General features: G+C 70.0%; 62 protein-coding genes and 1 tRNA gene (1 of these 63 only partly in view). 22 read left to right on the top strand and 41 right to left on the bottom strand.

The genetic code is table 11. The features are described 5' to 3' along the window. Positions 1–45: the 5' end (the start) of a metalloregulator ArsR/SmtB family transcription factor gene (locus Q1V88_RS16485; RefSeq protein WP_300682398.1), read on the bottom strand. Its footprint begins 318 nt before the window's first position; only the first 45 of its 363 coding nucleotides appear in the window; it begins with the start codon at positions 43–45; the stop codon falls past the left edge of the window. Positions 46–103: 58 nt separating this feature from the next. On the opposite strand from Q1V88_RS16485, the gene arsB reads away from it, so the two are divergent. Together arsB and Q1V88_RS16475 are read left to right on the top strand one after the other, a co-directional pair. Then, positions 104–1,195, top strand: coding sequence for an ACR3 family arsenite efflux transporter (gene arsB / locus Q1V88_RS16480; protein WP_300682396.1), 1,092 nt, complete (start codon positions 104–106; stop codon positions 1,193–1,195). After that, on the top strand, positions 1,192–1,599 hold the full coding sequence (locus tag Q1V88_RS16475; protein WP_300682395.1) for an arsenate reductase ArsC: 408 nt from the start codon (positions 1,192–1,194) through the stop codon (positions 1,597–1,599). Before arsB ends, Q1V88_RS16475 begins: the two co-directional genes overlap by 4 nt. Here the strand turns inward: Q1V88_RS16475 and Q1V88_RS16470 are convergent. From Q1V88_RS16470 to Q1V88_RS16455, 4 genes are all read right to left on the bottom strand, one after another. Then, positions 1,590–2,054, bottom strand: a complete 465-nt coding sequence (locus Q1V88_RS16470; RefSeq protein ID WP_300682394.1) for a HipA domain-containing protein — start codon at positions 2,052–2,054, stop codon at positions 1,590–1,592. The genes Q1V88_RS16475 and Q1V88_RS16470 overlap by 10 nt on opposite strands. After that, positions 2,051–2,362, bottom strand: coding sequence for a HipA N-terminal domain-containing protein (locus Q1V88_RS16465; RefSeq protein WP_300682393.1), 312 nt, complete (start codon positions 2,360–2,362; stop codon positions 2,051–2,053). The genes Q1V88_RS16470 and Q1V88_RS16465 overlap by 4 nt, the downstream gene beginning before the upstream one ends. Next, the gene (locus Q1V88_RS16460) at positions 2,359–2,670 is read right to left on the bottom strand and encodes a helix-turn-helix transcriptional regulator (protein WP_300682391.1); all 312 of its coding nucleotides are present in this window, start codon (positions 2,668–2,670) and stop codon (positions 2,359–2,361) included. Before Q1V88_RS16460 ends, Q1V88_RS16465 begins: the two co-directional genes overlap by 4 nt. Before the next feature lie 111 nt (positions 2,671–2,781). After that, a complete protein-coding gene (locus tag Q1V88_RS16455) occupies positions 2,782–3,708 on the bottom strand; it encodes a hypothetical protein (RefSeq protein WP_300682390.1) in 927 nt (308 codons plus the stop codon). A 143-nt stretch (positions 3,709–3,851) separates the two neighbouring features. Here Q1V88_RS16455 and Q1V88_RS16450 point away from each other — a divergent pair, with 143 nt between their 5' ends. Continuing rightward, positions 3,852–5,297, top strand: coding sequence for a hypothetical protein (locus Q1V88_RS16450; RefSeq protein WP_300682389.1), 1,446 nt, complete (start codon positions 3,852–3,854; stop codon positions 5,295–5,297). A gap of 166 nt (positions 5,298–5,463) precedes the next feature. Here the strand turns inward: Q1V88_RS16450 and Q1V88_RS16445 are convergent, their stop codons facing one another. Beyond that, entirely contained in the window at positions 5,464–7,335 is a 1,872-nt protein-coding gene (locus tag Q1V88_RS16445; RefSeq protein ID WP_300682388.1) for a Na+/H+ antiporter, read from the bottom strand. Between the two features lie 144 nt (positions 7,336–7,479). On the opposite strand from Q1V88_RS16445, the gene Q1V88_RS16440 reads away from it, so the two are divergent. Then, positions 7,480–8,148: a hypothetical protein gene (locus Q1V88_RS16440; protein WP_300682387.1), complete on the top strand. Its 669-nt coding sequence runs from the start codon at positions 7,480–7,482 to the stop codon at positions 8,146–8,148. A gap of 158 nt (positions 8,149–8,306) precedes the next feature. Continuing rightward, positions 8,307–8,379, top strand: a tRNA-Lys gene (locus Q1V88_RS16435). 79 nt (positions 8,380–8,458) lie between these two features. Here the strand turns inward: Q1V88_RS16435 and Q1V88_RS16430 are convergent. The 19 genes from Q1V88_RS16430 to Q1V88_RS16340 form a co-directional block, all read right to left on the bottom strand. After that, a complete protein-coding gene (locus Q1V88_RS16430; RefSeq protein ID WP_300682385.1) occupies positions 8,459–10,480 on the bottom strand; it encodes an HAD family acid phosphatase in 2,022 nt (673 codons plus the stop codon). Positions 10,481–10,540: 60 nt separating this feature from the next. After that, positions 10,541–11,059 carry a hypothetical protein gene (locus Q1V88_RS16425; RefSeq protein WP_300682384.1) on the bottom strand — a complete coding sequence of 173 codons (519 nt, stop codon included), beginning with the start codon at positions 11,057–11,059 and terminating at the stop codon, positions 10,541–10,543. Then, positions 11,056–13,128, bottom strand: coding sequence for a flagellar biosynthesis protein FlhA (flhA, locus tag Q1V88_RS16420; RefSeq protein WP_300682382.1), 2,073 nt, complete (start codon positions 13,126–13,128; stop codon positions 11,056–11,058). Before flhA ends, Q1V88_RS16425 begins: the two co-directional genes overlap by 4 nt. A gap of 212 nt (positions 13,129–13,340) precedes the next feature. Further along, positions 13,341–14,507: an EscU/YscU/HrcU family type III secretion system export apparatus switch protein gene (locus Q1V88_RS16415; protein WP_300682380.1), complete on the bottom strand. Its 1,167-nt coding sequence runs from the start codon at positions 14,505–14,507 to the stop codon at positions 13,341–13,343. Beyond that, positions 14,507–15,340 (bottom strand): flagellar biosynthetic protein FliR, encoded by an 834-nt coding sequence (locus Q1V88_RS16410; protein ID WP_300682379.1) that lies wholly within the window; start codon positions 15,338–15,340, stop codon positions 14,507–14,509. Before Q1V88_RS16410 ends, Q1V88_RS16415 begins: the two co-directional genes overlap by 1 nt. Before the next feature lie 7 nt (positions 15,341–15,347). Beyond that, entirely contained in the window at positions 15,348–15,653 is a 306-nt protein-coding gene (gene fliQ / locus Q1V88_RS16405) for a flagellar biosynthesis protein FliQ (protein ID WP_300682378.1), read from the bottom strand. After that, a complete protein-coding gene (gene fliP / locus Q1V88_RS16400; protein ID WP_300682377.1) occupies positions 15,653–16,468 on the bottom strand; it encodes a flagellar type III secretion system pore protein FliP in 816 nt (271 codons plus the stop codon). Before fliP ends, fliQ begins: the two co-directional genes overlap by 1 nt. Beyond that, positions 16,465–16,923, bottom strand: coding sequence for a flagellar biosynthetic protein FliO (locus Q1V88_RS16395; protein ID WP_300682376.1), 459 nt, complete (start codon positions 16,921–16,923; stop codon positions 16,465–16,467). The genes fliP and Q1V88_RS16395 overlap by 4 nt, the downstream gene beginning before the upstream one ends. A gap of 45 nt (positions 16,924–16,968) precedes the next feature. Continuing rightward, complete coding sequence (gene fliN / locus Q1V88_RS16390; protein WP_300682375.1) at positions 16,969–17,850, bottom strand: flagellar motor switch protein FliN; 882 nt, start codon at positions 17,848–17,850, stop codon at positions 16,969–16,971. Next, positions 17,847–18,788, bottom strand: coding sequence for a flagellar motor switch protein FliM (locus tag Q1V88_RS16385; protein ID WP_300682373.1), 942 nt, complete (start codon positions 18,786–18,788; stop codon positions 17,847–17,849). Before Q1V88_RS16385 ends, fliN begins: the two co-directional genes overlap by 4 nt. A 93-nt stretch (positions 18,789–18,881) precedes the next feature. After that, positions 18,882–19,319 (bottom strand): flagellar basal body-associated protein FliL, encoded by a 438-nt coding sequence (locus tag Q1V88_RS16380; RefSeq protein ID WP_300682372.1) that lies wholly within the window; start codon positions 19,317–19,319, stop codon positions 18,882–18,884. Next, positions 19,316–20,230 carry a flagellar motor protein MotB gene (locus Q1V88_RS16375; protein WP_300682371.1) on the bottom strand — a complete coding sequence of 305 codons (915 nt, stop codon included), beginning with the start codon at positions 20,228–20,230 and terminating at the stop codon, positions 19,316–19,318. The genes Q1V88_RS16380 and Q1V88_RS16375 overlap by 4 nt, the downstream gene beginning before the upstream one ends. Positions 20,231–20,232: 2 nt before the next feature. After that, positions 20,233–21,003 (bottom strand): MotA/TolQ/ExbB proton channel family protein, encoded by a 771-nt coding sequence (locus Q1V88_RS16370; protein ID WP_300682369.1) that lies wholly within the window; start codon positions 21,001–21,003, stop codon positions 20,233–20,235. After that, complete coding sequence (locus Q1V88_RS16365) at positions 21,000–21,344, bottom strand: flagellar FlbD family protein (RefSeq protein WP_300682368.1); 345 nt, start codon at positions 21,342–21,344, stop codon at positions 21,000–21,002. The genes Q1V88_RS16370 and Q1V88_RS16365 overlap by 4 nt, the downstream gene beginning before the upstream one ends. 182 nt (positions 21,345–21,526) lie before the next feature. Beyond that, positions 21,527–22,450 (bottom strand): flagellar hook-basal body complex protein, encoded by a 924-nt coding sequence (locus Q1V88_RS16360; protein WP_300682366.1) that lies wholly within the window; start codon positions 22,448–22,450, stop codon positions 21,527–21,529. A 27-nt stretch (positions 22,451–22,477) separates the two neighbouring features. Beyond that, positions 22,478–22,945, bottom strand: a complete 468-nt coding sequence (locus tag Q1V88_RS16355; RefSeq protein ID WP_300682364.1) for a flagellar hook capping FlgD N-terminal domain-containing protein — start codon at positions 22,943–22,945, stop codon at positions 22,478–22,480. An 8-nt stretch (positions 22,946–22,953) separates the two neighbouring features. After that, positions 22,954–24,378: a flagellar hook-length control protein FliK gene (locus Q1V88_RS16350; protein WP_300682362.1), complete on the bottom strand. Its 1,425-nt coding sequence runs from the start codon at positions 24,376–24,378 to the stop codon at positions 22,954–22,956. Continuing rightward, complete coding sequence (locus Q1V88_RS16345; RefSeq protein ID WP_300682361.1) at positions 24,378–25,091, bottom strand: C40 family peptidase; 714 nt, start codon at positions 25,089–25,091, stop codon at positions 24,378–24,380. Before Q1V88_RS16345 ends, Q1V88_RS16350 begins: the two co-directional genes overlap by 1 nt. Beyond that, on the bottom strand, positions 25,088–25,585 hold the full coding sequence (locus Q1V88_RS16340; RefSeq protein WP_300682360.1) for a flagellar FliJ family protein: 498 nt from the start codon (positions 25,583–25,585) through the stop codon (positions 25,088–25,090). The genes Q1V88_RS16345 and Q1V88_RS16340 overlap by 4 nt, the downstream gene beginning before the upstream one ends. 351 nt (positions 25,586–25,936) lie before the next feature. Between Q1V88_RS16340 and Q1V88_RS16335 the strand changes: the two genes are divergently transcribed. Beyond that, positions 25,937–26,602: a hypothetical protein gene (locus Q1V88_RS16335; protein ID WP_300682359.1), complete on the top strand. Its 666-nt coding sequence runs from the start codon at positions 25,937–25,939 to the stop codon at positions 26,600–26,602. Positions 26,603–27,089: 487 nt separating this feature from the next. Beyond that, positions 27,090–27,329 (top strand): hypothetical protein, encoded by a 240-nt coding sequence (locus Q1V88_RS16330; protein ID WP_300682357.1) that lies wholly within the window; start codon positions 27,090–27,092, stop codon positions 27,327–27,329. Here the strand turns inward: Q1V88_RS16330 and Q1V88_RS16325 are convergent. From Q1V88_RS16325 to Q1V88_RS16260, 14 genes are all read right to left on the bottom strand, one after another. Next, complete coding sequence (locus Q1V88_RS16325; RefSeq protein WP_300682356.1) at positions 27,326–28,633, bottom strand: FliI/YscN family ATPase; 1,308 nt, start codon at positions 28,631–28,633, stop codon at positions 27,326–27,328. The two genes, Q1V88_RS16330 and Q1V88_RS16325, sit on opposite strands and share 4 nt — an antisense overlap. Beyond that, positions 28,633–29,295, bottom strand: a complete 663-nt coding sequence (locus Q1V88_RS16320; protein ID WP_300682355.1) for a hypothetical protein — start codon at positions 29,293–29,295, stop codon at positions 28,633–28,635. Before Q1V88_RS16320 ends, Q1V88_RS16325 begins: the two co-directional genes overlap by 1 nt. 87 nt (positions 29,296–29,382) lie before the next feature. Further along, on the bottom strand, positions 29,383–30,222 hold the full coding sequence (locus Q1V88_RS16315; RefSeq protein ID WP_300682354.1) for a hypothetical protein: 840 nt from the start codon (positions 30,220–30,222) through the stop codon (positions 29,383–29,385). Between the two features lie 18 nt (positions 30,223–30,240). Further along, entirely contained in the window at positions 30,241–31,332 is a 1,092-nt protein-coding gene (gene fliG / locus Q1V88_RS16310; RefSeq protein WP_300682353.1) for a flagellar motor switch protein FliG, read from the bottom strand. A gap of 14 nt (positions 31,333–31,346) precedes the next feature. Next, complete coding sequence (gene fliF, locus Q1V88_RS16305) at positions 31,347–32,957, bottom strand: flagellar basal-body MS-ring/collar protein FliF (protein ID WP_300682352.1); 1,611 nt, start codon at positions 32,955–32,957, stop codon at positions 31,347–31,349. A 4-nt stretch (positions 32,958–32,961) separates the two neighbouring features. After that, positions 32,962–33,357, bottom strand: coding sequence for a flagellar hook-basal body complex protein FliE (gene fliE / locus Q1V88_RS16300; protein ID WP_300682351.1), 396 nt, complete (start codon positions 33,355–33,357; stop codon positions 32,962–32,964). Next, complete coding sequence (locus Q1V88_RS16295; RefSeq protein WP_300682350.1) at positions 33,357–33,749, bottom strand: flagellar basal body rod C-terminal domain-containing protein; 393 nt, start codon at positions 33,747–33,749, stop codon at positions 33,357–33,359. The genes fliE and Q1V88_RS16295 overlap by 1 nt, the downstream gene beginning before the upstream one ends. Then, positions 33,749–34,117, bottom strand: coding sequence for a flagellar basal body rod protein FlgB (gene flgB / locus Q1V88_RS16290; protein WP_300682349.1), 369 nt, complete (start codon positions 34,115–34,117; stop codon positions 33,749–33,751). The genes Q1V88_RS16295 and flgB overlap by 1 nt, the downstream gene beginning before the upstream one ends. A 103-nt stretch (positions 34,118–34,220) precedes the next feature. Continuing rightward, complete coding sequence (locus Q1V88_RS16285) at positions 34,221–35,336, bottom strand: glycosyltransferase (RefSeq protein ID WP_300682348.1); 1,116 nt, start codon at positions 35,334–35,336, stop codon at positions 34,221–34,223. A gap of 7 nt (positions 35,337–35,343) precedes the next feature. Further along, the gene (locus Q1V88_RS16280) at positions 35,344–35,826 is read right to left on the bottom strand and encodes a hypothetical protein (protein WP_300682347.1); all 483 of its coding nucleotides are present in this window, start codon (positions 35,824–35,826) and stop codon (positions 35,344–35,346) included. Continuing rightward, a complete protein-coding gene (locus tag Q1V88_RS16275) occupies positions 35,826–36,188 on the bottom strand; it encodes a response regulator (RefSeq protein WP_300682346.1) in 363 nt (120 codons plus the stop codon). The genes Q1V88_RS16280 and Q1V88_RS16275 overlap by 1 nt, the downstream gene beginning before the upstream one ends. A 47-nt stretch (positions 36,189–36,235) precedes the next feature. Beyond that, positions 36,236–36,715, bottom strand: a complete 480-nt coding sequence (locus Q1V88_RS16270) for a chemotaxis protein CheX (RefSeq protein ID WP_300682345.1) — start codon at positions 36,713–36,715, stop codon at positions 36,236–36,238. Continuing rightward, a complete protein-coding gene (locus tag Q1V88_RS16265; protein WP_300682344.1) occupies positions 36,715–37,107 on the bottom strand; it encodes a response regulator in 393 nt (130 codons plus the stop codon). Before Q1V88_RS16265 ends, Q1V88_RS16270 begins: the two co-directional genes overlap by 1 nt. A 2-nt stretch (positions 37,108–37,109) precedes the next feature. Further along, positions 37,110–38,006: a protein-glutamate O-methyltransferase CheR gene (locus Q1V88_RS16260; RefSeq protein WP_300682343.1), complete on the bottom strand. Its 897-nt coding sequence runs from the start codon at positions 38,004–38,006 to the stop codon at positions 37,110–37,112. Between the two features lie 46 nt (positions 38,007–38,052). On the opposite strand from Q1V88_RS16260, the gene Q1V88_RS16255 reads away from it, so the two are divergent. Together Q1V88_RS16255 and Q1V88_RS16250 are read left to right on the top strand one after the other, a co-directional pair. Beyond that, complete coding sequence (locus Q1V88_RS16255) at positions 38,053–39,165, top strand: chemotaxis response regulator protein-glutamate methylesterase (RefSeq protein WP_300682342.1); 1,113 nt, start codon at positions 38,053–38,055, stop codon at positions 39,163–39,165. 113 nt (positions 39,166–39,278) lie between these two features. Continuing rightward, positions 39,279–40,139, top strand: coding sequence for a FliA/WhiG family RNA polymerase sigma factor (locus Q1V88_RS16250; RefSeq protein ID WP_300682341.1), 861 nt, complete (start codon positions 39,279–39,281; stop codon positions 40,137–40,139). Between the two features lie 28 nt (positions 40,140–40,167). On the opposite strand, the gene Q1V88_RS16245 is transcribed toward Q1V88_RS16250, so the two are convergent. Further along, on the bottom strand, positions 40,168–40,803 hold the full coding sequence (locus Q1V88_RS16245; RefSeq protein ID WP_300682340.1) for a hypothetical protein: 636 nt from the start codon (positions 40,801–40,803) through the stop codon (positions 40,168–40,170). Between the two features lie 116 nt (positions 40,804–40,919). Here Q1V88_RS16245 and Q1V88_RS16240 point away from each other — a divergent pair, with 116 nt between their 5' ends. Further along, the gene (locus Q1V88_RS16240; RefSeq protein WP_300682339.1) at positions 40,920–42,200 is read left to right on the top strand and encodes a cytochrome P450; all 1,281 of its coding nucleotides are present in this window, start codon (positions 40,920–40,922) and stop codon (positions 42,198–42,200) included. Between the two features lie 80 nt (positions 42,201–42,280). Here the strand turns inward: Q1V88_RS16240 and Q1V88_RS16235 are convergent, their stop codons facing one another. Continuing rightward, positions 42,281–43,306 carry a glycosyltransferase gene (locus tag Q1V88_RS16235; protein WP_300682338.1) on the bottom strand — a complete coding sequence of 342 codons (1,026 nt, stop codon included), beginning with the start codon at positions 43,304–43,306 and terminating at the stop codon, positions 42,281–42,283. A 155-nt stretch (positions 43,307–43,461) separates the two neighbouring features. Here Q1V88_RS16235 and Q1V88_RS16230 point away from each other — a divergent pair, with 155 nt between their 5' ends. From Q1V88_RS16230 to Q1V88_RS16175, 12 genes are all read left to right on the top strand, one after another. Then, positions 43,462–44,322: a flagellin gene (locus Q1V88_RS16230; protein WP_300682337.1), complete on the top strand. Its 861-nt coding sequence runs from the start codon at positions 43,462–43,464 to the stop codon at positions 44,320–44,322. 85 nt (positions 44,323–44,407) lie between these two features. Next, entirely contained in the window at positions 44,408–45,811 is a 1,404-nt protein-coding gene (fliD, locus tag Q1V88_RS16225; RefSeq protein WP_300682336.1) for a flagellar filament capping protein FliD, read from the top strand. Between the two features lie 31 nt (positions 45,812–45,842). Beyond that, entirely contained in the window at positions 45,843–46,226 is a 384-nt protein-coding gene (gene fliS / locus Q1V88_RS16220) for a flagellar export chaperone FliS (RefSeq protein ID WP_300682403.1), read from the top strand. 50 nt (positions 46,227–46,276) lie between these two features. Next, a complete protein-coding gene (locus Q1V88_RS16215) occupies positions 46,277–46,579 on the top strand; it encodes a hypothetical protein (protein WP_300682335.1) in 303 nt (100 codons plus the stop codon). Next, on the top strand, positions 46,579–47,061 hold the full coding sequence (locus Q1V88_RS16210) for a flagellar protein FlgN (protein WP_300682334.1): 483 nt from the start codon (positions 46,579–46,581) through the stop codon (positions 47,059–47,061). Before Q1V88_RS16215 ends, Q1V88_RS16210 begins: the two co-directional genes overlap by 1 nt. A 2-nt stretch (positions 47,062–47,063) precedes the next feature. Further along, positions 47,064–48,512 carry a flagellar hook-associated protein FlgK gene (flgK, locus tag Q1V88_RS16205; RefSeq protein ID WP_300682333.1) on the top strand — a complete coding sequence of 483 codons (1,449 nt, stop codon included), beginning with the start codon at positions 47,064–47,066 and terminating at the stop codon, positions 48,510–48,512. A 10-nt stretch (positions 48,513–48,522) separates the two neighbouring features. Further along, entirely contained in the window at positions 48,523–49,416 is an 894-nt protein-coding gene (flgL, locus tag Q1V88_RS16200; RefSeq protein ID WP_300682332.1) for a flagellar hook-associated protein FlgL, read from the top strand. A gap of 20 nt (positions 49,417–49,436) precedes the next feature. Then, complete coding sequence (locus Q1V88_RS16195) at positions 49,437–49,865, top strand: flagellar assembly protein FliW (RefSeq protein WP_300682331.1); 429 nt, start codon at positions 49,437–49,439, stop codon at positions 49,863–49,865. A 27-nt stretch (positions 49,866–49,892) separates the two neighbouring features. After that, a complete protein-coding gene (gene csrA / locus Q1V88_RS16190) occupies positions 49,893–50,138 on the top strand; it encodes a carbon storage regulator CsrA (RefSeq protein WP_300682330.1) in 246 nt (81 codons plus the stop codon). A gap of 96 nt (positions 50,139–50,234) precedes the next feature. Next, positions 50,235–52,637: a chemotaxis protein CheA gene (locus Q1V88_RS16185; protein ID WP_300682329.1), complete on the top strand. Its 2,403-nt coding sequence runs from the start codon at positions 50,235–50,237 to the stop codon at positions 52,635–52,637. Continuing rightward, a complete protein-coding gene (locus tag Q1V88_RS16180) occupies positions 52,634–53,128 on the top strand; it encodes a chemotaxis protein CheW (protein WP_300682328.1) in 495 nt (164 codons plus the stop codon). The genes Q1V88_RS16185 and Q1V88_RS16180 overlap by 4 nt, the downstream gene beginning before the upstream one ends. Beyond that, the coding region (locus Q1V88_RS16175) for a GAF domain-containing protein (protein ID WP_300682327.1) at positions 53,125–54,624 on the top strand (1,500 nt) is incomplete at its 3' end. The genes Q1V88_RS16180 and Q1V88_RS16175, both read left to right, overlap by 4 nt.

The raw sequence follows: 54,624 nt of genomic DNA, 5'->3' as shown, positions 1-54,624 counted from the left end.
ACAGCAGTCGACGTCGTTCTCGAGGACGGGCAGGTCGCTGGGCATGGATCCATCCTAGGCATGCATTGACAGATGTCGATGGGTGAATCCACACTTTCCATCGATGAACGTCGATGACTTGTCGCCCGGTCCTGCGCCCCGTCTCTCCGGCGCCGACCGGCTGTTGCCGCTGTGGATCGCCGTCGCGATGGCGGTGGGGCTGGCGCTGGGCCGGATCGTCCCGGGGCTGGGTGACGCGCTGGCGTCGGTCGAGGTCGCCGGTGTCTCGCTGCCGATCGCGCTCGGCCTGCTCGTGATGATGTATCCGGTGTTGGCCAAGGTGCGCTACGACGAACTGGGGCACGTCGCTGCGGACCGGCGTCTGCTCGTCGCCTCGGTGGTGCTGAACTGGGTCGTCGGACCGGCCCTGATGTTCGCGCTGGCCTGGCTGTTCCTGTCGGATCTGCCGGAGTTTCGCACCGGCGTGATCATCGTCGGTCTGGCCCGCTGCATCGCGATGGTGCTGATCTGGAACGACCTCGCCTGCGGCGACGGCGAGGCCGCGACGGTGCTGGTGGCCCTCAACTCCGTCTTCCAGATCCTGGCCTTCGCCGGACTGGGCTGGCTCTACCTCGACGCCCTGCCTCGCTGGCTCGGCCTCGGCGGCGGACAGACCCTGACCTTCTCCGTCGGCGACACGGTGCTGTCGGTGCTGGTCTTCCTCGGTGTCCCGCTGGTGCTGGGCTACCTGACCCGGCGGATCGGTGAACAGCGTCGCGGCCGGGCCTGGTACGAGGCGACGGTGCTGCCGTGGATCGGGCCGTGGGCGCTGTACGGACTGCTCGTCACGATCGTGGTCCTGTTCGCCCTGCAGGGCGAGGCGATCACCGCGCACCCTCTCGACGTGGTGCGGATCGCGCTGCCGTTGCTGGCCTACTTCGCGCTGATGTGGGGCGGCGGCTTCGGGCTCGGACGGGTGCTCGGACTGCCCTATCCGCGCACTGCGACGCTGGCCTTCACTGCGGCGGGCAACAACTTCGAGCTCGCCATCGCGGTCTGCATCGCGGTCTATGGCGTCGCCTCGCCGCAAGCTCTCGCGGGGGTCGTCGGTCCGTTGATCGAGGTCCCCGTCCTGGTCGGGTTGGTCTATGTCTCCCTCTGGCTGCGACGCCGGTACGCCGATCACGGCACGCCCCGCGCCCAGGTGGCGGCATGAGTGCGGTGCCCGAGGTCCTGTTCGTCTGCGTCCACAACGCCGGCCGCTCCCAGATGGCGGCAGGGTTCCTCGCCCACCTCGGGCAGGGGCGGGTGCGGGTCCGCTCGGCCGGATCGGCGCCCGCCTCCTCGGTCAACCCGGTAGCGGTGGCGGCGATGGCCGAGGTCGGCATCGACCTGGCCGACCAGGTCCCGGTGAAGCTGCTGACCGAGGACGTCGCGGCCTCCGACGTCGTGATCACGATGGGCTGCGGCGACGCCTGCCCGATCTTCCCCGGCAAGCGCTACGAGGACTGGGCGCTCGACGATCCGGCAGGGCAGGGGATCGAGGCGGTGCGGGTGATCCGGGAGCAGATCGAGGTGCGGGTGCGGGAGCTGCTCGCCTCGCTGGAGGCTCAGGCGTAGGCGGCGACGAAGGAGTCGATCACCGCGCCGACGTGCTCCTGCTCGGCCGGGGCGATCCCGTCCTCGGCGGCCAGTGCACGCCAGCCGGTGAGGCTGGTGGCGAGGGCGGTCAGCTCGGACCGGGCCTCGGCGGCCGATAGACCGAAGTACTCGGCCTGGGTGTGGAGCTTCTCCAGGGTGTCGTCGCGGCGGACGGCGCCGGCCAGCGCACTGACTCGCGGCCGGGCCAGGCTCGGCGTCGGGTTGACGTCGAAGGCCGGGGACAGGATCCAGCCGGCCCCCTGGCGGAGGAAGCCGTGGTTGACGAAGTGGTCGTCGGTGTTGTTGACCGCCACGGTGAAGGCGATCCGCAGCCAGAGCTGGCGCAGGTCGGCGGCCGGGCTCGCGGAGGTGTCCTCGATCGCGGCGGCGAGATCGAGGTAGTCGTTACCCGCGCTGTTGCGGGCCTCGATCATGGTGCGGGCCGACCAGTAGCCGAGCCGGTCGCCGCGAGTCGGCGTTGGCGCTCGATCAGCTTCTGCCCCCACCAGTCGGGGGTGGAGTCGTCGAAGGCGGCCGGAAGACCGGCGGTGTGGGCCGGAGTCAGGGAGAGCGGCAGTCGCGGGTCGAGGGGATAGGCGTCCGTGGAGGCCAGGAACTCCGGCGTGTAGGCGAACGTCGTGGTGGTGGGGCTGCGGCGGTAGCTGAAGGTCGCTGTCCCGGCATGACGGGTCTGGCCGCCGATCGACGCCCACACCTCCAGGGCCTCCGGGCGCTCGGTCATGAGGAGGGCCGCCGGACTCGCTGCGGCAGCTGTGCCTCGCTCCGGGCGCGACCCAGGTCGCTCTCGTACGGGTCCAGGGCCGTCACGACCGCGTCGAGCTGGCCGAGCGCGCGCATCACGTTGAGGTAGGAGCCGAAGCTGACACCGAGGTCGCCGGCCTCGATCTTCGCCAGTGTCGGACGGGAGATCGCGGCGCGCTCGGCGACCTGGGTCATGGTCAGGCCGAGGAGCTTGCGCCAGGTCGCCAGGTGCTCGCCGGTCTGGCGACCTGCCCTGATCAGTCTCGCCTGAGGTGGTCGGGTGACCATCGCCGAACCTCCTGAATCGTTCTAATGTCAAGGATCGTAAAACGTAAGTCGGTTTATGTAAACGATCCTTTGCATTAACTCATCGGTGATGGGGAAGCCCCGGAGACCGGCTCAGCCCCCGGAGACCTCCAGCAGCGTCGAGGCCTGGAACCCGAGCTGGAACCGACTCGAGCAGCCGGTGCGCTGCTGCAGTGCGGTGATCCGGCGCGACAGGGTCCTCACACTGATCCCCAGCTCGCGCGCGACGGCGGCGTCGGAGAGGCCGAGGGCGAGCAGGGTGAGGAGGCGACGGCTCTCGTCGTCGGTGACGCCGTCGGTCTCCCCGGTCGAGGGCACCGGCACGGCGGTGATCCACATCTGGTCGAAGATCCGGGCGAAGGACTCCACCAGTCCGGGGTGGCGGCTGAGCAGGCCCTGGCGCGACTCGAAGACGTCGTACGGCGGGATGAGCAGCAGGGTGGCGGAGTCGATCACAAGGAACCGGCAGGCCAGGTCCGGCACGATCCGTGCCTGCTCGCCCTGGCGTACCCCGGCCCGCACGATCTCGAGGCCACGGGCGTCGTCGAGCACGGCGGCGTCGTAGAGCGCGCGGATCTCGACGCCGCGGTCCAGGGCGTCGTCCTGGGTCGGCACCGCCGAGAGCGGGGGAGCGGGCACCGAGGGACGGATGCTGGTGCCGCGGACGTCGTGGCGGGCCTCGGCGACCAGCTCGGCCCAGCGCCGGCCGACCACCTCGCCGGTGAACAGGTCGCTGACCCCTGCCTCGTGATGGCGGGTCCACTCCCGGGTCAGGTCGGCGGCGATCTGCTCGATCGAGGCCGCCTCGGCCTGGTAGGCACCGGCCAGCTGATGCAGCCGCGCCCCGGGCGCGCAGACCCGCGGCCCGGCCGGGGTCTCCTCGATCAGGCCGAGCCGACGCAGCTCCTGGACGACCTCGCCCGGCGTCGCCGGATCGAGTGCTCCGCCGTCGGCCACGGCACGGCGATACGACGTGAGCGCGGCGGGGCGGATGCCCTCGGCCTGGCTCGTGAGTTCCACCACGGACCCTCCCCCCGTTGCGGTATGGCGTATCGACGCCATGTCGTTGACGCGCCGTTGCTGAGTATTGCAGCCGTAGTGACACCGATCACACGATGGTCCGACCGTGAAACCCGTCGTCTCTCTTCTCGGATGGAGATCCCATGTCGCATCACCTCTCGTTCCGCGGGCTGGCCGCAGCAGCGCTCACCGGCGCACTCCTCACCACCGGTCTCGGCGCCACCCTCGCGCCCTCCCTGGCTGACTCCGGCACGGCGTCGGCCGCTGCCGCTGCCACCGTGACGCCGACGGCCACCCAGTCGGCCCTGATCGGCGCGGTGACTGCCCCTGACACCACTGCCGCACTGCCCTTCCTGCGCACCCTGGTCGCGGCCGGCGGACTCTCGCAGAGCGCGTACGACGCGATCGCGTCCCTGCCTGCGACGAGCCTGACGCACAGCGACTCGAAGGCGGGGCTGAGCGAGAACGGGCTGCAGGTGCTCGGATCGCTGCGCGCCGCGATCGACCCGACCCAGTACTCGTGTGAGACCACCGACATCAGCGAGGCGACCAAGGATCTCGCGCTGCCGCAGGGATTGATCGACGAGTGGGTGCAGCTGGCGGTCAAGGCGGCCCAGCCCGGCGGACTCACCGCAACCGAGCAGGCCCGCTACGACGAGCTGTTGAAGTGGATCGGCAACGTCCTCGCGCTGGCGTTCGTGCACGGCTTCGATGTGCCCACCTACGACACCCTGGTGCACCCGAACGACGCGCGGTTCCAGACCTTCGGCACGGTGAAGGGTGATGTCCAGCGTGATACCCAGCTGATCCGGCGTACGACGGCGGCGGTCGACTCCTTCTGGGACATCCCCAGCCGCCACCTCACGCTGTCGGCGATGAAGTCCACCCTGTTCGAGTCGCGCACCGACGCCGACCTCAACCGGATCGGCGTGGCTGTCGTCGTGGCCGCCGGCGACGCGAGCGGGGAGCTGGGCGACATCAACCCGGCTGGCAACGCTGCCACGCTGGCGTTGGGCAAGGCGATCGTCGGGATGGTCGACAACGTGCCGTGGCTCGACGGCGGCTCCAGCCCGATCTTCACCTTCAACGCCTTCGCGTTCGACCCGATCGGCTACCCGGACTTCATCGCGAAGTGGGGCAACCAGGTCGTCTACGGTGACGGCCTGCTGAAGATCCAGAACCAGCTCGGCTACACCGGCGTCGGCCCGGCCGTGGTGATCGGCCACGAGTTCGGCCACCAGATCCAGTACCAGAACGGTGTCTTCGACGGCGTCACCCCGTCGCCCGAGGCCACCCGTCGTACCGAGCTGATGGCCGACGCCTACGGCTCCTACTTCGCCGCGCACAAGGGCGGTCTGACCTACAACGCCAAGCGCGTCGCGGAGACCTCGAAGGTCTTCTGGGGCGTCGGCGACTGCGGCTTCACCGACAACGGCCACCACGGTACGCCGGCCCAGCGCGAGCGCACCTCTCTGTGGGCCTCGGGCCTGGCCGCTGGGCAGAAGCCGAAGAACGTGATCGGAACGAAGGCCCTGCAGGCCCAGTTCGACGCCAAGCTTCCGGAGCTGGTCGCGCCCGACGCGCACTGATTCGGACTCGGGGGTATCAAGCCCAGCAGCCGTCTGGCTGCTGGGCTTGGTGCTGTCCTGGGGCCGGCGGTGCGCCCGGGAGATAACTGCTGGTCAACGCCCGGCTGAGCGCGCGAAGTGGCGGGTTTGACCAGCAGTTACGCCCCCTCCGGCGGACCCGCGGCCCTCACGCGGTGAGGTGGTGGAGGTAGCACCAGCGCCACTGCTCGCCGGGCTCAGCGGACTGCATCACCGGGTGCGCGGTCTCGTGGAAGTGGCGGGTGGCGTGCTGGGCGGGGGAGGAGTCGCAGCATCGGACCTCACCGCACTCCAGGCACCGACGGAGGGCGACCCAGTGGGTGCCCTCGACGACACAGTCGCGGCACTCGGTGCCGGGCTCGAGGGCCGGCTCCGGGGCGGGGTAGCGCTCGAGGTCCGCGCACAGCTCCCCGGCCGGGCGTCGGCGTCGGTTGACCTCGCCGATCTGCTCGCGGTCGTCCTGGATGACGTCGAGCATCGACTCCTCGACGTCGAGCATCCGCAGCACGTCGGCCACGATGTCGGCCGGCACGGTCCCGCCGGAGCGGATCTCGAGGACCCGTGCGCGTTCGGCCTCGATCATCGCGAACCGTGCCCGGGAGTAGAGCTCGCTCGGGGCCTCGTCCCCGATCGTGGTGCTGAGTCGTTCCCAGGCGGACTCGTTGCGCTGTTCCACGCGGCGACGGACCAGATCGATGGTGCCGTGCGGGTCGTCGTACTCGAGCTTCTCCAGGGCGGCGAAGCCGGCCTTGGAGGCCTGCTGCAGCAGGGTGGCACGGGCGAGGGCGTCGTCGAGCGGGTCGGGCGAGGGCACCCGGAGACGACGGGCGACCAGCGGCAGGCTCAGCCCCTGGAGGAAGAGCGTGCCGGCCACCACGCTGAAGGCGATCAGCAGCAGGATCTCGCGATGGGGTGTGTCGCCCGGGATGAGGTACGCCGCCGCCAGCGTCACGACGCCGCGCATGCCGGCCCACCCCAGGATGACGGTGTAGCTCCACGGCGGTGTCGTGCCGAGGTCGGGGTCCGGGACCGGACGCACCAGCAGGTAGCGGGTGAGGAAGACCCAGGCCAGCCGGACCACGACGACGCAGGCCAGGGTGGCTGCGCAGACTCCCGCGATCCGCTGCCACGACAGCGCGCTGTCTCCCACGGCACTCAGCAGGTCCCGGGCCTGCAGGCCGATCAGGAGGAAGACGGCGTTCTCCAGCAGGTAGGCGATGGTGCGCCAGTTCATCCGCTCGGCGATCCGGGACTGGGCCGACTGCAGCACCGGCGCCTGGTGGCCCAGCAGCAGCCCGCCGATGACGACGGCGAGGACACCGGAGGCCTCGACCTTCTCGGCGGCGATGTACGCCGCGAAGGGGACCACCAGGGAGAGGCCGGTGTCGAACACCGGGTCGGTGACGTGCTTGCGCACGAAGCCGACGACCGCGAAGACCGCGACGCCGATCAGGATGCCGCCGCCCGCGGCGCGGACGAAGTCGATCCCGACGTGCCAGGCGTCGACCCCACCCGCCACGGCGATGATCGCGGTGCGCAGCGCGACCAGGGCGGTGGCGTCGTTGAGCAACGACTCGCCCTCGAGGATCGTGACGATCTGGCGTGGCAGACCGATCGAGCGGGCCACGGCGGTGGCCGCTACCGCGTCGGGCGGCGCCACGACGGCGCCGATCATGAAGGCCGCGGCCCAGGTGATGTCGGGCAGCAGCGTGTGGGCGACGACGGCGACGGCACCGACGGTGGCGATCACCAGCCCGATCGAGAGCAGCAGGATCGAGCGCCGGTTGGCGTTGAAGTCGACCAGCGAGGTCGAGATCGCGGTGGCGTAGAGCAGCGGAGGCAGGAGCCCGAACAGCACGACCTCGGGCTCCAGGTGGATCTGCGGGACGGTGGGCAGGTACGACGCCACGACCCCCACCACGATCAGCAGCAGCGGCGCGGGCACCTTGAGCCGGCTGGCCACGGCGGTGGCGCTCAGGACCGTCACGGCCAGTGCGACGAGCATCAGAGCGATGTGCACCGCTCGATCATCGCATCGCATCGGGTTCGGTGCCGGTGGTCGCTCGTGGACGAGGTCTGGCCAGGACGATCGTCAGTGGGCGAGGCTGGGGCCTCGCATCGGGGACGTCGCCGACGACCCCACGGATCGAGGAGCGGTGTGTTCATGACGGTGGATCTCGGGAAGAAGTCGGGCGCGATCAGCCTGGAGAAGGGCCAGCGGGTCACGATCGAGAAGACGCCGCGCATCGTGGCGACGGTCTCGTTCTCGGCTGAGACCGACTACGACGTCTACGCCGTCATCCTGCTCAAGGACGGCACCGAGAAGGTGTGTTCGACGTTCGGCTCCGAGGACCAGAGCAAGCCCACCCCGACGGTGCTCGGGGTGCGGCACCTGGGCGACGTGGTCCGCGGCGGCAGCAGCGGCCTGAACGTCGAGACGCTCGAGATCGTGATGTCCGACGAGATCGACCAGCTGGCGATCGTGGCCTACTCGGCCCAGTCCAACGGCACCGGCTCCTTCCGTCGCTACCAGGTCAGCACGTCGGTGGACAACCAGAGCGGCACCACGGTGGCGGTCCGCGCCGACCAGGCCAACTCCGACGACACCGTCTACACCTGCGTCCCCGCCCTGATCAGGAACACCGCCGACGGCGTCGTGATCGAGCGCGTCGAGCAGTACTCGGAGCCGGGCTCGGAGTACCGGCCGTCGTACGTCGGCCGTCCGGTCGCGGTGAAGAAGGGCCTCTTCGGGCGCAAGAGCGCCGCGCCGGTCGCCCCCGCCAACCCCGGGGTGCTGGTGATGGACTCGGGGTCGAAGAACCTGTTCAAGTGAGGCAGGGTCGTGATCGGAATAACGATCACAGGCGTGCTGGGGTCCGGTGATCGCTATCTGTGGCATTCCGGGACTCGTTCACCCAGACTGCACCGGCGGGGCCGGCCCCTGCCATACTTGCGGCCGGAACATCGGGCCCCTCGCAGGTCGGGTGTCCCGGGCCCTTAGCTCAGTTGGTAGAGCGTCGGACTTTTAATCCGCTGGTCGTCGGTTCGAGCCCGACAGGGCCTACCTCCGCGCCGGTGACGGCGCAACGACAGGGCCCCGGAACCATCACGGTTCCGGGGCCTTGTCGCTCAGCTGAGCCCGATCAGGGCAGGTAGTACGTCGGGTTGGGCAGCTTGTAGCTGCGCGCCGCGTGTCCGCCGATCAGGTCGGAGTACTGGTCGCCGAAGTTGCCGACGATCCGGTAGTGCAGATCGCGCTCGATGTGGGCGCGGGTCTGGGACTTGTACTCGATGGTGGTGCACTTGAACTGGGTCTTCGCGGTGTCGACGTACGTCGAGCAGTTCGCGCTGTTGATGTAGGACGGGACCAGCTTCGGGTCGTACGTCGCTGCACCGGTGGGCCACTTGGTGAAGTACAGGCCTGCGCTGAACAGCGGCGTGCCGTGGCTGTCGACGAACCCGACCTTGGTCAGGTTCGCGACCGTGGCGGCGGCCTGGTCCATCGGCCGGCCGGTCAGGCCGATCACCGTGCAGCCGGCGGCCTTGGCCTTCTGCACGAGCGCGATCATGCCGGGCTCGGCGGGGAACTTCTCGCCCAGCACCCACTCGGCCGCAGCCGCCGGGGTGTAGGCGAACTTCATCACGCCGTCCTCCATGTCGTAGTTCCACAGCGTGGTGTCGTCGGCGTCCAGGGTGATCGCGGGACGGTTCGGCACCACGATCGCGGCGGCCTTGCGCTGGGCGGTGGTGAGGGCGGCCTTCGCCTTCGCCAGGCCACGCCGGGCGGCGCGCAGCTGCTGGGCGCGGTGACGGCGCTGCTTGGCCGAGGAGTGCTTCGCCTTGCGGACCATCTTCTGGGCGTGGGCGACCTTCTTCTGCGCCCGGGCCACCGCCCGGGTCGCCTGCGTGACGGCCCGCCCGGCAGCGGCCTTCGCCGCGGTCGCCTTCGTGATCGCCGTGGTCTGGGCGGCGCAGTCGTCGGCCGTCGAGCGGGTCCACGTCCGGGTCAGCCCGGCGAGCTCGGTCAGGAAGTGCGACGACGTCTTGTCGGCGATGCCGTTGGTGGCGGCGTACCAGGACCGGATCTCGGTGCGGACCGGGTCGATGTTCGGGATCTGGTCCCCGCCCACGCTCAGCCCGCTGGAGCCGTCGGCCTTCATCGTGTACGTCGACGCGGGCTGAAGCGACGCGGACTGGTCGTCGGCGCCGACGTGGGCGGCATCCAGGTTCGGGCTGGCCAGGAAGTACGTCGGGTTGGGGATCTTCCACGCCTGCTCGGCGTACCCGCCCCACAGGTCGGAGAGCTGGTCGCCGACGTTGCCGACGATCTCGACGTGGTCGGCGGACTCGATGTGCTGCCGGGTCTGGGCCTTGTACTCGACCGTGGTGCACTTGAACTGCGTCTTGGCGGCGTCCACGAACGTCGTGCACTCACCGCCGTTGGCCGGCTGCACGTACGCCGGCACGGTGGCGGCGTCGTAGTTCGACGCCTGCGTGTTCCACTTCGTGTAGACGTTGTCGGCGTCGAACAGCGGCGTCCCGCCGGCCTCGGTGAACCCCGCCGCGGTCAGGTTGCCGATCGTCGCGGCCTCCTGCGAGGCGGGCCGCCCGGTCACCACGTAGAGCCGGTAGCCCTTCGCGGCCAGGTCCCGCACCAGCGCCGGGGTGCCCGGCACGGCGGGGAAGCAGTAGTCGCTGCCGTTGACCTTGTCGCAGGACGCGGCGCCGGTGATCCAGGCCAGGTTGGCGGTGGCGTCGAAGTTGAAGTTGGTGGCCTTGTCCTCGAAGTCGTAGTTCCACAGCAGGGTGTCGTCGGCGTCGAAGACGATCGCCTTGGTGCCGACGGCGTCGCCGGTCAGGGCGGGGTAGGCGGCGTCGATGCGGCCGAGGATGCCGCTGACCTCACTCACGTACGGCGACGAGGTCGGGTTCGCGATACCGGACGGTGCCGCGTAGTAGGCCCGGATGGTCGACTTCACCGAGTCGACGTTGGGGATGCCCTCACCGGAGTCGGGCAGTGCCACGGTCCCGTCGCTCGCGTTGACGGCGAACGAGAAGGTGGTCCGCGGGGCGAGGCCGTCGGCGGCCATCGCGGGGGCGACGCTGGCTACCAGCGCCGCGGTGACGGCTGCCGCAGCAGCCGTCACGACAGTGCGTCGTGTCATCAGAACTCCCGAGTGTTCGTAAAGAAACCGAACTCATGACCATAGGGAGTCGATGCGGTGTTAGGGAAGGTCCGATCCCATCGGGGCGCCGCCGTCGTACCCGGCAGAGCCGTCGAAGCCGGCGGATGCGTCGTACCCGGATCCGTCGTACCCGCCGAAGTCGTCGAACTGGTCGGCCTTCTGCGCGGCCGCGGCCGCCGCGGCGTCCTGCGTGTCCTGCGCGCTGCGACGGGCCGTGACGACGTACCGGCGAGCGACCTCGCTGACCAGCCAGCAGCCCAGCGTGATCAGCACCCAGCGCACCAGCATCGTGGTCGCCGAGATCGAGCCCCGGACCAGGCACTGATAGATCGCGGGGGAGGAGACCAGGGTCGAGACGCTCAGCAGCGTCACCGTGATCCCGCCGGGGCGCAGCGCCTGGGCGAAGGTGTCGCGGTCGCGGAGCATGTCGGGGTCCATCGCCGCCCGGACCGCCTGAGCCTCCACCTCGGCAGGAATAGGCACCGAGGCGAGTGCCGGCACCGCCGGGGTGCGCTCGTCGAACGGGTCGTCGTCGAGCAGGGACAGAGCGGCACTCATGCCGTCACCGCCAGCGTCGCGGGCAGGTCGACCGGCTCACCGGTCACCACCCCGACCGACTGCACCGAGGTGGCCCCGGTGATCTCGGCGTAGGAGAGCACCGGCAGCGACTCCAGGGCGGGCTCGATCAGGCGTCGGACCGCGAACCGCAGCTGCGGCGCGCAGACCAGGATCGGCCGCACCCCGGTGTTCTCGGCGGCGGTGGAGAAGTTGTTCAGCGCGATCAGGATCCGCTGCGCCAGGTCGGGGTCGAGGGCGACCACGGTGCCCATCTCGGTGGTGCGCAGCGCCTCGAACATGTTCTGCTCCAGCACCGGGTCGAAGCTGATCGCCGAGACCGCACCGTCGGTGAGGTACGGCGCCACCAGCGCCGGGCCGAGCGCCATCCGGGCCGCGTCGATCAGGCCGTCGACGTCCTTGCTGATCGGGGCGCGCAGCGAGAGCGCCTCGAAGATCCGGACCAGGTCGCGCACGGCGACGCTCTCGTCGAGCAGACCGCGCAGCACCCGCTGGATCTCGCCCAGGGTCAACAGGGTCGGGGTGAGCTCCTCGATCACGACCGGGTGGGTGCGCTTGACCATGTCGGTCAGCAGGCGGACGTCCTCGCGGCCGAGCAGGCGCCCGGCGTGCTTGGTGACCACCTCGGACAGGTGCGTCGTGATCACCGACGCACGGTCGACCACCGTGGCACCGGAGATCTCCGCCTGGTGACGCATCTCCAGCGGGATCCACTTGGCGTCCAGTCCGAAGACCGGCTCCCGGGTCGCCGTACCGGGCAGCGAGGCGAGCATGTCGCCGATGGCCAGCACCGTGTCGCGCGGGGCGGCGCCGCGTGCCACCTCCACGCCGAACAGCGTGATCGCGTACGTCGAGGAGGGCAGCTCCAGGTTGTCGCGGGTGCGCACCGGCGGGATCACGATGCCCAGCTCGCCGGCGATCTTGCGGCGCAGCGCCTTGACCCGGTCGAGCAGGTCCCCGCCGGTGCTGACGTCGACCAGGTCGATGATGTCCGCGCTCAGCTCCAGCCCCAACGGATCGACCAGGATCTCGCTGGCCAGGGCCTCGGGGGAGTCGCTGGCCGGTCCGGTCGCCTCGGTCGCCGACCCGGAGTGGGCCAGCGCCGCCTCGGCGGCGGGGGTGGTCTCGGGGACCCGGGCGGCGAAGACCAGCATCAGGCCGCCGGCGAGCAGGAACGGCAGCTTGGGCAGGCCCGGGATCAGGCAGAGCGCGAGGGCGGAGAAGCCGGCGATCCGCAGCGGGTACTTGCGGCGACCGATCTGGGCCAGGATGTCCGAGCCCATGTCGTCGTCGCTGACCGACCGGGTCACGATCAGGCCGGTGGCGACGCTGAGCAGCAGCGCCGGGATCTGGGAGACCAGACCGTCACCGATGCTGAGCAGCGAGTAGGTGTTGATCGCCTCGCCCATCGCCATCTTGGACTGGACCACGCCGATGCCGAAGCCGCCCAGCAGGTTGACCACGGTGATGAAGACGGCAGCGATCGCGTCGCCCTTGACGAACTTCGAGGCACCGTCCATCGCGCCGTAGAAGTCGGCCTCGGCGTGCACGTCGGCGCGCCGCTTGCGGGCGGTCTCCTCGTCGATCAGGCCGGAGTTGAGGTCGGCGTCGATCGCCATCTGCTTGCCGGGCATCGCGGCGAGGGTGAAGCGGGCCCCGACCTCGGCGACACGGCCGGCACCGTTGGTGATGACCACGAACTGGATGATCAGCAGGATCACGAAGACGATCAGGCCGACGATCAGGGAGCCACCGACGACGAAGTGGCCGAAGGTGTCGATCACCTTGCCGGCGTACCCGTGCAGCAGCACGAGTCGGGTGGCGCTCACGTTGAGCGCCAGCCGGAAGAGTGTCATCACCAGCAGGATGGAGGGGAAGGCAGCGAAGTCGAGGGGCTTCTGTACGAACATCGCCGTCAGCAGGATCAGCAGCGCCGCCGAGATGTTGAACGCGATCAACATGTCGAGCAGGAACGACGGCAGCGGCACGACGAGCATGACGACGATCAGGACGATGCCGATCGGGACGCCGAGCTTGGATAGCTGCTTCAAGGGGACCGCTCACTCTCGTGTCGAACTGCGGTTCGACGAATTCAGTGCCGTCCCTGGCGCTGGTGCTACCTGGCTGCCCTCCTGGCTGCCGTTCGCACCATCGGCGGCTGCTCGGCGCACCTGAGCGCTTGGCGGGGAATCCGGCGAACTCGCTGCGCTGCTGCGCGCCCGGCGTGTGCGCCCCGCCGGGGCAGGCCAGCGTCAGGCCAGCGTCAGGCCAGGTGGTCGTGGGTGGGGCCCGGCTTCGGCGGCGGTCGTCGACGCCCTGCGGGGAGTACGTCGGGCAGCGGCTGGTCCCGGTCGGGGCGCGGGGAGCGGTGCTCGCCGCCGTAGTGGCCCTGGTTGCGTCGGGTGATGACGAAGGCGAGCACCTGGGCGACCGCGGCCCACAGCTCCTGCGGGATCTCCTGACCGACCTGGCAGGAGCGGTACAGCGCCCGGGCCAGAGGGACGTCCTGGACCAGCGGCACGCGGTTCTTGGCCGCCTCCAGCCGGATCTTGGTCGCGATCGCCCCGGCGCCGCGCGCCACCACCCGCGGGGCGCCCCGCTCGGCGGAGTACTTCAGCGCGATCGCGATGTGGGTCGGGTTGACCAGCAGCACGTCGGCGTCGGCGACGTCGGCGATCATCCGGGTGCGCGACATCTGGCGCTGCTTGGCCCGGATCGCGCTCTTGACCAGCGGGTCGCCCTCGGACTGCTTGTGCTCCTGCTTGATCTCCGACTTCGTCATCTTGAGCTGCTTGTCGTGCTTGCGCTTGGTGAACGCGTAGTCGGCACCGGCGAAGAGCAGGCCGATGATCGCGATGGTGCGGATCAGGGAGAAGGCCCGGTGGTGCACCTCGGACAGGACGGCGTCCATCGGCACCAGGCCGCCGACCAGGGGCATGATCCCGACGATCGCGCGCCAGGCGACGAAGCCGACCACGGCGGACTTCACCAGCATCTTCGCGCCCTGCCACAGCGTCTGCACGCTGAAGAGGTTCTTGAACCCCTTGAGCAGGTTGAGCTTGTCGAGCTTGGGCTGGAGCCGCTTCGGTGCCACCACGAAGCCGCCCTGGGCGGTGGCGGCGATGATGCCGACCAGCAGCACGATGCTGGCCAGGGTCAGGATGGTGAGGAAGGCGTGGGTGGCGCCCTGGCGCAGGAGCAGCAGCGCCTTGTCGGCCGTCGGGTTCGAGATCGCCTCCAGGCTGGAGTGGATCAGCTCCTGGATGACGGTCAGCTCGTGGCGGACCATCGGCCCCAGCGCCAGGCCGACCGCGAGCAGGGAGAGCCACGAGCCCAGCTCGGGGGTGCGGGCGATCTGCCCTTCACGCCGGGCCTTGGCCTTCTTCTGCGCTGTGGGCTTCTCGGTCTTGTCCTCACCTGCCTCCGCCATCAGCCGGCCCCGGCCATCGTCGACATCGCATCGAGTGCGTACGTCGTCAGCTTGTCGATCACCGTGGGCAGCATCGGGAAGCTCGCACCGACCAGGAGCAGGGTCAGACCGATCTTGGCCGGGAACATGATGCTCATCGCGTTGAGGGCCGGGGCGACCTTGGTGAGCAGGGCCAGGGACAGGTCGGCGATGAAGAAGACGGCCATCAGCGGCAGCGCGATCTGGAGGCTCATCGTCATCAGCATCCGGAACGCGGTCATCAGCACCGTCTGCCAGCTGCCCAGGTCCGGGCTGCCGTCCAGCGGCAGGAACTCGAAGGTCTTGAGCAGGCCACCGATGATCAGGACGTGGGCGCCGCTGACCAGCAGCAGGACGGTGGCCAGCCAGGTGTAGAGCCGGCCGAAGACCGAGTTGGTGTTCATCGACAGCGGGTCGAAGGCCGCCACCATCGCGAACTGGCCGAAGTTGTCGATCAGGGTTCCGGCCAGGCTGACGGCGGTGAAGAGGAGCTGCATCACGAAGCCCATCGCGACGCCGATCAGCACCTGGTTGAAGGCGGTCAGGAGCAGCTCGGGGGTGGTCGCAGGCAGCCGGTCGTCGGCGATCGTGCCGGAGACGACGAACGCCAGGCTGACCGCGAGCACGACCTTCGCCATCGTCGGCACCGAGCGGGTGTTGAACGGCGGCGCGACCATCAGCCACGCCACGATCCGCACGCTGGCCAGCAGGAACGCCATGATCTGCGCGCCGTTGAGGGTGACGTTGGCGTTCAGCTCCGCGGTGGCGAGCCCGCTCGGGAGCGCTGCGGGGAGGAGTGAGGCCAGGGCCGACATCGATGCCTCAGTTCAGCAACGACGGAATGCGCTCGAAGAGCTGCGTCGTGAACGTGATCATCGTGTGCAGCATCCAGTTGCCGCAGAACAGCAGCGCCATCGCGACGCCGATCACCTTCGGGACGAAGGAGAGCGTCGCCTCCTGGATCTGCGTCATCGACTGGAACAGCGAGATCGTGAAGCCGATCACGAGCGAGGTCACCAGGAACGGTGCCGACAGCTTCGCCGCGACCATCATGGTGCGCAGCGCCAGATCGAGGATCGTGGTGTCGGTGATCGTGGCCGGGACCAGCCCCGGCAGCAGGCCGGCCATCAGCCGTAGCTCCCGACCAGCGCCCTGATCACCAGGGCCCAGCCGTCGACCAGGACGAACAGCAACAGCTTGAACGGCAACGACACCATCACCGGCGGCATCATCATCATGCCCAGACTCATCAGGGCGCCCGAGACCACGATGTCGATCACCAGGAACGGGATGAAGATGATGAACCCGATGATGAAGGCGTCCTTGAGCTCGGAGAGCACGAAGGCGGGCACCAGGGTGGAGAGGGCGACGTCCTCACGGTTCTTCGGCAGATCGCGTCCGGCCACCGACGTGAGCAGCATCAGCTCCTTGTCGTCGGTGTTCTTCAGCATGAACGTCTCCAGCGGCTTCACCCCCGCCTTGAAGGCCTGCGAGGTGGTCATGTCGCCCTTGAGATAGGGCTGCACACCGGCGTCGTTCACCGCCGAGACCACCGGCGCCATGATGAAGAGGCTGAGGAAGAGCGCCAGCCCGGCCAGCACCTGGTTCGGCGGGCTGGTCTGCAGGCCGAGCGCGTTGCGGGTCAGGCCCAGCACGACCAGGATCTTGGTGAAGCTGGTGCAGGTCAGCACGATCGCCGGGGCGACGCTGAGCACCGTCAGCACCAGGATCGTGACCAGCGAGTTGCTCGGCTTGTCGGTCAGCCCGGTGAGGTTGACGTCGATCGAGGGGCCCGTCGGGGTGGTCGGCCCGTTGGGGCCGTCCGGTGCGGCCATCGCCGCGCCGAGGAAGGCACCGGGGGCGAGCACGAGTGCGGCGACCATGCCGGCCAGGAGCCAGGCGTGACGACGTACGCGGGCCAGCGGGGTGGGGGAGTCGATCACGAGGCCCGCCGATCGTCCTCGGTCGCCGACCCGGCGGCGCCCGAGGTGGGACGGAACTGCTCCCAGGTACGTCGCCACGTGGTCGGTGAGAGCAGCGAGCCGGCCAACGCCGAGGGCGACGGCACCGACAGGGTCGGCTTCGCCTCCGCGCTCGGGTCGACCTCGGGCAGCATCGTGTCGGGGTCGAGCCCGACCTCGTCGGGCTCGACCTCGGTGAGCAGCGTGACCTGCTGGTCGGTGCTGCCCAGCACCAGGACGCGGGTGCCGACGGTGACCACGGCCACCGACGACGAACGGCTCAGCTGCTGGCGGTGCACCACCTGGACCGGCGCACCGGTGCGGCCCTTGAACCGCCGGTTGGCGAGGCGTGCGATCAGGAACAGCAGTCCCAGAACGAACGCCAAGGAGAAGAGCAGCCGGACGCCTAGCGCCAGCATGCTTCCCGAATCACCCATGACAGATCCCCTCTTGATCGGTCGATGGTCGGACAGGGATGAGACTCAGACGACGGCTGCGTCGTCGAGGATCTCCGTGACACGCAGGCCGAAGTCCTCGTCGACGACGACGACCTCTCCGCGTGCGATCAGGCGCCCGTTGACCAGCAGGTCGGCGGGGCTGCCGGCGGCACGGTCGAGCTCGAGCACCGCGCCCGGCGAGAGCGCGAGCAGGTCGCGGACCGTCATCCGGGTGCGGCCCAGCTCGACGGTGACCTCCATGTCGACGCCGTGCAGCATCTCCAGTCCGCGCTGGTGCTCGGTGGAGGCGCCGAAGGACCCGAGGCCGTGGTTCTGCACGGGGATGGACAGGTCGGGCAGCGCGGCGGTCTCGACCGGAGCCGCAGCAGCGGCCGGGGCCGCCGGGGCGGGCGGAGCAGCCGGAGTGGCGGGAGCCACCAGGTCGGCCTCGCCGAGCGGCTCACGGGCGCCACGCAGCGCGGCGCCGGAGACCAGCACGGCGGCGTCGATCCCGATGCCGATCAGCGGCACGGTGGTGAACTCCGAGCCGAGCTCGAGGATCAGCTTGTCCAGCTCGACGGTGCGCGGTGAGCGGGCCCGGGTGCCGAGCTGGGCGGCGATCGCCTCCAGCGCGGGGGCGACGGCGGCGTGCAGGTCGAGCCCACCGAGCGGGCTGGAGGCCAGTGCCTCGACCAGGTCGGAGCCGATCAGGACGGCGATCCGGCCGGGGACCGGGGCTTCCAGGTCGGCCAGGGCGGCACCGGCGAAGGCGGCACCGACGTGCGGGGAGCCGGGCTGGGCGGGGCCGACGGTCAAGGGCTCGACCGCGGGCAACACCACGGCGGCGGCCTCGGCGGCCGCGGTGGCGATCGCCTCGACCGCTCCGGCGGCGAGACCGGCGGCGGTGGTGTCGGTGTTCTCGGTCATGAGTTCTCCTTGCGAGCTTCACGGGGGGTGTCGACGATCAGGGCGGCCAGCTTCTGGCCGCGGACGCCTGCGGTGGCGTGGGCGAAGGTGCTGCCGGCGACGGTCACGTCGAGCGGCGCCGCCGCACGGTGGTCGAGGCGGAGCACGTCGCCGGGGCGCAGCGAGCTGAGCTCGGCGGGCCCGAGGTTGGTGGAGCGGAACCGTACGGCGACCTGCACCGGCACCTTGTCGAACTGCTGGGCCAGGGTGCGGGCGGCGGCGGCGCGCTGGTTGCGCTCGCGGTCGGAGACCGGGCCGGGCTGCGCGGCGTGTGCCAGGTGCGAGCCGAGGCCGCTGAACGGCATGCAGATCGTCATCCGGTGCTCGCGGTCGTGGATCTTCAGCTCGAAGGTGAAGACCACCATCACGTCCGCGGTCGCGGCGACCTGGGCGAACTGGGGGTTGTACTCGACCCTGATGAACTCCGGCTCGATCGCGACGATCGAGTTGAAGTAGTACTGCATCTCGCCGAGCAGGCGCTCGATCAGACCGCGGGCGACGTTCGACTCGATCTCGGTCAGCGGCCGGTCAGGCTGCTCGGCCGCACCGGGGCCGCCGAGCATGTGGTCGATGCACGAGAAGATCGCGAACATCGGGAACTCGAGCATGCAGACGCCGGGGATCGGGTCGGCGCTGAAGAGCGTCATGTAGGTCTGGGCGTCGAGGGAGTCGACGTACTCGGCATAGGTGCGCTGCTCGATGTCGAGCAGGTTCACCGAGCAGACGGTCCGCAACGAGGATGTGAAGACGGTGGTCGCCTGACGGGCGAAGCCGTCGAAGGCGAGCTGGAGGGTGCGGGAGTGCTCCCGCGAGAGCTGGATCGGCCTGCGGAAGTCGTAGGGGACCGGTTCCGAGGATCGACCGCGTCGGCGGGCCCGGGACGGCACGGTGGTGGTCACGCCTCACCTGATCGGCGCTCGGACTGAACGTCTGAGCGTTTGCGGTGAGCGGATCTCCGTGCGGTCCCGGACCCGCCGGGGGGCACAGCGTCGCTACTGGGTGACGAACTCGGTGAAGTAGAGCCCCATCACCTTGCCCTCGTAGAGGCTCTTGAGCAGCACCAGCAGCTGGTTCTTGTACTTCTCCCGGTTGGCCGAGGAGGCCAGGTCGGCCATCGACAGACCGCTGAAGACGTCGATGGTGGCGTCCTGCGCCTTGGGCGCCTCGACCTCCTCGCCGCCGTCCTTGGTCAGCTGCAGGGCGATCCCGACCCGCAGGTAGTGGCCGTCGGAGAGGTTGATCTGCTGGGAGTCGATGGCCTGCACCACGCCCGGCTTGGGGGCCGCGTTCGGGTCCTTGCTCGGCGCGAGGACCAGGAACCAGCCTCCGGCAGCGGCGATCACCAGGACCACGATGAAGGCGATCAGACGGACCGGACGCCGCTTCGACACGGCTTCGGTCTCGTTCTTCGGCATGGCGGTGACGGTCATGGCGTGACTCCAGAGGTCGACGTGGTGGATATGAGGGAGTTCTGGATCTGGTTGAACCGCTCCCGGGTCGCCGCGGGCACCTGCGAGAGCACGATGATGTCGACTCGCTTGTTGATCTCCTGCGAGCCGGCCTTCTTCGGGTCGATCAACGGCTTGGTGTGGCCGAACCCGGTGGCGCTGAGCCGGCGGGCCGGCAGCCCACCGTGCTCGTTGAGCCAGCGCAGCGCGGTGATCGCACGGGCCGAGGAGAGGTCCCAGTCGGTCGGGTAGTACTTCGGCTTCACCTTCACCTGGTTGGTGTGGCCGTCGATCTCGATCGGCTCGGTGAGCTCGTGCAGCACGGGCGCCATCGTGTTGAGGATGCGCTGGCCGCGCAGGGTCAGGGTGGCGAGGTTGGGCTCGAACACGACATGGCGCGAGACCAGCGAGATCACCAGGCCGCGGGAGTCGATCTTCGCGCGTACGTCGTCACCGAGGCCCTTCTTGCGCAGCGCGTTGTTGATCTCGCTCCAGACCTTGGTCAGGTTGTCGACCTCGGCCTGCGCCGAGGCGGTGGCGCGCTCGGCCTGGGCGGCCTGGTTCTGCGTGACGACCCGCTGCACCTCGCTCTTCTGCGAGGCGGTGAGGTTCTGCACCATCGCACCGAACGGCGTGTCCTCGGGCTTGACCGCCCCGGTGTCGTCGTTCTGCGGGTTGGCGCCGTTGAGGATGTTGATGCTGTGCCCGAAGCCGTTGGCCAGGCCGTTCTTGAGCTCCTGGTACTTCTTCGTGTCCACGGTGGACATCGCGAACATGATGATGAACAGCACCATCAGCAGCGTCACCATGTCGGCGTACGTGACGAGCCAGCGCTCGGAGCCCTCCTCGTGCTCCTCGTGCTCCTCGGCGTAGCGCCGCTTGCGGCCGGCCATCGTCAGGCCGCCTCGACGGCCTGCTGGGCGGCGGGCAGCAGCGACTTGAGCTTCTCTGCGACCAGGCGCGGGTTGGAGCCGGCCTGGATGGCGGCGATGCCCTCGATGGCGAGCTCCATCCGGGCGGTCTCGAGCTGGCCGACGCGCTTGACCCGGTTCCCGATCGGGAACCAGACCACGTTGGCCATCATGACGCCCCACAGGGTGGCGACGAAGGCACTGGCGATGAGGGGGCCGAGGTGCTGCGGGTCGGCCAGGTTCTCCAGCACGTGGACCAGGCCCATCACGGTGCCGATGATGCCGATCGTGGGGGAGTAGGCGCCGCAGTCGGAGAAGAACTTGGCGGCCTGGCGGTCCTCGGCCTTCTTGGCGTGCACCTCGGCCTCGAGGATCTCGCGGAGCTCCTCGGGGTCGGTGCCGTCGATCGCCATCGTGACGCCCTTGACCAGGAACGGGTCCTCGACGTCGCGCAGCCGGTCCTCCAGGGAGAGTAGGCCCTCGCGACGCGCGGTCTCGGCCAGGGAGACCACGGTCGGGACGAGGTCGCCGGCCGGCGGGACCTTGGCGGTGAAGGCCTTCTTCAGGCTGGGGACGATCTGCTTGGCGTCGTCCATCGTGCCGCCGGCGATGCTGACCAGGATGGTGGTGCCGATCACCAGCAGCATCGGGGGCAGCAGCAGCAGCGACGTCGGGTGGCCGCCCTCGAGGATGTTGGCGACGATGATGACGACGACCGCCAGGGACATGCCGATCGCGGCGGCGGGATCCTTCATCGTGCTTCTCCCGGGCTCTGCTCCGCGGTGTGCCGCTCGGCGGTCGGATGGGGGCTGACGGCCGCGAGCTTGGTCTCGTGACGGCCGTCGGTACGGCGCTGCTCGGGCAGGTGGCTCAGGGACTGCGCGTAGGAGTGCGCGGCGTCGAGCAGCGAGCCGAGCGCGACGATCTCACCGCGGTAGGCGATCACGGCGTCCAGGACGCCGCCCATCGACTCTGAGACGACGTACTTGGTGCCGTCGACCAGGGTGATCACCGTGTCGGGTGTGCTGTCCACACGCTCGATCAGGTCGGCGTTCAAGAGGAACTGGGTCCCCGACAGCCGGGTCAACGAGATCATCGCAAGCACCGTCCTTGTGCGTTCTACAGGGTGGGGGCCGTCCGTGGCCCTCAGGTACGTGTTCGGCGTGCCGGTGCCCGATCTGAGCCTTCCGTCCCGAACACGCAGAAAAGTGTCGGGATCCGCCCTCCTCGGTCGAGGATCTCCGGGCGGATACCGACACTTCTCGGTGCGGCTCAGGGTCAGCGCTTGATGTTGACCAGCGTCTCCAGGACCTGGTCGGAGGTGGTGATCACCTTCGAGGAGGCCTCGAAGCCGCGCTGGGCCAGGATCAGGTTGGTGAACTCCTGGGCGAGGTCGACGTTGGACATCTCGACCGAGCCGACGGTCAGGTCGCCGTGGCCGGCGCTGCCGGGGGCGCCGATCTGGGCGGCACCGGAGTTGGCGGCCTCGGCGAACTGGGTGTCGCCGACCTTGTTCAGGCCCTGCGGGTTGGTGAACGTGGCGAGGGCGACCTGGCCCATGTCGCGCCGGATGCCGTCGTCGTACACACCCCGGATGACGCCGTCGGAGCCGATCTCGTACGACGTCAGGGTGGCGTTGCCCGGGCCCGGCTCGGCCGCGACCGTGCCGACCTGCTTGAGGTTGACCAGCTGCGACGTGTCGTAGGTGGCCTGCGAGGTGATCGTGCCGGTGGCCGGGTCGGTGGTGTAGGTGTAGCCGGTGACGGCGTACCCCATCACGAAGCTGCCGTCGGGGGCGACCAGGTTGCCGGTCTTGTCCCACGAGAACGAGCCCGCGCGGGTGTAGGTCAGCGTCGGGGCGGCACCACCGGCGGCGACGTCGCCGGAGCCGAGGATGAAGAAGCCGTCGCCGTTGATCATCATGTCGGTCGGGCGACCGGTGGTCTGGTTGGCGCCCTGGGTGAAGTTCCCCGCCGTGGCGGCCAGCTGGACGCCCAGGCCGATCTGGATCGGGTTCGTGCCACCGCTGGTGGCGGTCGGGTTCGAGCCCGCCGTCAGCATCTGGGAGAGCGTGTCCTGGAAGACGGTCGAGGACGACTTGAAGCCGGTGGTGTTGGCGTTGGCGATGTTGTTGCCGGTGACGTCGAGCATGGTCTGGTTGACCCGCAGACCGCTGATGCCGGCGAAGAGTGAACGAAGCATCGGATGACTCCTGGTGGTGGGTGAGGATCAGGCGGTGGTGTCGGTGGTGTCGGTCGTGCCCGACGAGGCGGTGGAGCCGACGGTGATCACCTGGGACACGGCGACCTCCTTGCCGTCGACGGTGAGGACGGGGCCTCCGGAGTAGAAGGTGACGCCGGTGGCGACGCCGCTGCCGGTGGTGCCGTCGGCGTTGGCGTAGGTGACCGTCTTGCCGATCAGGTTGGTCGACCCGAAGGAGGACTGCACCGAGAGCATCGACGTCATCGTGTCGTTGAGCTCGCCCATCTTCTGCAGCGAGGTGAACTGAGCGTTCTGGGACAGGAACTGCGTCGAGTCCGTGGGGTTCATCGGGTCCTGGTACTTGAGCTGGGCCACCAGGAGCTGGAGGAACATGTCGTAGTCGTCGGTCGAGCTCGTCGACGTGCTCGACGTGGTGGAGCTCGACGAGGCCGCCGCCAGGGACGCGGCGAAGGTATCGGTGGGAGAGACGGTCACGATGCTCCTCACATCAACCGGTCGAGGCGACCGGCGGTTGTCGTGGCGGCCGTGCCGACGGTGGTCGGCTCGGTGGTGGAGGTGGTACGGGTCGGGGCGGTCCGGGCCGGGCTGGACCAGCCCTCGACCCACTCCTCGGCGCTCTCGGGACGCTGCCCGGTGCCGCCGTTCTGGCCGCCCTGCGGGTTGCCCGCGCTCTGGCCGGTGTCGGTGCCGGCCGAGCCTGCACCGCTGCGGGTGTCGGTGCTGGCACCGCTCGCATCGCGTACGACGACCCGGGTGTCGGCCGAGCTGGCGAACTCCAGCATCCGGTGCAGCTCCGAGGTCCCGTTGGCGAGCGCGGCCCGGGCGGCCGGGGTGTCGGCCGACAGGTGCACCTGGAGGGTCCCGGCCCTGACCACCATCGTCACCTTCACTTCGCCGAGGTCCTCGGGGTGCAGGGTGATGGCGAGCCGGTGGGTGCCCGGCGTCGCGGTCTGGGCGAACCGGGTGATCTCGGGGAAGACCTGGCGGGCCATCGCCTCGGTGGCGGTCGGCTTCGTCGAGGTCGCGGTGCTGGTGGTGGTGGTGGGGAGGGTGGCGCCCGCGGCCGAGGTGACCGACGCCGAGGTCGGGTCGGTGGCGGTCGCCGTGTCGTCGGTGCTCCGCTGGGCGGTGGCGCTCTGGCCTGCCTGTCCTGCTGGTCCGGTGCTCTGGGAGGCCTGGGCGCCCTGGGCACCGGTCTGGCCGGTGGTGCTCGGGTCGCCCTGGCTGCCCTGGCTGCCCTGGCTGCCCTGGCTGCCCTGGCTGCCCTGCCCGGTGGTGCCGTTCTGGGTGCCGTCGGCCTGCGCGCCCGGGGCCGTGACGCCGTGTGGGGTACCGGCCAGGGTGCCGGTCGGCTGGGCGGTGGGGGTGGCCGGGGTGGTCGATGCGGACGCCGTGTCGGTCTTGCCTGCGCTCTCGGCGACGGTCGCGGCCGCCCCCTGCGCCAGCACCGACGGGGCTGCGGCGGTCGCCCCGGTCGCACCGGCGGTGGGGCCCGCGGGTGACGGCGTACCGGCTGCGGTGGCGTCGCCCACCGTGGCCGAGATGGACCCGGGCAGCCCCGCGAAGAGGGCGCGGGCGCTGCCCGGGAGCGTGGCGGCGACGGTGGTGTCGCCGGCTCCGGTCGCCGCTGCGGCCGTCGGCGGCGTCGCGGGGCTCGGAGTGGTGGAGGCACCGAGGGCGGCCTCAAGCGCGGCGAGGAAGTCCTGGCCGGCGGCCTTGGGCTCGGTGGCGTCGGTGCTGTCGCGCTCGGTCTCGTCGGCCTTCTGGGCCCGGTGGGACTGGTCACGGGTGGCGCGGGTGCCGCTCTGGGCGCCCTCGCCCGAGCGCGCCGAGGGGCGCTGGCGGGGCTCGGCGGCCGTGCGCTGGAGCGTCGGCAGGATGGTGGAGACGGCGGGCAGGGTCGTCATCAGCTCAGCCCCGCGAAGAGAGCCTGGAGGTCGTACGCCGACCGGGACGTGGCGACCGACTCCGAGCCGATCGCGGCCCGTACCGCGGCGGCGGTGGCGTCGCCGGTCGTCGTACGGGTCGACGTCGCGGTGCTGCCCGTGGTGGTCGAGGTGCCAGTGGTGCCGATCACGCGGCGGATGTAGTCCGGCGTCGAGGGCACGTCGACGATGCGGACGTCCAGGCCGGTGCGCGGGGCCTCGATCATCTTGCCGTTGCCTAGGTAGATCGCGATGTGGTCGGCACCGTTGTTGCGGCTGGAGTTGTCCCAGGCGAGCAGGTCGCCGGGCTGGGCGTCGGCCAGGGAGCTGACGGCGGTGCCGGACTTGGCCTGGTCGGCCGAGAGCCGCGGCAGGTCGATCCCGATGGCCTTGTAGGCCTGCTGCACCAGGCCGGAGCAGTCCACGCCGGTGCTGAGCGAGTTGCCACCCCAGACGTAGGGCACCCCGAGCGCGGACTCGGCCGCCGAGATCACCTGCTGCTGAGCGGCGCTGACCTCGCTGGAGGTGGTGGCGCGGCCCAGGGTGGTGCTGGTCCCGGTCGTCGAGGTGGTCCCCAGGGCGCTGTTGAGCTCGGTGCTGAAGGTGCTCGAACTGTCCGAGGAGGTCAGGCTGCTGAGCTGCTCGATCTGGGCCTCGATCGCCTGGATGCGGTCCATCACGGACGTGACGCTCATCGGGTGCCCTCCTGGGCGTTGTGGTGCGGGGTGGAGTCGTGGGCGGTGCGGGCGCGGAGCCAGGTCTGGCCGGCGAGGTCGTCGGCCTCCTTGGCGAGCTTGCGCTCGCGGGCCAGACGGCGCTCGGCGGCACGGCGGGCGAGCAGCTGCTCGACGGCGGAGAGCCGGGTCTTGGCGCCCTCCCACCGCGTCCGGGCGGCCGAGGTGACCTCGGTGGCCTCGGCGATCTCCTCGCGGGCGATCACCAGGGAGTCGTTGAGCTGACTGAGCGACATCCGTAGGGTCAGCAGGGCACCGGGGGTGCCTGCGCCGAGGATCTCGGACTCCAGGCTGGACGCGGCACGCAGCTGCGCCTGGAGCTGGGCAAGCCGGGCCTCGCGGGCTGACTGCTCGCTCAGGGCGTGCTGGAGCTCGAGGAGGGTCGCTGACTCCTCGACACCACGGACCCGTTCGACGGCCCGGAGGCCGGGATCGAGGTCAACGCGCACGGACACGGCGTACAGCCTTCATCGCAGGGATCGCCCAGGCAGGGTCGATCAGGGGCTTGCCGATCCGTCGGCAGGGGGTGAGCGGTCCGTCGCTCGACCTGACCCTTCGGCGGCCCTCCCAACGACCTGAGCCGGGTGGGGGTCCCGATTGGGGTCCCGGGTCTGGGTGAGGGGACGTATGGGGTGTCGCGGGTCCAGTTCATCCCGCGTGGTGGAACTGCCCCGGCGCCTTCGCTTTTTGTGACGCGAGGCACAACTTCTTGTATTGGGATCAGGTTCTTGGTCGCCATCGCTGTCCGGTGGCTTCGGCAGCCACCCAAGGTTGCCGTGGCACGCTGATCTGCTGCGCAGGGTCTGATGGGAGCGAACGATGAGCGGATTGTGGGGGACAGCGACGATCCATCATGCAACGTCGGTCTTGCGTGGCGCTTCTCATCCACCTTCAAGGCCGGCGCGCGTCACTGGCAGCTCGACTGGTCGTGGAAAGGCCGAACAGCGCGCAACGGTTGTTGGGAGGAGGCAACGTTGCTTGTGGTCATTCAAGTGGCAATCCAATTAGTTCTCTGGTGCTGGGCTTACGGCTTCTTGGCCGACCGGGAACGACGGAACGACGATGAATTTTCGCTCGCGAGCACAGTGGGCCTCCTCTACCTCTCCGGGATGTTTTCCGCATTCGTTCCATTTGTGCATATGTGTCAGAGGCTGATGTCACATGGGGGTTGGGCTGAAAGCGACTCCCTTGATGATTCCCGGATGGCATGGACCCTCGTCAAGGACGTCGCCTCTGCCGTCTTCTCTGCGTACACCCTGAGTCTGGTTCTGGCGTACTTCTTCCATGTCTCCATAGGGCATCTGGCTGCCTTTGTTTGGGTGCCGGCGGCGGCGTTAGGTGTGGTCCTTGTCGTCGCGGACCTGAAGAATGGTTCAAGGTCCCACTTGCGCAGTCGCGACGTGCAGGAACTGCGGCGCGATCGTCGTGTCGGCTCTGGGGAGCGGGCCGCGTGGTTGTTTCGGCATTCCTGATGTCTGTTGGAGTAAGGATTCGAGTGGGAGGCCTCATGTATCGCTACGTCATCACCTTTGTCTTCTCGGTGGGGGTGTGTGCAGCGTGGTTCGCTGCCTTCCCGGACCTCCGGACGTGGTTCGGCATGATTCCCGCCGTCCTCCTGGGCGTCCTTCTCATTGCGCTGGTGAGTCGAGGCTGGCTGTGGTGGCGGGGCCGGAGGTGACCGCCGCCTCGGCTGTCGACCGTGCCGGTCACGCTGCTTTTTTGTCACACTCAGCACAACTTCTCGTCGCGGAGGTCGGATCGGGGAGGTGAAGCACTGCGCGGTCAGATCGGCATCCCTAAGGTCTGCTGGAACGGACCGGGGGAGTGAAGGATGCTGAGGCAACTGCGAAACGGGGACGTCCCGCTGACGAGCGTGACAGCGGTGACCGGGGTGCTGGAACTGTACGAACGGTCCCGCTCGGTGCGGACAGGTGACGTGGCACGCAGAGGAGATCCGTGATGCCGGTGGCGCTGGGTGTGCTGGTCTTCCTGGGAGAGTGTCTCTTGTGGTGGTGGGCCTACAACTACCTCGCCGACCGGGCCGAGGTGGACAACCGTCCGACCTCGCTCGCCACGACGTGGGGACTCTTCTATATAGCGGGGTTCCTGGCGCCGTTCATGCCGTTCGTCTACGTCTATGGTCGCTTCGCGCGGAAGAAGGCCACGGCGGAAGAGAAGGCGGCGTCGGAGAAGGACTAGGGCAGGACGACCGGGCGGTGTAGCAGGTGGTGCAGGGCCGCCCAGGTGTCGGCCGGCGGCTCGTCCATCCGCTGGCACAGGAAGGCGTTGATCTGGGGCATCAGCTCCAGGGCCTCGTCGGCCGTGGGGTCGGAGCCGGCGGCGTACGCGCCGATCTCGACCAGCTCCTTGACGTTGCGGTGTGCGGCCAGCAGCTGGCGCAGACGGCGGGCGTCGGCCTGCTGCTCGGGGGTGGTGACGGTGGACTGGAGTCGAGAGATCGACTCCAGGACGTCGATCGCGGGGAAGTGCCCTGCGGTGGCCAGCGAGCGCGAGAGCACGATGTGGCCGTCCAGGATCGATCGGGCGGTGTCGCCGATCGGGTCCTGCAGGTCGTCGCCCTCGACCAGCACCGAGTAGAGCCCGGTGATCGAGCCGTCCGGTGAGGTGCCAGCCCGCTCCAGCAGCCGCGGCATGGTCCCGAAGACGCTGGGCGGGTAGCCACGGGTCGCCGGCGGCTCCCCGGCCGACAGACCGATCTCGCGCTGGGCCATCGCGACCCGGGTCAGCGAATCCATCATCAGCACGACGTTCTTGCCGGCGTCGCGGAAGGACTCCGCGATCCGGGTGGCGACGAAGGCGCTGCGCAGCCGCTCCACCGCGGGGGCGTCCGAGGTCGCCACCACCACGACCGAGCGGGCCAGGCCCTCGGGGCCGAGGTCGTTGTCGATGAACTCGCGGACCTCGCGACCCCGCTCACCGACCAGGGCGATCACGTTGACGTCGGCCGAGGTGCCACGGGCGATCATCGACATCAGCGACGACTTGCCGACGCCCGAGCCCGCCATGATCCCGATCCGCTGACCCAGACCACAGGGGGTGAGCGCATCCAGAGCGCGTACGCCGAGCAAAACCGGATCCTCGATCCGGGGACGCTTCAGTGCCCCCGGTGCGGCGTTCTCCACACTGACCCGGGGGAGGGAGTCGAGGGCGGGGCCGCCGTCGATCGGACGCCCCAGCCCGTCGAGCACCCGGCCGAGCAGGGCATCGCCGACCCCGATCCGCAGCGGGCCGCCGGTGTGGCGGACGAAGTCGCCGACCTTCACACCGACCGTCGTGCCCAGCGGCAGGCAGATCATCGAGTCGGGACGCAGCGCGGCGACCTCGGCGAGCAGGGAGCCGTTGATCTCCACCAGGTCGCCGACCGCCGCGGGCAGCCCGGTGATCACCAGGTGCAGGCCGACGATCTCGACGACCGTGCCGAGCGCGAGCGGTCGGGCCGCGGAGAGGGCGTCGTGGACGTGCTGGTCGGTCAGGATCGCCATCAGAGCAGGACTGCCTTGACCCGTTCCATCGCCGAGGTGATCCGCAGATCGGTGACGGCGCCATTGGCCTCGACCAGCGCGTCGGCCGGGCCCAGGGTCGGGTCGGGGTGGATCTGGAGGCCGCGGGCGGCGAGGTCGGCGACGGCAGGGTCGGCGGCAAGGGCGGTGGGGAGGCGGACGGTGGCGACCGGCACCGGAGGCAGGACGGTCAGCACCCGGCGTACGACGTCGGCAGCGGGCGCCACCTGGACCTCACGCTCCATCAGCGCCTCGGTCAGGGCCCAGGCCAGCTCGGTGGACTGCTCCTCGATGGTCGCGCACAGCGTGGCCAGCAGACCGCGGACCTGATCGGCGGCACGGCCCAGGGCGTCGACCGCCTCGGCATGCTCGACGGCACGGCGGGCGTCGGCGGCCTGGCGCAGCACCTCGACCTCGGCGGCGGTCTGGTCGGCTACCCGCTGGGCCTCGCGGCGGCCCTGCGCCCACCCGACGGCGTACCCCTGGGCGTGGGCCTCGGCCCGCGCGGTGTCGGCGATCTCGCCCAGGACGGTGCGGGCCAGCTCGCTCTGCTCGACCTCGCCGCGGGGCAGGTCGGGGGTGGGCAGTGCCTCGAGCGGGGCGGTCGCGCCGGCGCGGATCACCTGGTGCTCGGAGAAGGGCATGAGGGGTCCCGTCGTGCTCAGGGGGTGGGCCGGTCCGTCGGCAGGGGTGAGCAGTCCGTCGCTCACGTCCCCTGTCGGCCGTCACCCTCACGATCTGAGGACGTTCTCCAAGGTCGCGGTGGGCGGGTCGGCGAACCGCGCGAGCCCCAGACAGCCCGCCAGCGCCGCCACCAGGCTGAGCACGATCACCGGCCACCAGCCCGGCCTGACCCCGTCGCCGAGCCAGGCCACGCCGATCGCCGACGGCCCGACGGTCTCGATCACGAAGGTGATCGCGGCGACGGAGGTGACGCTCGCCCGGGTCAGTGCCAGCCCGAAGGCGACCATCGAGATCGCCCCGTAGCCGGCCAGCGCCCACACCGACGGCATCGTCAGCAGGTCCAGCCAACGGTCAGGAACGGCGAAGACGCGGGCGGCGATCCCGGTGCCGGCGAAGCCGAGGCCCGCCACCAAGGCGAGCAGCACGCCCAGGCCGGAGCCCGCAGCCGAGTGCCCCGAGCCGGTGGTGTGGCGCATCGCCAGCACCGCCCAGCCCAGCAGCCCGGCCAGCGGCACCATCAGCACCAGCAGCACGGTGGCGCCCAGATGGCTCAGGCCCGACGCAGTGCCGGAGTCGGCGCCGGCGGCCAGGCCGATCAGTCCCGCCCCGACCCCGAGCAGGGCCAGCCCCTCGCGCCGGCCCAGGTGGGCACCCAGCAGCGGTACGGCGGCCAGGGCCGTGACAGCGACGCTGGAGGCGATCATCGCCTCGACCACGAAGAGCGGCAGCGAGTGCAACGCGGCCAGGGAGGTGAGGAACCCGACCCCGTCGAGCCCGAGGCCGACGGCGTACAGCAGGGGGCGGCCTCGTACGCCGAGAGCCTGGAGGATCGAGGCGAAGCCGTACGCGAGAGCACTCGCGATCGCTCCGAGGATGGCCAGCAGCACGCCCCGATCCTCCCAGGCTCAGATCACGAACTCCTCGTCGTTGCCACGACGCACCGTGATCTGGCCCTGCTCCTCGAGCTGGCGGATCGTGCGGATGATCGCCTGCTGGGCCTCTTCGACCTGGACCAGGCGGACGGCGCCGAGCAGCTCGACCTCTTCGAGGAGGTTCTCTGCGGCACGCTCGGAGAGGTTGCTGGTGATCTTGTTCCGCACCGCGGTGGAGACACCCTTGAGGGCGAGGGCAAGGTCGCCGGTGTCGACCTGGCGCAGCACCTGCTGCACGGAGCGGTCGTCGAGGCCGACGATGTCCTCGAACATGAACATCCGGCTCTTGACCTCGTCGGCCAGGGTCGGGTCGAGCCCCTCGAGGCCCTCGACGATCTGGCGCTCGGTGGGCCGGTCGGAGCGGTTGATGATGTTGACCAGGGGGTCCACGCCACCCACGCGGGAGACCTCGGCGGGCTGCAGCATCGAGGAGAGCTTGCGCTCCAGCACCGACTCCACGGCCCTGATGATCTCCGGGGAGGTGCGGTCCATCACGGCGATCCGGTGGGCCACGATCGCCTGCTGGTAGGCCGGCAGGCCCGAGAGCAGCAGCGAGGCCTTGTCCGGCGTCATGTGCGCCAGCACCAGGGCGATCACCTGCGGGTGCTCCTCGGCGATGAAGCCGCGCAGCTGGGCCGGGTCGGCCCGGTGCAGGAACTGGAACGGCATCTGGACGGCGGCGGCGTGCAGCCGGTCGATGATCTCGGCCGCGCGCTCCTCGCCGATCGAGCTCTCCAGCAGCTGCTGGGCGAAGCTGAAGCCGCCCTGGGCGATGTGCGCCCGCGCCACCATCAGCTCGTGGAACTCCGAGAGCACGGTGTCGGTCTCGGCGGCGGTGATCATGTCGAGCTGGGAGATCTGCGCCGTGACGGCCTCGACCTCGGACTCGGAGAGGTGCTTGAGCACCGCCGCAGCCCGCTCCTGACCCAGCTGGATCAGCAGGATCGCGGCCTTGCGGACACCCGCGGTCCCGGCCAGACCGCCGCCGTTGGCCGCCATCACGGCCAGGGCGGGGGTCATCGTCGGGATCGACATCGTCGGCGCCGTCGCGGTGGAAGGACTCATCGTGGGACTCGCGTTCATGACTTGTGGTCCACCAGCCAGCCGCGCAGCAGGGCTGCGACGTCCTCGGGCTGGCGCTCCACCAGGGAGTTGAGCTGCTCACGGATCTCGTCTGCCGGGTTGGGCTCGGCCGGACCGGAGTGCTCCAGCTCGGCCAGAAGCCGGCCCGCCTCCAGCTCGTTGGCCTGGGCCGTGGCGCGGGCGTCGGCCTCGGAGCGGAGCTGCTCGACGACGTAGCTGGTGGCCAGCTCCCGGGCCTTCGCCTTGCGCCGCGACTTGAGGTACGCGAGCAGGATGATCAGGGCGACGATCGCGACCAGGCCACCGTTGCGGATCCAGGTCCAGCGCTGGGCAGCGGCCTTGGCGGCCTCGGCCTTGGCCAGCTCGGCGGCGTTGGCGTTCTCGGCGGTCCGGTCGAACGGCATCGACGTGACGTCGACCGTGTCACCGCGGGCGGTGTTGATCCCGGTCGCGGCGGCCACGTAGTTGCGGATGTCGGCGGGCTGGATGGTGCCGACCTTGGCCGAGTCCAGCATCACCGCGATGTGCAGCGAGCCGACGCTGCCGGGTGCTGCCTCGGTCACGGTGTCGACCTGGCCGACGGCGTTGTCCTTGGTGGTGGTCTCGCTGGCGTAGCCGCTGGGCGAGCCGCTGATCTGGACGGGGTCCATCTGGCCGTCGGGGCCCACGACCCCGCCGACGCCGGCATTCGACCCGGAACCGGTGCCGTTGTACTTCTCGATCGAGGTCGTCTCCGACAGCGGCGGGACGTTCTTGTCGTAGGTGTAGACCCGCTTCTTCGTCGTGGTCTTGTCGAAGTTGAGGTTCGCGGTGACGGTCGCGGTCGAGTTGCCCACGCCGACCACCTGGTCCAGCGTGCTCTGCAGACGGGTCTGCATCTCGTTCTGGAAGTCGGAGACCTCGGCGGCCTGGGTGCTGGCAGCACCGGCGGCCGAGTCGGTCTCGGTGGTGAGCACCTTGCCGGTCGCGTCGGCGACGGTCACCTTCGACGGGTCGAGGCCGCCGATCGAGCTGGCGACCAGGTTGACGATCGTCTTCACCTTGTCGGCCGAGACGCTCTGCCCGACGCCGGTCTTGACCAGCACCGACGCGGTGGTCGGGTCCTGGGAGTCGCTGAAGACCTGCTTCTCCGGGATGGCCAGGTGGACCACGGCGGTGTCGATCCCGTCGATCGCCTCGATGGTCTTGGTGAGCTCACCCTCCATCGCCCGCTTGAAGTTGGTCTGCTCCTGGAAGTCCGAGGTGGACAGCGACTGGTTGTCCAGGATCGGGTAGCCCTGCGAGCTCGACGCCGGCAGGCCCTTGCCTGCCATCGCGATCCGGGCCGAGTCGACCTGGGTCTTGGGCACCAGGATGGTGGCACCGCCGTTGGTCAGCTCGTACTTCACACCCTCCTTGGTCAGCTCGTCGGCGACAGCGGAGGCGTCGGAGGCGGCCAGGTTGGAGTACAGCGGGGAGTACGTGGGGGCCGAGGCCCACCGGAACACCAGGAAGCCGCCGAGCAGCAGCGCGGCGGTCCCGATCAGGGCGACGGCCTTCTGGCCGACGGTGAAGTCGGCGAACGTCCGGCCGTAGCGGCTGAACTGCCGAGTCAGATTCTCGCGCATCTACTCACACCTGCATCTGCATGATCTGCTGGAACGCGGAGACGGCCTTGTCCCGCACCGCGACCGTCAGCTGGGTGGCCAGCTGGGCCTCGCTCGCAGCGATCGTGTAGTCGTGGATCGCGTCCAGGTCACCGGTGGCGGCCTTGACCGAGAGGTCGGCTGCCTTGTCGGTGCGACTCTCCATCGAGTCGATGCCCTGGAGCAGCATGTCGCCGAACTCGTTGGACGAGCTGGAGCCGCTGGTGCCGCTGACGCCGGAGAGCGAGTCGAGCCCGCTGGTGGCCGACGTACCGGCGGACGTGCCGGCCACGCTGGAGGTCAGCGAGACGTCGTCGGCGCCGAAGTTCATGAAGTTGAGGGGTTCGAAGCCGGAGATGGCCTCGATGCCGGACACGCTCATCACTTGGCTCCGATCGAGAGCGCGGAGTCGTAGGTGTCCTGGGCGGACTTCGTCACCTGGACCGAGCCCTGGTAGCCGCGCTGGGCCATGATCAGCTGGCTCATCTGGCTGGCCATGTCGATCGACGGGGCGCGGACGTTGCCGTTGGCGTCGGCCAGCGGGCTGTCGGGGGAGTTCACCACGATGCCCTCGGTGGAGCTCTGCGCGAAGCCGGCCACGTCGACGCCGCCGTTGGCGTCGGCGGTGAAGACCGGGAACTTGGCGGTCACAGCCGCCTCGCTCGTCGGCTTGATCGTGTTGACGTTGGCGATGTTGCCGGCCAGAGCATCGAGCCAGGTCTGGTGCGCGCCCATCCCGGTGTTGGCGATGCTCAGCATGTCGAAGGCGCCCATCAGGCGGTACCACCTGTCGCGGTCTTGAGGAGGGTGAACTGGTCGGAGAGGGCGCGGCCGACGATCTGGTAGCTGTACTGCGTCTGGATCGCCGCCATCGTCTCCTTGCGGAGGTCGACGTTGTTGCCGTTGGCACCCACGGGCGTCTGGGTGTCGATCTGGGTCGCGACCACGTCGGAGGTGCGCGGGTTGAAGTCGCCGTTGGCGATCGCAGCCTTGAGCGAGCTCTCGAACTCGACGGTGCGGGCGCGGTAGCCGGGAGTGTCGACGTTGGCGATGTCGTCGGCGATGACGTTCTGCCGGGTCGAATAGCCGTTGAGTGCGGTGTGCAGCGTCAAGGTGACGGCATCAGTGACACCAAAGGACACGGAGCAGCCCTCCGAAGTAGTTGGCTGGGGAAGTACGAAACGCGGGTGCCGGTCCTTCGGCGAGAGGCGAGCGATCCTTGCTCGTCCCTCTTCTTCGGCCCGCTCAGGCCCTATCTGAGGACTGGAGGTCCCGAAATCGCTGCTGATATTCGGCGGCCTTGGTCTGCTGGCCCATCGCCTCGTACAGGACGGCCAGGTTGTACGCCGCCAGGTGCGAGCCCCGGCCCGCGACCGCACCGACCAGCTCGGGTCGCTCGCCCAGCTCCAGGCAGCGCAGCCACGAGCCCTCGATCAGCGGCAGCACCTCGGCGGTGGCCTCCGGGTGGGCCAGGCCGTGGTCGAGCAGCAGGTCGCCCAGGCAGAAGTGGAAGTCGGGGGAGTCGGCCCAGCGTCGGCTCTCGGCCTCGGCCAGGGCGACCGCGTCGGCGGTGCGACCCGCCTGCCCCAGGGTGAACAGCATCCGCACCACCAGGTCATGCCGGGCCGGCTCGCTGGTCGGGGTCAGCGCCAGCGCCTGCTGGTAGACCGCGGCGGCCTCGGCGAAGTCACGGTCGGCCTCCAGCGCACGGCCGTACTGCAGCAACAGGTGGGCGTCGCCGGGGTGCTCGGCGACCTCGGCGCGGAGCAGGGCGGCGTTGCGCCCACGCTTGGCCGCGATCACCTCGGGGGCGTAGCCGTCGTGGCTCGCCCTGATCGTCGTACGTCGACACGGACCGTCCCAGACCGGCTGCTCGTGCACCCGCCCGCACCAGAGGGTCCCGGCCGGCAGCAGCCGGGGGATCCAGCCGCTGGTGGTGGTGCGGTGGGAGCCGTCCCCGGCAGCGATCCGGGCCTCGATGGTGCTGACCACCTCGATCTCGCCGACGAAGTCGGGGGAGGTCCACTGCAGCCGGCGCAGCGTCTCGGCGGTCTCGGCCAGGTCGCCGTCCAGCGCCTCGTCGGCGTCGAGCATCAGCACCCAGTCGGTCTCGCACAGCGCCATCGCGGTGCTCCGGGCGGCACCGAAGTCGTCGGTCCAGGTGGTGGTGCGGACCGTGGCGCCGTACTGCTCGGCGAGGGCGACGGTGGCGTCGACCGAGCCGGTGTCGAGGACCAGGAGCTGGTCGAGGACGCCGGCCCGGCGCAGCTCGCGCAGCGGTGCCAGCGAGCGGCCGAGGCAGCGTTCCTCGTCGCGCACGATCATCGCGACGCCGATCGAGAACGGCCGGGGCGCGCTCATCGCAGGCTCACGCCACCATGACGACGCTGAGCTGCCCGGTGCCGTAGCCGCTGATCTCGACGCTGAGGTCCTCGCGCCGGCCCAGGGTGAGCGCCTGGGCGCGCACCATCGGGTCGAGGGGGACGCCGGCGGGGTGCAGGGCGTGCAGCTTGAGGTGGGCGGCGTTGGGCACGTTGAACATCGAGGCGGCCACGTTGAGCACCTCGTAGAGGTTCTCGGCCAGGCTCTGGTCCAGGGTGCCGAGCTCGACGGCCTCCTCGGCGACCTTGGCCGGCACCAGCGCCAGGGCGGCACCGAGGTAGGCCGAGCACGGCAGGTCGACGGCGATCAGGCCGGTGACCCGCAGCGAGTCGTCGACGTAGACCGCGATCGAGGCGGGCGCCTTCGGCCCCGGCGCGAACGGCGGTGCTGGGGCGAGGGTGACCTCGCGTCCGAGCAGGTCGGTGATCAGATCGCGGACCTGCTTGGCGGTGGGGAGGTGCGCCGACATCAGACCAGCACGTCCCGCAGGTGCTCGTCGAAGGTCTCGGCGGTGAACGGCTTGGCGATCAGGAAGAGCGCGCCGGACTGGCGGGCACGGGCCCGCATGTCGTCGGAGCCCTCGGAGGTGACGAAGCCGAACTTCACCTGGTTCCCCGAGGAGCGGAGCACGTTGAGGCAGTCGATGCCGTTCATCTCGGGCATGTTCCAGTCCGAGAGCACCAGGTCGGGGTTCTCGGTGGCGACCTTCTCCAGGCAGTCGCGGCCGTTCTCGGCCTCGACGATCTCGTGTCCACCGTGACCGGCCTGGCGCAGGGTACGGATGACGATCTGGCGCATCACGCGGCTGTCGTCGGCAACGATGATCTTCATGACAGGTCCTTCTAGGCGTAGCTGGGTGAAGCTGAGCGGTCGCCGGATCAGGCGAGGGGCGAGGCGGCGGGCGTGTGCACGCTGACCCGGACGGGCTGGCCGCGCCAGAGACCGTCGTAGCGGGAGATCTCGGTGGAGCCGCTCGGGTGGGCGGCGCGACCGGCGGCCACCGCGGGCAGGGAGAGCACGCTCGGGCCGGGCATCAGCGACTTGATGTTGCCGCCGATCATGTTGACCAGCTCGCCGACGGCGTCGGCCACGTCGGCGTCGTCGACGCTCTCGACGTCGGTCGGCAGCGCCATCATCACCCGAGTGACGACGTAGGCCAGGTCGGCGGAGAGCTCGACGGTCACCGTCGCGTCCCAGCCCCCGGTGGTGGAGACCGCCGCGGACCAGGCCTGCTCCGCGTCGAAGGGCGTGCCGACCTCGACGTACGTCGGCAGCAGCGGGTGGTCCTCACCGAGGAAGCTGCTCCACACCTGGGCCACCACGTCGGCGACATCGTGCATCTCGGGGGCCAGGGTCATCAGGCCACCTCCGTTCGTACCAGACCGAGCATCTCGAGCTTCTCCACAATCGCGTCGGGGGTGAAGGGTTTGATCACGTACTCGTGGGCACCGGCGGCGAGCGCCTTGACGATCTGGCCCTGCTCGGACTCGGTCGTCACCATCATGAGCGTGATGTTGCGCCAGGCCGGGTTGGCCCGGACCCTGCGGATGAAGGTGTAGCCGTCCATCACCGGCATGTTCCAGTCGATCAGGCACAGATCGGGGGTCTCGCCCTGAGCCGTCGCCTCCTCGAGCAGGTCGAGCGCCTCCTGGCCGTGACCGGCCTCGGAGGTCTCGAAGGAGAGTCCGGAGACGATGCGGCGCAGGATGCTCCGCATCGCTCGGGAGTCGTCGATGATCATCGCGCGCATGGTCAAGCTCCGATCGGGGACGCCAGAGGCGGGGTGGGCGGGGTCAGGGTGGAGTGCGTGGCGGTGGCCGGCGCGGTGCTGCTGCGGTGGGCCTGCACGCGCCCGAGAGACTCGGTGCGCCACAGCCCGGAGACGGTGGCCGGCATGTCCAGGGTGGTCTCGGTCGAGCCCAGCAGCAGGTAGCCGTCGTGGGCCAGGTGCGGGTGGATCCGGCGCAGGACGTCGTACTTCACGTCGGGCTCGAAGTAGATCAGCACGTTGCGCAGCAGGATCACGTCGAACAGGCCCATCCCCATCATCGGGTGGGCCAGGTTGAAGGTGCGGGCGGTCACCATCTCGCGCAGCTTCGGGACGACCTCCCACTCGCTGCCCTGCCGGGTGAAGTAGCGGACCAGGCTGGTGGCGGGCATGCCGCGGTTCATCTCGACCTGGCTGTAGCGGCCGCGCCGGACCCGCTCGACCATCGACTCCGAGACGTCGGTGGCGACGATCTCGGCGGTCCAGCCGGCCGGCAGGTGCTGGTCGAGCTGCATCGCGATGGAGTAGGCCTCCTGGCCGCTGGAGCAGGCCGCCGACCAGATCCGCAGGTGGCGGGTGGTGGCGCGGGCCTCGAGCAGTCCGGGCAGCATGTGCTGGGTGAAGGCCTGGTACGGCGACTGGTCGCGGAACCAGCTGGTCTCGTTGATGGTGAGCGCGTCGACGGCCTTGCGCTGCTCGATCAGGTCGGTGCCCAGTCGGCCGATGTAGGTGTCGACGTCGGTGCCGTGTCCGGCGGCTGCGGCCAGCGGCATCAGCCGGGCCTCGATCAGATAGCCCTTGGCCTCGTCGTAGTACGCCATCGCCGTCTCGCGCCGAACGAGCGTGGCGATGGTGCGAAAGCTGGCTGAGGACAGGGTCACAGGCTTTCCATCGGACCGACCTGTCAGGTTCTGAGCGAAAGGGCCGATGGACCACATCGTGATCCGTGTCTTGATCGTCGATGACTCTGCGTTGATTCGGAGGCTGATCGCCGCGGCGCTCGCCCCGGTGTCCGATATCGAGATCATCGGACAGGCCCGTGACGGGATCGAGGCGGTCGACCTGGTCCGGGCGCTGGACCCGGACGTGGTCACCCTCGACATCGAGATGCCCCGCCTGGACGGCCTCGGCGCCCTGGAGCAGATCCGCGCCACCCACCCGCGACTGCCGGTGATCATGTTCTCCACCCTGACCGAGCGGGGTGCCGCCGCGACCCTGGAGGCGCTCTCGCGGGGCGCCTCGGACTACGTCACGAAGCCGTCCAACACCGGGTCGGTGGCCGAGGGGCTGGCCTCGGTCCGGGACCAGCTGGTGCCCCGGATCCGGGCTCTGGTCGGGATGCGGCTGCTCACCCACGACGCCGCGCCGCGGCCGCGTCGCTCCGAGCCGGTCGGGACCCCCGCGGTGCCGCCGGTGCGGGCCGCCCGGCGTACGGTGGCGCGTCCGGCGGGCCCGCCGGAGGTGCTGGTGATCGGCTGCTCGACGGGTGGTCCCGACGCCCTGGCCCGGGTCGTGGCCGACCTGCCCGCCGACCTGCGGGTGCCGGTGCTGGTGGTGCAGCACATGCCGCCGGTCTTCACCGCGATGCTGGCCCAGCGTCTGGACCGGCTTTCTCCTCTGACGGTGCGCGAGGCTGCCGATGGGGAGATCCCGGCCCGTGGTGAGGTCCTGATCGCGCCGGGCGACCAGCACCTCACGTTGGTGAGCCGGGCTGGGACCCCGACGGTCCGTCTGACCTCGGGTCCCCAGGAGAACTTCTGCCGCCCCGCGGTCGACGTCCTGTTCCGTACCGTCGCCGACGTCTACGGGGGCCGGGTGGTCGCCGCCGTGCTCACCGGGATGGGTCAGGACGGCCTCGAGGGAGCCCGCATCCTGGCTGCTCAGGGCGCCCATGTGATCGCTCAGGACCGTGAGTCCTCGGTGGTGTGGGGCATGCCCGGAGCGGTGGTGATGGCGGACCTGGCCCACGAGGTGGTGCCACTCCGGGACCTGGCATCACGCATGGTCCGCGCTTGTGACTACTCCCCACTTGGGACCTAGATCCTGGGTCTTGATCCCCGGTTATGGGACCGGGGTCCTTAATTGGGGGCGTGGGCGGATTAAACCTTGTCCCAGGAGCGATGCAGGGCCGCGCGGGGTGCCACAGTTCTGTCGTGACCGTGCAGATTCCTCCGGGTGGTACCTCCCCGCTCACCGAAGACCTGATCACCAGCGCGATGCCGCTGGTCGGGCATATCGTCCGCGAGACGATGGGCCGGGTGCCTTCGCACGTCAACCGTGACGACATGACCTCGGCGGGCCTCACCGCGCTGGTCCAGGCCGCGCAGGCGTACGACGCCGAGCGCGGCGTCCCCTTCGAGCGCTACGCCGCGACGCGGATCCGTGGCGCCATCCTCGACGAGCTGCGCAGCGTCGACTGGGCCTCGCGCTCGGTCCGTCGCCGTGCCCGCGACCTGGAGGCCACCCGCGCCCAGCTCGCCGGCAGCCTGGGCCGCACCCCGACCACCGCCGAGATCGCGACCGCGCTCGGCATGACGGTCGAGGAGGTCGTCGCCAACGAGGACGACGTCAACCGCGCCCAGGTGCTCTCGCTGCAGGGCTCGCTGACCTCCTCCCTCGACGAGCTGATCCCGACCCGGGCGCCGAGCCCGGAGGCCCTGGTCGAGTACCAGGAGAAGCTCACCTACCTGCGCGAGGCGATCGAGGAGCTGCCCGAGCGGCTGCGGACCGTGGTGCAGGGCTACTTCTTCGCCGAGCGCCCGATGGCCGAGATCGCCGAGGAGCTCGGTGTCACCGACTCCCGGATCTCGCAGATGCGTGCCGAGGCCCTGGTGCTGCTGCGCGACGCGCTCAACACCGCCCTGGAGCCGTCCCTGGTGCAGGCCTCGGCCCGTCCCGGCGGCTGCGCCAACCGTCGTCGCGAGGCGTACTTCGCCGCCGTCGCCACCCGTCATGCCGAGGGGCTGCGCGGTGGTGGGCGCCCGAGCGCCTCGGAGCTGAACGCCGCGGGCTGAGTCCCGCACCCTGCCGGGTGGGGCCTGCTCAGGAGGTGTGCAGGCCGCCCTCGGAGGTGACGAAGGCGCGCAGCAGTCCCAGTGCCGCCTCGGCGCACTCGTCCTCGGTGAGGTCGAGACGCCCTTCGAGGTACGCCGTCGCGAACTCGATCAGGCCGCCGAGCGCGAACCGTGCCGCCAGGCCCGAGGTGACCAGCGACGGCGCGTCGGGGACCGCCCGGGTCCAGATCCGGGTGGCGCGAGCGAGCAGGTCGTCGATCAGCGCCCGGCGCCGCTGGTGCATCGGGGGATGCCCGGCCGCGTGCACGAGCAGGAACCGGCAGGCGCGGGGATCGGCGCTCAGGTAGGCCATCCCCGACCTGACGAAGCTGCCCAGCGGGTCGGTCTCGTCGTCGATCGCCGAGGTGACCCCGCTGGCGATCGCCTCGACCGCCTGGGAGGCGAGCTCGTCGTAGAGCGAGGTGATCAGGTCGGTGAGGTCGGTGAAGCTCTCGTAGAAGTAGCGCGCCGTCAGTCGCGAGGTGGCGCACACGCCGCGGACCGTGACCGCGGTGATCCCGCCCTCGTCGATCAGGTCGAGGGCGGCGGTGAACAGCTGGTTGCGGCGCACCGAGGCGCGCTCGGCCAGATCCTTGCCGCGCCAGGTGCGGGTTCCGTCGCTCACCCTGCCCATTGTGGCAGGAACCGTTGACACTGGCACTGACTACTTTTAGTTTGACTACGCGTGTATTCACTCGGGCGGCGAGGGTCGCCGCCGAGCGGACCGACGAGGACGGGTCAATGGCCGACAAGCGCGAGCTCCGCGAGGGCGAGATCGATCTGAGCGACCGGCGGCACTACGCCTCGGGCGCCCCGCACGAGCTCTTCGCCCGGCTCCGGGCAGCCGGCCCCGTCCACCGGCACTGGCACCGTGCCCCGAGCGGCCGGGAGACGCCGTACTGGTCGGTGGTGGGGCACGAGGAGATCGTCCAGGTCAGTCGGGACCCGACCACGTTCAGCACCACCGACGGCCCCGGTCTGCTCGCCGACCCGGCCTTCCGCGAGATGCGGCTCCTGGTCGCCCTCGACCCACCGGACCACCAGCGGCTGCGCCGGCTGATCAGCAACGGCTTCACCCCGCGGATGATCGCCCGGCTGGAGGAGGGGATCGCGGCGCGGGCCGAGCGGATCCTCGACGAGCTCGACCAGCGGGCGGGGGACGTCGACTTCGTCCCTGGGCACGAGGTCGACTTCGTCTCCCGCATCGCGTTCCCTCTGCCCATGCACGTCATCGCCGACATCGTCGGCATCCCCGAGGACGACCGCGCCTGGGTCTTCGGCCGCACCGACCTGCTGCTCCAGGCCGCCGACCCGGCCAACCAGATCTCCGAGGCCGACTACGGCACCCTGATGGTCGAGATCTACGAGTACGCCCAGCGGCTCTCCGAGCACAAGCGCCGCGAGCCCGCCGACGACATCTGGTCGCTGCTCGCCCAGGCCGGGGCCGACGGCCCCGACGGTGATGTCGCCCGGCTCTCGGGCGCCGAGCTGGACGCCTTCTTCATGATCCTGGCCATCGCCGGCTCCGAGACCACCCGCAACGCCCTGTCTCAGGGCCTGTTGGAGCTGATCCGGCACGAGGACCAGGTCGCGGCGCTGCGGGCCGATCCCGGCCTGCTCCCGACCGCTGCGGAGGAGGTGCTGCGCTGGTCCAGCCCGGCCCTCATGTTCGGCCGTACGGCGACCCGGGACGTCGAGCTCGGCGGCCGGCAGATCGCGGCCGGTGACCGGGTGGTGCTCTGGTATCCCGCAGGCAACCGCGACGAGCGGGTCTACGACCGCCCCGACGAGTTCGACATCACCCGCTCGCCGAACCCGCACCTGTCCTTCGGTGGCGGCGGGGCGCACTTCTGCCTCGGCGCCAACCTGGCCCGCACCGAGATCCAGGCGATGCTCGGCGCGCTGCTGCGCCGCTTCGACGTCGAGGTGGTCGGCCCGCCGGTCTGGTCCGGGGCCGGGCCGGTGCACAACGTCGGCGTCTCGGTGGAGCAGCTCCCGGTTCGGCTGCACCGGCGGCGTTGAGTGCCGGCGAACGTGCTGCCTCGGGGCGCTCCCTGGGCGCTCTCGGGGGTGGTTCGCCAGCAGTTATCCCACTCAGGGGCTCAGACGGCGGCCCGCTCCCCGCGCAGCGCCACCGCCCGGCCGTAGGCCTCGACCCAGCGCTCGGCCCAGTCGGTGGTGACGAACGCCCGGGCCCGCTCGCGTGCCCGGCGTCCCATCTCCAGCCGCATCTCCTCGTCCGCGCCCAGGGCGCGGATCGCCCGCATCCAGTCGTCGTCGGTGCGACACAGGAAGCCGGTCTCGCCGTCGACGACGAAGTCGCGGTACGGCGTCGCGTCCCCGACCACGGCCGGGACGCCGAGGGCGGCGGCCTCCAGCGCCTTGAGGGGGCTCTTCGAGCGGCTCCACAGCTCGTCGGTGAGCGGCGCGATCACGACATGCCAGCCGTGGATGGCCAGGTAGTACTCGTCGATCTGGTCGGTCCACTGCCGGAACTCGGTGTCGCGGTAGCCGAGCTGGGCACGGAAGTCGGCGCCCATCATCACCATCTTCGCCCGCGCCTTGGTCAGGCCGTACTTCACCCCGGCACCGCACTGGGCCCAGTCACGGCCGTGGGTGGTGGTGCCGCCCCAGCCGACGATCAGCTGCTCGCCGGGGGCGCGGACCCGCTGCGGCACCTGGAAGAGCACCTCGTCGACGGTGTTGGGCAGCACCACGATCGGGGTGTCGGTGTGCTCGCGGTAGACCTCGGCCAGGTGCGGCACCGAGACGGTGATCAGGTCGGCCACGTTCAGTGCTCGGATCACCGAGTCGCGGCCGAAGTCGACGTACTCGTCCCAGGTCATCCCGCTGCTGAAGGTCGGGTGGTCGCTGCGCATGTTGACGTAGTCGTCGTCGTGCTCCAGCACCAGCGCGCTGCGCTCGCCCTGCCGCGCCCAGTGGTCGACGAAGCTCGGGTGGGCCAGGTGGTGGTTGATCACCACGTCCGCGTCGAGGTCGGGGGAGAGGCTGTCGCCGATCGTGACCGAGGCCAGGCCGTGGTGGGCGATCTCCACCAGGGGAGCCTTGATCCGATACTGGTAGCTCGCATCCGTGGGCAGCGCCGTCGTCCAGGCGAAGATCTTCACGGCCTCATCGATCGGCTGGGACGGTCCCGATCCGAGGGCGTTGCGGAAAAAACGCCGAATCTTCCCTCAGGTGCCTCCGGGCGGCGCCGATCATCACGCTGACAGCCCACGGACGGGCTCTCGGAACCGCTTCACCCTCCAGGAAGGAACCTCTCATGAGCCTCCGCATCAACACCAACATCGACGCCCTGACCGCGTACCGCAACCTGACCTCGACGCAGTCGTCGATGTCGACGTCGGTCGAGCGTCTCTCCTCCGGTCTGCGGATCAACAAGGCGGCCGACGACGCTGCCGGTCTCGCCATCAGCCAGGGCCTCACCGCCCAGGTCAACGGCATCGGCCAGGCCATCCGCAACGCCCAGGACGGCATCAACGTCGTTCAGACCGCCGACGGCGCTCTGACCGAGGTCCAGTCCATCCTGCAGCGTGTCCGTACCCTGACCGTCCAGGGCGCGAACGACTCCAACGACTCTGCTGCCAAGGGCAACATCGTCACGGAGATCTCCCAGCTCTCCAGCGAGCTGGACCGTATCTCCAACACCACGGAGTTCAACGGCACCAAGCTGCTCAACGGCTCGGCCAACCTGAACTTCCAGATCGGTGCTCGCTCGGCCACGAACAACGGTGGCAACCAGCTCAACATCGACCTCACCACCGGTGGTGCCAACAAGGTCGACCTGAGCGGCTCCACCCTCCTGGGTGCTGCCGGCAGCCTCGCCGGCTCCGCCTCGGCGACCGACTGGTCGAACGCCCTGGACGACATCGACGCTCAGCTCGCGAACGTCTCGACGCTCCGCGCCAACCTCGGTGCCTTCCAGAACCGTCTGCAGCACACGATCAACAACCTGTCGGTCACGCAGACCAACCTGCAGGCGTCTAACAGCTCCATCGTGGACACCGACATGGCGGCTGAGATGAGCAACTACACGCGTACCCAGATCCTCTCGCAGGCTGGTACGTCGATGCTCAAGCAGGCCAACAGCAACGCCCAGAGCGTTCTGTCGCTCCTGCAGTGAGTGATCTGAACCCGGGTACGACGGCCTCCGCGGCCGCCGTACCCGGGTTCTTCCACTTCTCCACCACCGACGTCCCGGAGTTCTGATGGCAACGATCCAGTTCAGCGGCCTGGCCAGTGGCCTCGACACCAGCAGCATCATCACCCAGCTGATGGCGGTCGAGACGCTCCCGCAGGATGCGCTCAAGACCCGACTCAGCACCGAGCAGACCAAGCTCAGCACGATGCAGTCGATCAACTCGGCCATCCAGGCTCTGGGGACCGCCGCCGCCAGTTTCTCCACCGGCAGCACCTGGAAGCAGCTGACCGCGACGTCGACCAACAGCAGCATCGCCGTCAGTGCCGGTACGACGGCCACCGCCGCGAACCTCTCCCTGACCGTGAACTCCACCGCGAGTGCGGCCAAGCTCAGCTTCGCCGACGCACACGCGCTGACCGACGTGGTCGCCGACCCCTCGAGCTCGCTCACGCTGACGCTCGCCGACGGCACCACCCGCTCGGTCGACACCGGCGACGGCACCCTCAAGTCCGTCCTGGCCAACCTCAACGCGCTCAAGGACGACAAGGGTCAGTCCGTGATCAGCGCCTCCAGCGTCAGCCTCGGCGACGGCACCTACCGGGTGCTGCTCGGGGCGACCACGACCGGCGCCGGAAGCCTCGACCTCAGTGGCGCCAACCTCAACCTCGGCGCGGCCAACTCCGTGGCCGGCACCAACGCCTCGATCGACATCGGCGCCGGCGTCACGGTGACCTCGTCGACCAACACCTTCACCGACGTCCTGCCGGGTGTCTCGATCACCCTGGCCGCCGGCACCGCTGTCGGGGCCACCTCCTCGGTGGTGATCTCCGCCGACGCCGCGAGTCGCTCGACCGCGCTGAAGGCGATGGTCCAGCAGATCAACTCCGTGCTCTCCACGATCAGCTCGGCGACGTCGTACGGCTCGACCCCGACCACCTCGGGTGGTGACGCCGCCACCGACTCCGGTGCCCTCGCCGGCGACAGCCTGGTCCGCGGCCTGGGTCAGCAGATCCTCGGCACCGTCTACACCTCGACCGGCGGCGTGCTGAACAGCATCGGCGTCTCGATCGACCGCTACGGCCAGTTCCAGTTCGACGCCGACAAGTTCGCCGCGGCCTACGCCAAGGACCCGAGCGCGGTCCAGGACGCGATCGCCGGGCCGGACGGGTTCGCCAGCCGGCTGGTGTCGGTGAGCAAGCAGATCTCGGGCACCGCGGGTCTGCAGAGCGACAACACCATCCTCAAGTCCGACGGCCAGCTGACCCAGATGCTCAAGCAGCAGCAGGCCACGATCACGCGGTACAACACGCAGATCGCCGACTGGGACGACCGGCTCGCGGTCAAGAAGGCCAGCCTCCAGGTGCTCTACACGAACCTGGAGACCACGCTGAGCAAGCTCAGCGCCCAGCAGACCTGGCTGACCTCGGCGCTGGAGGGTCTCTCGTCGTCCTCGTCGTCTTCCTCATCCTGACGCCGGCCCGGCCGATGGGATGACCGTGACGATGAAGCGCGACCCGCGGGCGACGTACCAGCTCGCGTCGGTCAACACAGCGAGCCCGGCACGCCTGTTGGTGATGCTCTTCGAGCGGCTGGTCCTGGACTGCGAGCGCGGCCTGCTCGCCCTCGACGCGGGCGACCGTGCCGAGTGCAACACCCAGTTCCAGCACGCCCAGGCCATCCTCATCCACCTCACCACCACCCTGGAGGTCGAGGGGATGCCGGCCGGTCGCCAGCTGCTCTCGCTCTACGACTGGGTGACCCGCCAGCTCGTCGTCGCCAACGTGCAGCAGAACCGCGGTGCCGCCCTGGAGGCGCTCACCCGCTCCCGCGAGCTCGCCGACATGTGGACGCAGGCCGCGATGCAGGCCGCCGCGAAGCCCGCGTGAGTACGCCGACCCCCGCACCCAGCACCCCGACGACACCGACAGGAGGCACGATGGACGCCACGACCATGTGGGGAGTGATCCTCGATGACCTCGAGCGGGACCTCGACCTCGCCGAGGGCGCTCACCCCGTCGACGACCGCTCCGCGGTGACGACGACCTGGGAGCCGCCGACGGTGGTCGCGCCGATCCCCGCCGCCCTGGTCGCTCGGGCCCAGGCCATCGCCGCCCGGCAGCGTGAGCTCCTCGTCCGGCTGCCGCAGACGCTGGCCCAGACCGGCCAGCAGCTCAAGGCCACCCAGCACTTCGCGCCGCAGCGCACACGTGCCTCGGTCTACGTGGATGTGTCGGCCTGATGGAGAACCTGTCCCTGATCCTGTGGCGCGAGCGCGAGCTGCTCGAGCTTCTCGCCTACAAGCTCGAGGTCGAGCAGCTGGTCCTGGCCAGTGGCCGGAGCCGCTGGCTGACCCAGGCCAACCGTGAGGTCGAGGACCTGCTCATCACGGTCCGCGAGACCGAGGTGCTGCGCGCCGTGGCCGCCAACGAGGTCGGCGCCGAGCTCGGCCTGGGGGAGAACCCCACCCTCTCGGCCCTGGCCGCGGCCGCCGAGGAGCCCTGGCGCTCGATCCTGGCCGAGCACCGCGACGCGTTCGTCGCGGTCACCCGGGACATCGCCGAGCTCTCCGAGACCAACCGCACCCTGATCACCGCCGGCTACCGCTCGGCTCGCGAGACCTTGCTCGCGATCAGCGGCGCCTCCTCCGAACAGCAGTACAGCCCGACCGGGGAGATGGTGCAGACCGCCCCCCGACCGCGACTCGTAGACAGGACCCTGTGACCATGACCGGCACCTTCAGCGGCCTCAACACCGCCCTGAGCGCCCTTCGCTACCAGCAGGTGGTGATGGACGTGGCCAGCAACAACGTCTCCAACGTCAAGACCGAGGGGTACGTCCGTCGGCAGGCGGTCGCGGCCGAGGTCGGCAACACCGGCCAGTCGGCGATGTATGCCTTCTACGACGGCCACGGCGACGGCGTGAAGACCCAGAGCGTGCAGCGGGTCTACGACGCCCTGATCGACGCCCGGGTGCGGCGCGAGAACGCCAAGCTGAGCTACCTCACCACCACCCAGACGATCCTGTCGCGGGTCGAGACGGCGATCAACGAGCCCGGCACCAGCGGCATCAACGCCGCGATCAGCGACTTCAACGCCTCGCTCCAGGACCTCACCAGCAACCCGGGCGGCCAGTCGGCGCGCCAGACGGTGGTGGCCAAGGCCGACGCGCTGGCGGCGGCGATCCGCACCCAGTCCGCGAACATCACCGACGAGGCCGCCGACCAGCGCTCCCACGCCGGCACCGCGGTGCAGCAGATCAACGCCGCGGCCAGCCAGCTGGCCGACCTCAACCGCAGCATCTACACCGCGGAGAACAACGGCACCGACGTCGGCGCGCTCTACGACCAGCGCGACCTGGTCGCGCTCTCGCTGGCCAAGCTGGTCGGCGGACAGGTCACCGTCGCCTCCGACGGTCGCTACAACGTCAGCGTCGCCAACGCCGGCGGTACGCCGAGCACGGTGGCGCTCGTCACCGGTGACAAGGCCTCCACCCTCACGATGGCGACCAGCGCGACCGGCGACCTGAGCTACAGCATCGGCGGGACCGCCCTCAACACCGCCACCGGCACGCTCTCGGGTGAGCTCGGCGCCGTCACCGACGTCGTCAACGACACCCTCAAGACGCAGAAGGCAGCGCTCGACACGCTGGCCCAGACGCTGGTCACCCAGCTCAACGCCGCCAACGCGGCCGGCAAGGACAAGTACGGCGACGCCGGCGGCGACCTGCTCGCCTTCGGCGACCCGACCGACCTCGCCGGCAGCCTCAAGGTCGCCGACGCGGTGGTCGCCGACCCCGGCCTGATCGCCGCCTCGGCCAACGTCAACGCGCCCACGCCGCCGGCCACCGGCCCGCTGGGTACCAACGCCAACGGCGGCGGTCCCGACGAGGACGGCGGCAACGCCGACAAGATGTCGATCGCCACCACCATCACCAGCGACTACGCCGCGATGGTGACCTCCTTCGGCGTCAAGGTCGCGGCGGTCAACACCCAGACCAAGAACCAGACCACCCTCACCAGCCAGGTCACCGACGAGCAGCAGCAGCTCGCCGGCGTGAACCTCGACGAGGAGACGGTGAACCTGGTCGCGGCCCAGCACGCGTACGAGGCGGCGTCGAAGGTGATCCAGACCCTCGACTCGATCCTCGACACCCTGATCAACATGAAGCAGTGAGGACTCGGCCATGGCTATCACTCGTGTGACCCAGCAGATGATCTCCCAGCGGAGCCTGAACGCCGTCATGGGCGGTCTGTCCTCGATGGCGAAGTATCAGGAGCAGCTGGAGACCGGCAAGAAGATCACCCGGCCCTCCGACGACGCCGCCGGGACCAACACCGCGCTGCGGGTCCGGACCGCGCTTGCCGAGCAGAACCAGTACTCGCGCAACGCCTCCGACGGCCAGTCCTGGCTGTCCACCATCGACTCCACCCTCAGCGGTGTGGTCACCCAGCTGCAGCGTGCCAACGTGCTCGCCCTGGAGGGTGCCAACGACGGCGCGATGTCGCAGTCGGCCGCCGAGGCGCTCGCCACCGAGGTCGACCAGATCCGCGCCAGCATCCTGCAGCAGGCCAACACCGACTACCTGGGGCGCCCGGTCTTCGGCGGCACCACGTCGGGCTCGCTGGCCTTCGACACCACCACCGGCAACTACGTCGGCGACGGTGGCTCGGTCACCCGCCGGGTCGGCTCCGGCGTCTCGGTTCGGGTCGACTCCGACGGCACCGCCGTCTTCGGTGCCGACGGCGACAACGTCTTCAGCCACCTCAACGACCTCTCCGCCGCCCTCAAGAGCGGGTCGAACGCCGACATCCAGAGCTCGATCGCCGCGGTCCAGGCCGACATCACCCGGATCTCCTCGGCCCAGGCCGACGAGGGTGCCCGGATGAACCGGCTGCAGCAGGCCTCCGACCTCGCCTCGCAGGCCCAGCTCCGCCTCAAGACGTCGCTCTCCGACGTCGAGGACGTCAACCTGGCCGAGGCCACGATCAACGTGCAGCAGGCCGAGGTCGCCTACCAGGCCGCGCTCGCCGCGACCGGCAAGACGATCCAGCCCAGCCTCCTGGACTTCCTCCGGTGAGCGTGATGGTGCGATCCACGGTGGCCTCCGCCACTGCCGGTGACGGCCAGCCGGACCAGACCGCGGTGGCGCTGCCGCTGATCGAGCTGGTCCGTCCGATGCTGGGCTTCCCCGAGGCCCGCCGCTTCGAGTTCGAGCACCTGGACGCCAGTGGCGTGCTCGCCGAGCTGCGCGGTCTGGACCAGGCCGGCCTCAAGTTCCTGACCGTCCCGGCCGGCACGTTCTACCCGGACTTCGCCCCCGAGATCGACGACGAGACCGCCGAGGCACTCGGCATCGACGAGATCAACGACGTCCAGGTGCTGCTGATCGTGCACACCGGTCCGACCCTGACCACGACCACGGTGAACCTGCGGGCGCCGCTGATCGTCAACACCACCACGGGGCTCGCCGCACAGGTGATCCTCGACGACCAGCGGTTGGCCGTCGACGCGCCACTGCTCGGCTGAGCCCGCGGTGTCCGATAGCGTGGCCCCATGCTGGTCCTGAGCCGCCGCGTGGGCGAGAGCGTCGTCGTCGGCGACGACATCACGCTCACCATCCTCGAGGTGCGCGGTGACGTCGTACGCGTCGGGATCGACGCACCCCGCTCGGTGAGCGTGCACCGCGCCGAGCTGCTGACCGAGCTGACCGCCTCCAACCAGGAGTCCGCGTCCCCGTCCGAGGCCGAGGTGGCCTCGCTCTCCGACGCCCTCTCCGAGGCGTTGAAGAAGCGCGACTGACCCCTCCGGCTCCCATGCGGGAGCCGGAAATGTGATCTCACTCGCTCAAGCGCCGCCCTCGGATGCCGATAGGCCTCCCGGAAGGGAGCGCCTGTCATGGATGACGACGACGAGATCATCGCCGAGTTCCTCGTGGAGAGTCACGAGAACCTGGATCAGCTCGATCAGGACCTGGTGGATCTGGAGCAGCACCCGGGGAGTCGGGACCTGCTTTCGAGCATCTTCCGCACGATCCACACGATCAAGGGCACCTCGGGGTTCCTGGCCTTCGGCCGGCTCGAGCGGTTGACCCACGTCGGGGAGACGCTGCTGTCGAAGCTGCGCGACGGGCAGGAGACGATGACCCCGGTCATCGGCGACGCCCTGCTCGCGATGGTGGACACGGTCCGCTCGCTCCTCGAGGTGATCGAGGAGACCGGCAAGGACGACGACCCGCGGGTCGACGTCGACCCGGTGGTGGCGCGGATCCAGGCGCTGCTCGACGGCACCGTGGCGACCTCCGAGCCGGCCCCTGCCGCACCGGTCGTGCCCGCTGCGCCGGCTGCGCCCGCTGCTCCGGCCGCGGTCGTCGACGAGGTCGCCGACGTGGCTGCCCCGGCGACCCCGGCTGTCCCGGCTGCGGTCGAGGACCACCGCCCGCCCGCCCCGCCCAGCGTGCCGTCGGCTGCGATCGCGGCGCTGATGGGGACGCCGCCGCTGGCAGCGTCCACCGACGCCGTGGCGCCGGTAGCCCCTGCGGCCCCGGCGACCCCGGTCGCTGCGGCCCCGGCCGAGCCCGAGGTGGCCGTCGTACCGGCGACCCGTGCCCTGGCCGAGATGGCCGACCCCGCCGACGCCGAGCAGCACGACGGGCTCGGGGAGGGGGAGCGGCGCAGTGCCGTCGACTCCTCGATCCGGGTCGACGTCGACCTGCTCGACAACCTGATGCAGCTCGTCGGCGAGCTCGTCCTGACCCGCAACCAGATCCTGCAGCGCGCCAACGGCGCCGACGACGTGGAGCTGGCCCGTGCCAGCCAGCGGCTCGACCTGGTCGCCTCCGAGCTGCAGGAGAGCGTCATGAAGACGCGCATGCAGCCGATCGGGCAGGTCTGGGCCAAGATGCCGCGGATGGTCAGGGACCTGTCCCACCAGCTCGGCCGCGAGGTCGACCTGGTGATGGAGGGCCACGACACCGAGCTCGACCGCTCGCTCCTCGAAGCCCTCAAGGGCCCGCTCACCCACCTGGTCCGCAACTCCCTGGACCACGGCATCGAGCGTCCCGAGGACCGGATCGCGTCGGGCAAGGGCCGCACCGGCCGACTGCTGCTGCGGGCCTTCCACGAGTCCGGTCAGGTGGTCGTCGAGATCACCGACGACGGCAAGGGGATGGACCCGGAGAAGCTGGCCGCGGTCGCCATCGAGCGGGGCGTGATCACCCGTGATCAGGCCACCCGGATGGAGGCCAAGGAGCTCATCAACCTGATCTTCAGGCCGGGCTTCAGCACCGCTCCCGAGGTGACGAACGTCTCCGGCCGCGGGGTCGGCATGGACGTCGTACGCACCAACATCGAACGCATCGGTGGCTCGGTCGACCTGGTCAGCGAGGTCGGCCGTGGCACCACCGTCCGGGTGCGGATCCCGCTCACCCTGGCGATCATCCCCGCCCTGATCGTGGGGGAGGGCGAGGAGCGCTACGCGATCCCGCAGGCCAACCTGGTCGAGCTGGTCCGGGTCGAGGGCGCCGAGCTCTCGCGCAACGTCGAGACCCTGGCCGGCGCGCCGGTGCTGCGCCTGCGCGGCAAGCTGCTGCCCCTGATCACGCTCTCGGAGGCCCTCGGCGGTCCGCGCCCGGACTCCGAGGCCCTGACCGTGGTGGTGCTGCAGAGCGACGACATCCAGTTCGGTCTGTGCGTCGAGGAGGTGCACGACACCCAGGAGATCGTGGTCAAGCCGATCGGTCGCCAGCTCAAGTCCCTGACGATGTACGCCGGCGCCGCGATCATGGGCGACGGTCGTGTCGCTCTCATCCTCGACGTCGGCGGTGTCGCCCAGGCACAGCGCATCGGCGCGGTCCAGGCCGACGTCACCGAGGTCAAGACGCACGACGAGGACCGCGAGGCTCTGCTCGTGCTGGAGGTCTCCGGTGGCCGTCGCGCGGCGCTGCCGCTGGCCGCGGTGGCCCGTCTGGAGGAGTTCGCCCTGGAGCGGGTGGAGTACTCCGGTGGGGCCGAGGTGGTCCAGTACCGCGACGGCATCCTGCCGTTGGTCCGGCTCGCCCCGGCGATCGGTCTGCCCGACACCTCCAGCGGCCTGGAGCAGGTCTCGGTGGTGGTGCACGAGCGCAACGACCGTGCCGTCGGGATCGTCATCGACCGGGTGCTCGACGTCGTCGAGACAGCGGTCGTGCCCACCCTGGTCGGCCGCCGTCCGGGCGTCACCGGCTCCGCGGTGGTCCAGGACCGGGTCACCGACCTGGTCGACCTCGAAGCAGTCGTCGCCCAGACGGGAGTGCCCGCATGAGCACCGCCACCCGCACCGAGACCGCCCACGCCACCGAGCAGTACTGCACCTTCTGGGTCGCCGGCCTGTACTTCGGTGTCGACGTCGACCAGGTCCAGGAGGTGCTGCGGCACCAGCCGATGACCCCGGTGCCCCGTGCCCACGAGGCCGTCCACGGCCTGATCAACCTGCGCGGCCAGATCGTCACCGCCGTCGACCTGCGGGCCCGGCTCCGGCTGCCCGAGCGGGCCGAGGGCGAGCTGCCGATGAACGTCATCGTGCGCAGCCGCGGGGAGGTCGTCAGCCTGCTGGTCGACGACATCGGCGACGTGATCGACGCCGAGCAGCCCGGCGGCCTCGGCATGGAGCCGCCGCCGTCGAACCTGCCCGCCGACGTCCGTGAGGTGGTGGTCGGGGTGCGTCCCCTGACCGACGCCATCCTGCTCGTCCTTGACGCCGACCGAGCGGTCGACCTGACGACCGCGCCCGATCCGACCGGAGGAACCCTGTGACCGACATCGAGACGGCGCCCCTGGCGACGCCCGTCGTGCCCGCCCCGACCACCGCGCCCGACGCGTTGATCGGTACTGCTGGGATCGACGGTGTCACCGACTCCGTGAGCGCCGCCCCGTCCCCGCTCGTCGACGACGTCGTCGAGCCTGCCGTCGCCGAGGAGGTCGTCGCCGTCGACGAGTCCCACGGCCTCGGTGCGCACCTGCTCTGGACGTTGCTGGAGGACGTGCCGCTCAACGTGCTGTTCTCCGACGAGAACCACATCATCCGGCACTTCAACGCCGCCGCCCGGGTGACGCTCGGCGGCTTCCGGGGCGCGATCGGCGTCGGTGTCGAGGACCTGCTCGGCACCAGCCTCGACGTCTTCGATGTCTGGCCCGAGTTCCACGCCGGCTTCGTCACCCCGGAGTCCGAGCTGCCGTTCGCCGCCGAGATGCACTTCAGCGGCATCTCGCTCCAGATGGCCGTCTCCGCGGTGTACGCCGAGGACGGCACGTTCAGCGGCTCGATGGCGACCTGGGAGATGACCACGGACCGCGTCAAGGTGGCCCAGGAGGCCGAGGACAACCGGGCCAACGCCGAGGCGATCAACACCGTCCTCCAGGCACTCGCCACGGTCGCTGAGCCGGCCCTGGTGGTGCGCGACGCGATCGCCGCGGCACGCCAGGCGTGGGGGCTGCCCTACGCCACCGCCTCCCAGATTCACGACGACCTGCTGGTCTGCGACCTGGAGGCCGGCAGCCTCGGTGCGTCGGTCAGCGCGGCGTCGATGCGCAACCGCGAGACGCGTGGCGTCGGCCTGTCGGGCCGGTGCTGGGCTGCTGGGGACGTGGTCGTCGTACGCGACCTGGACGAGATCGCCGACAGCCCGCGGCATGCCGAGCTGGTCCGTGCCGGGGTGCTCAGCGCCGTCGCCGTACCGCTGCTGGTCGAGGGCATGGTGGTGGGGACGATGGAGTTCTTCGCCACCGACGCCGCGCGGTGGAGCACCGAGCGGCTCGACGCGCTGCGCAGCATCTCCGACCTGGTCACCCGGACGATCGCCAAGGTCGACCGCGACACCCAGGAGAAGGCCGCCGCCGAGGAGGCCGGGCGCACCATCGAGATGGTGCTCCGCGTCATCCGCGAGGCCGCCACCGGTGACCTCACCGGGCGACTCGACCTGGACAGCCCGGACCCGCTCGCGATGGAGCTGGCCGGTGGTCTGACGGTGCTGCTCGACTCCTACCGCGACAACCTCACCACCATCGGCCGGGTCTCCGAGCAGGTCTCGGTGGCCTCCCAGCAGCTGACGGTGTTGAGTCAGGGGATGGGTGAGGGGGCGTCGTTGACGTCGGATCGTGCTGCGTCGGCTTCGTCGGCGTCGGTGCAGGTCAGTGCGTCGATTCAGACGGTGGCGACGGCGGCGGAGGAGATGACGGCGTCGATTCGTGAGATTGCGAAGAATGCTTCGGATGCGGCGACGGTGGCGACTGATGCGGTGACGGTGGCCTCG

Origin of the sequence: Nocardioides sp., from assembly GCF_030150155.1 — a bacterium.
Lineage (GTDB): Bacteria > Actinomycetota > Actinomycetes > Propionibacteriales > Nocardioidaceae > Nocardioides.
The sequence above is the reverse complement of the archived record's forward strand: the minus strand, read 5'-3'. Positions and strand labels throughout refer to the sequence as shown.

Bases quoted from the DNA above. Each gene is read 5' to 3' on its own strand.
- Q1V88_RS16345 (WP_300682361.1), bottom strand. From the start codon at position 25,091: ATGAGCGTCACGTCCGTGATGGACCGCATCCAGGCGATCGAGGCCCAG.
- fliN (WP_300682375.1), bottom strand. From the start codon at position 17,850: ATGACCGAGAACACCGACACCACCGCCGCCGGTCTCGCCGCCGGAGCG.
- fliE (WP_300682351.1), bottom strand. From the start codon at position 33,357: ATGAGCGTGTCCGGCATCGAGGCCATCTCCGGCTTCGAACCCCTCAAC.
- Q1V88_RS16285 (WP_300682348.1), bottom strand. From the start codon at position 35,336: ATGAGCGCGCCCCGGCCGTTCTCGATCGGCGTCGCGATGATCGTGCGC.
- Q1V88_RS16360 (WP_300682366.1), bottom strand. From the start codon at position 22,450: ATGCTTCGTTCACTCTTCGCCGGCATCAGCGGTCTGCGGGTCAACCAG.
- Q1V88_RS16425 (WP_300682384.1), bottom strand. From the start codon at position 11,059: ATGAGTGCCGCTCTGTCCCTGCTCGACGACGACCCGTTCGACGAGCGC.
- Q1V88_RS16375 (WP_300682371.1), bottom strand. From the start codon at position 20,230: ATGGCCGGCCGCAAGCGGCGCTACGCCGAGGAGCACGAGGAGCACGAG.
- Q1V88_RS16330 (WP_300682357.1), top strand. From the start codon at position 27,090: ATGCCGGTGGCGCTGGGTGTGCTGGTCTTCCTGGGAGAGTGTCTCTTG.
- Q1V88_RS16415 (WP_300682380.1), bottom strand. From the start codon at position 14,507: ATGGCGGAGGCAGGTGAGGACAAGACCGAGAAGCCCACAGCGCAGAAG.
- Q1V88_RS16395 (WP_300682376.1), bottom strand. From the start codon at position 16,923: ATGGGTGATTCGGGAAGCATGCTGGCGCTAGGCGTCCGGCTGCTCTTC.
- flgL (WP_300682332.1), top strand. From the start codon at position 48,523: ATGGCTATCACTCGTGTGACCCAGCAGATGATCTCCCAGCGGAGCCTG.
- Q1V88_RS16460 (WP_300682391.1), bottom strand. From the start codon at position 2,670: ATGGTCACCCGACCACCTCAGGCGAGACTGATCAGGGCAGGTCGCCAG.
- fliG (WP_300682353.1), bottom strand. From the start codon at position 31,332: ATGAGTCCTTCCACCGCGACGGCGCCGACGATGTCGATCCCGACGATG.
- Q1V88_RS16215 (WP_300682335.1), top strand. From the start codon at position 46,277: ATGGACGCCACGACCATGTGGGGAGTGATCCTCGATGACCTCGAGCGG.
- fliS (WP_300682403.1), top strand. From the start codon at position 45,843: ATGAAGCGCGACCCGCGGGCGACGTACCAGCTCGCGTCGGTCAACACA.
- Q1V88_RS16280 (WP_300682347.1), bottom strand. From the start codon at position 35,826: ATGTCGGCGCACCTCCCCACCGCCAAGCAGGTCCGCGATCTGATCACC.
- Q1V88_RS16230 (WP_300682337.1), top strand. From the start codon at position 43,462: ATGAGCCTCCGCATCAACACCAACATCGACGCCCTGACCGCGTACCGC.
- Q1V88_RS16465 (WP_300682393.1), bottom strand. From the start codon at position 2,362: ATGACCGAGCGCCCGGAGGCCCTGGAGGTGTGGGCGTCGATCGGCGGC.
- Q1V88_RS16370 (WP_300682369.1), bottom strand. From the start codon at position 21,003: ATGAAGGATCCCGCCGCCGCGATCGGCATGTCCCTGGCGGTCGTCGTC.
- Q1V88_RS16475 (WP_300682395.1), top strand. From the start codon at position 1,192: ATGAGTGCGGTGCCCGAGGTCCTGTTCGTCTGCGTCCACAACGCCGGC.
- csrA (WP_300682330.1), top strand. From the start codon at position 49,893: ATGCTGGTCCTGAGCCGCCGCGTGGGCGAGAGCGTCGTCGTCGGCGAC.
- Q1V88_RS16265 (WP_300682344.1), bottom strand. From the start codon at position 37,107: ATGCGCGCGATGATCATCGACGACTCCCGAGCGATGCGGAGCATCCTG.
- arsB (WP_300682396.1), top strand. From the start codon at position 104: ATGAACGTCGATGACTTGTCGCCCGGTCCTGCGCCCCGTCTCTCCGGC.
- Q1V88_RS16270 (WP_300682345.1), bottom strand. From the start codon at position 36,715: ATGACCCTGGCCCCCGAGATGCACGATGTCGCCGACGTGGTGGCCCAG.
- Q1V88_RS16255 (WP_300682342.1), top strand. From the start codon at position 38,053: ATGGACCACATCGTGATCCGTGTCTTGATCGTCGATGACTCTGCGTTG.
- Q1V88_RS16320 (WP_300682355.1), bottom strand. From the start codon at position 29,295: ATGCCCTTCTCCGAGCACCAGGTGATCCGCGCCGGCGCGACCGCCCCG.
- Q1V88_RS16185 (WP_300682329.1), top strand. From the start codon at position 50,235: ATGGATGACGACGACGAGATCATCGCCGAGTTCCTCGTGGAGAGTCAC.
- Q1V88_RS16380 (WP_300682372.1), bottom strand. From the start codon at position 19,319: ATGACCGTCACCGCCATGCCGAAGAACGAGACCGAAGCCGTGTCGAAG.
- Q1V88_RS16470 (WP_300682394.1), bottom strand. From the start codon at position 2,054: ATGATCGAGGCCCGCAACAGCGCGGGTAACGACTACCTCGATCTCGCC.
- Q1V88_RS16450 (WP_300682389.1), top strand. From the start codon at position 3,852: ATGTCGCATCACCTCTCGTTCCGCGGGCTGGCCGCAGCAGCGCTCACC.
- Q1V88_RS16295 (WP_300682350.1), bottom strand. From the start codon at position 33,749: ATGGGCGCCTTCGACATGCTGAGCATCGCCAACACCGGGATGGGCGCG.
- Q1V88_RS16365 (WP_300682368.1), bottom strand. From the start codon at position 21,344: ATGATCTCGTTGACCCGGCTGTCGGGGACCCAGTTCCTCTTGAACGCC.
- Q1V88_RS16180 (WP_300682328.1), top strand. From the start codon at position 52,634: ATGAGCACCGCCACCCGCACCGAGACCGCCCACGCCACCGAGCAGTAC.
- Q1V88_RS16210 (WP_300682334.1), top strand. From the start codon at position 46,579: ATGGAGAACCTGTCCCTGATCCTGTGGCGCGAGCGCGAGCTGCTCGAG.
- flgK (WP_300682333.1), top strand. From the start codon at position 47,064: ATGACCGGCACCTTCAGCGGCCTCAACACCGCCCTGAGCGCCCTTCGC.
- Q1V88_RS16410 (WP_300682379.1), bottom strand. From the start codon at position 15,340: ATGTCGGCCCTGGCCTCACTCCTCCCCGCAGCGCTCCCGAGCGGGCTC.
- fliQ (WP_300682378.1), bottom strand. From the start codon at position 15,653: ATGGCCGGCCTGCTGCCGGGGCTGGTCCCGGCCACGATCACCGACACC.
- Q1V88_RS16335 (WP_300682359.1), top strand. From the start codon at position 25,937: ATGGGAGCGAACGATGAGCGGATTGTGGGGGACAGCGACGATCCATCA.
- Q1V88_RS16240 (WP_300682339.1), top strand. From the start codon at position 40,920: ATGGCCGACAAGCGCGAGCTCCGCGAGGGCGAGATCGATCTGAGCGAC.
- Q1V88_RS16430 (WP_300682385.1), bottom strand. From the start codon at position 10,480: ATGACACGACGCACTGTCGTGACGGCTGCTGCGGCAGCCGTCACCGCG.
- Q1V88_RS16325 (WP_300682356.1), bottom strand. From the start codon at position 28,633: ATGGCGATCCTGACCGACCAGCACGTCCACGACGCCCTCTCCGCGGCC.
- Q1V88_RS16350 (WP_300682362.1), bottom strand. From the start codon at position 24,378: ATGACGACCCTGCCCGCCGTCTCCACCATCCTGCCGACGCTCCAGCGC.
- Q1V88_RS16440 (WP_300682387.1), top strand. From the start codon at position 7,480: ATGACGGTGGATCTCGGGAAGAAGTCGGGCGCGATCAGCCTGGAGAAG.
- fliF (WP_300682352.1), bottom strand. From the start codon at position 32,957: ATGCGCGAGAATCTGACTCGGCAGTTCAGCCGCTACGGCCGGACGTTC.
- Q1V88_RS16275 (WP_300682346.1), bottom strand. From the start codon at position 36,188: ATGAAGATCATCGTTGCCGACGACAGCCGCGTGATGCGCCAGATCGTC.
- fliD (WP_300682336.1), top strand. From the start codon at position 44,408: ATGGCAACGATCCAGTTCAGCGGCCTGGCCAGTGGCCTCGACACCAGC.